The organism is Spirillospora sp. CA-108201 (assembly GCF_050936235.1).
Classification (GTDB): Bacteria; Actinomycetota; Actinomycetes; order Streptosporangiales; family Streptosporangiaceae; genus Spirillospora.
The window spans coordinates 284,969-341,095 of sequence record NZ_JBNJNE010000001.1; the positions used below are offsets into that span (position 1 = coordinate 284,969).

Below are 56,127 nucleotides of genomic sequence, written 5' to 3' on the forward strand. Positions count from 1 at the left end.
TCCGGCCCTGTCGGCGCCGGACCGCGGTTACTGGGCCAAGCTCGAGGGGTTCAACCCGGGCGGGATCAAGGACCGGCCGGCGCTGCACATGGTCCGCTCCGCCCGCAGACGCGGCGAGCTCCTGCCCGGCGCCGAGATCGTGGAGTCCACCAGTGGGACCCTCGGACTGGGCCTGGCCCTGGCCGCGAAGGCCTACGGCCACCCGCTCACCCTCGTCGGCGACCCTGGCATGGAACCGCTGATGCGGGGACTGCTGACGGCCTACGGGGCCGCGGTCGACATCGTCCCCGACCCGCATCCGACCGGCGGATGGCAGCAGGCTCGCCGCGATCGCGTGGCCGAACTCCTGGCACGACCGGAAGGACGCCGCGCCGACCCGTCACGCCCGGACGCCCCCGGCGCCTGGTGCCCTGACCAGTACAACAATCCCGACAACGTGGCCGCCTACGCGGCCCTGGCGGCCGAGCTGATAGGGGCACTGCCCTGGATCGACGCGCTGGTCTGCTCCGTCGGCACCGGCGGGCACAGCTCGGGGATCTCCCGCGTGCTGCGCCAGTCGTTTCCGGGGATGCGGCTGGCCGGGGTCGACACCGTCGGTTCGACCATCTTCGGCCAGCCCGCGCGGCCGCGCCTGATGCGAGGGCTCGGTTCCAGCATCTTCCCCCGCAACGTCGACTACGGCGCCTTCGACGAGGTGCACTGGGTCGACGCCGGCGAAGCGGTCTGGTCGTGCCGCGACCTGGCGGCCCGCCGGCACATCGCCGGAGGATGGAGCGTCGGAGCGGTGGCCCTGGTCGCCGACTGGCTCGCGCGGACGCTGCCCGCCGACCGGACGATCGTCGCGGTCTTCCCGGACGGGCCCTGGCGCTACTGGAACACCGTGTACGACGACGCCTACTGCCGTCGCCATGACCTGCTGGACCGGCGGCCCGCCGCCGACCCCGAACAGATCGGACGGCCGGCCCAGAAGGAAGTCCTGGCCTGGACCCGGTGCGAGGACGTCATCGACCCGCGTCCCGCTCCCCGGGCGGCCGAGGGCGGCGACCAGTGATCGCCACGCTCCGGCAGGTCCGCACCTTCTCCCGTCCGGTCCAGGTGCTGTGCCTCAACCAGGTCGGGATCAACATCGGGTTCTACATGCTCATGCCCTACCTGGCCGCCCACCTCACCGGTCGGCTCGGTGTCGCCGCCTGGGCGGCCGGACTGATCCTCGGCGTGCGGAACTTCAGCCAGCAGGGCCTGTTCCTGGTCGGCGGCACCCTCGCCGACCGCATCGGGTACAAACCCATGATCATGCTGGGCTGCGGGCTGCGAACGATAGGTTTCGCCGCGTTCGCCGTCTCGGAGTCCCTGGTCGTGCTGATCGCCGCCGCGGCTCTGACCGGCTTCGCCGGGGCACTGTTCAACCCCGCCGCACGCGCCTACATCGCCCATCAGGCAGGCGACCAGCGGGTGGAGGCCTTCGCGGTCTTCAACGTCTTCTACCAGCTCGGCATCCTCATCGGTCCGCTCGCGGGGCTCGCTCTGATCGCGTGGGACTTCACGGCCGTGTGCCTGACCGCCGCCGCGATCTTCGCCGGCCTGACCGTGCTGCAGGCGCGCAGCCTGCCGTCCCAGGCGGGCGCCGAATCCGGGTCCGTCCAGCCCGTGCTGACCGACTGGCGCGAGGCGGCCGGAAACCGGCCCTTCATGGCGTTCGCCACCGCGATGCTCGCCTCCTACGCCCTGTCCTTCCAGGTCTACCTCGGGCTGCCGCTGGAGATCGAACGGCGCACCGGCGGGCAGAACGGCATCGTCGCGATCTTCGCCGTCTCGGCGGTCCTGACGCTCGGCCTCCAGATCCGCCTCACCGTCTGGTGCAAGGAACGCTGGACTCCCGGCCGCACCATCGCGCACGGTCTGGCTCTGATGGGGCTGGCCTTCGTTCCGCTCGCCCTGCCGTATCCGGCAGAGCAGCCGCACTCCACCGGCGTCGCCGCGCTGGTGCCGGTGATGTGCACCGCCACGCTGCTCACCGCCGGAACGATGATGGTCTTCCCGTTCGAGATGGCCATGATCAGCACCCTGGGGGGAGGCCGGCTCGTCGGCACCTACTACGGCCTGTACAACCTGCTGTCCGGTGCCGGCATCCTCGTCGGCAACCTGGCCACCGGGGCCGTCCTCGACCTCGGCCGCCGACTGCACATGCCCGCGCTGCTGTGGCTTTCCCTCCTGGTGATCGGCCTGGTCTCCGCTGCCGCAGTGCACCGTCTGGACAGGGGCGGCGCTCTCGTCTCCGCTTCGTCGGGAGGGCAGGTCAAGAGACCGGCGAGAGCAACCGACTGACCCTGGGGCACACGCACCGGCGACTCGGCAACGGCCAGTCCGGTGAGAGCGCCCATGGTCTGGACCGAGACCCTGGCCGAGGACCGTGGACCTGTTGTCGCCGACCGAGGCCGCCAGGGCGGTTCGCCGACGACAGGCGTGACCAGTCCGACCGGCACACCGGTCGAGCGTGTCATTCCGCCCTCGGGGTGGCCCGTGGCTCGCCGTTCTGCCTGTGGAGGGACTCCGCGTCCTGAACCTGGCCGCCGAGCTTCTGCCGCGCGGCCAGCAGGAGCTGTGGACTGGAGACGACGACCCACCGTGTTCCGACCAGGTATGTTCCGCCGTACATCGAGGAGTATTCGAGCCAATCTTGCTGCGCCTTGTCGGTGGCGAAGGTGTTGAGCACGTACTTCCCCGACAGGGTCACACAGATCGCCTGCCGGTAGTCGACCGCCTTGCCGCGCACCTCTGGCGTGCAGCCCATCCTGGTTCCGAGTTCTTCGATGCTCGCGGGAGCAAGGGACTGCGTACCCCTCCCGGAACTCCTCGGACCGTCAGCCTTCAAGGGCGCTGCATTGTTCCCAGCGGACTTGCTCGTGCCGCACCCCGCCGCGGCCAACACGGCGCCGATTCCCACTGCCGCCAACACACGGATCTGAAGGCAGTGAAGTCCAAGGTGCCGGATTCTCATTGTCGCCTCTCGGGTGGCTCGGCGTCCGACGGCATGCCTTCTACGGCTTGTCGAATACCGGTACGCCAAGAGCTCCTCGGCGGTTCACCGCGCCGCGCCGACACTGCCGAAGGTCCGCAACGGCAGCGCAGTAACCAGGGCGAGAACCATGCCACGCCCTCGGCGACGTCGTCCGGTGGCGTGGCGGGAGCCTGATCACGGTACGACCGACTTGACTGATCGCATGATCTGGCTATCATTCCAGTATGACGATTGATTCTGAATGTGGAATGACTTCGCTGGACGGGTTGGCGCCCGCGGCCGCGCTGTTCCACTCGCTGGCCGATCCGGTGCGGCTGTCGATCGTGCAGCGGCTGGCGCTGGGTGAGGTCCGGGTGGTGGATCTGACCCGTGAGCTGGGGTTGGCGCAGTCCACGGTGTCCAAGCATCTCGCCTGTCTGCGCGGCTGCAAGCTGGTGGACTACCGCGCCGAGGGCCGCCAGTCGTTCTACTTCATCGCCGTGCCGGAGCTGCTGGACCTGCTGCGCTCGGCCGAGCATCTGCTGGCGGCCACCGACCGCGCCGTCGCGTTGTGCCCGACTCATGGCACTGCGGGCGATCGGCCGCTGGGAGCCTGTCCTTCCGAGGCGAAGGAGCGGGCATGACCACCGTGTCGCTGGGGCCGTCTCCGGAGCGGCGGGCGGTGCTGGCGCGGCGGGTGCGCCTGCTGGTGGCCGCCACGATCTCCTACAACGTCGTCGAGGCCGTCGTCGCCGTCACCGCCGGGACCCTGGCCTCCTCCGGCGCGCTGGTGGCGTTCGGTCTGGACTCGGTGATCGAGGTGGCCTCCGCCGCCGCGGTCGCCTGGCAGTTCTCCGCCCGCGACCCCGAGCGGATCGAGCAGCGCGAGAAGCGCGCACTGCGGATCATCGCGGTCTCGTTCTTCGCGCTGGCCGCCTACGTCGCCGCCGACTCGGTCCGTTCCCTGGCCGGCGGTGCCGAGGCCGAGCACTCGACGCCCGGGCTGGTCCTGGCCGCGCTGTCGCTGGCAGTGATGCCGTTCCTGTCGGCCGCGCAGCGCCGGGCCGGCCGGGAGCTGGGATCGGCCAGTGCGGTCGCCGACTCCAAGCAGACCCTGCTGTGCACCTATCTGTCGGGCGTGCTGCTGGCGGGGCTGGCGGTCAACACCCTGTTCGGCTGGTCCTGGGCCGACCCGATCGCCGCGCTCGTCATCGCCGCCGTCGCGTTCAAGGAGGGCCGGGACGCGTGGCGCGGCGACGCCTGCTGCGTTCTGCCGACCGGTAGTACCACGGCCGCCGATGACAGTCCCGAAGCCGCGCAGGACGCCTGCGCGACATGCGGGCCCGGCTGCGCCTGCTGCTCCTGACCCATCCTCGACGAGTTCGGAGGACATCGTGGCGGTCACCGCGCTGGTCGTCTATCTGGTCTGGGCCGTGCTGGCGTTCGGGCTGCGGACCCTCCTGCAGTGGCGCCGCACCGGCGACACCGGCTTCCGCGGCGGCGGCCTGGGCAAGGGGACGGTGCAATGGTGGGCCAGGGTGCTGTTCACCGGCGCGCTGCTGATCGGTGCCGCGGGCCCGATCGCGGCGCTGGCCGGGCTCGCCGCGGTCACCGCCCTTGATCACACCGCCGTGCAGGTGGCCGGGACCGCGCTGGCCCTCGGGGGAGTGGCGGGCACGCTGGCCGCGCAGACCTCGATGGGAAACTCCTGGCGGATCGGCGTCGAGGAGGCCGAGCGCACCGAACTGGTCACCGGCGGCGCGTTCAGCCTGGCCCGCAACCCCATCTTCACCACGATGATCGTCACCGCCGCCGGGCTGGCCGCGATGGTCCCCAACGCGATCTTCGCTGTTCGGCCTCGTCGTGACCGTGGTGGCGGTCCAGATGCAGGTCCGCGCGGTCGAGGAGCCTTACCTGCTGCGCACTCACGGCGATGCTTACGCCGCCTACGCCGCAGAGGTCGGACGGTTCCTGCCAGGTGTCGGACGCCTCGCCTCGCCCCAAGGCGTTCAGCGGCGACGTCTCCGCCGGGGACGGCCGGCGACCGCGCCGAATCCCGCGGACGGCTCCGTCCGGGGAACCGGGGACCCGATCTTCAGGGGTGAATCCGTCCCGACGGGACGGTAGGGCGACTCCGGCCCGAACCCGTCAGCTGACCCGGTAGGCGGTACAGGAGAGGACACCGCATGCAGCGACGAGCTGCCGGCCCCCGAACGACGGCCCGCCGCAGGATCCGCACCGGCCGGCCCGGCGGTGTCACGGCATGGACGGCCGCCCTCGCGCTGTCCGCCGGGCTTCTCGCGCCCGCGCCCGCGCACGCCGAGCCCAAGCCGACGCGCAAGCAGCTCACCGCGCAGCAGGAGAAGCTCGCCGACGAGGCCGAGAAGCTCAGCGAGCAGTACAACGGCCTGCGCGAACGCCTCAAGCAGGCCGAGCACGCCGCGAAGACGGCCAAGAGCAGCGCACTGCGCCAGCAGAAGGCGCTGGACGAGGCGCGCGAGCGCATGGCGAAGATCGCCGCCGACAGCTACAAGAACGGCCCCGCGGACCCGGCGATCTCCTTCGCCACGTCCTCCGACCCGCAGGCCGTCCTGGACCAGTCGGCCACCCTCAACTACTTCGCCAAGCAGAACGACATCCGCATCACGCAGATGCTCCAGGTGATGCAGGGCGCCGACCGGTCCCGCAAGGCCGCCGAGCGGCGCGCCGCCCAGGTGCGCGCGCTCACCGGCGAGGCGAAGAAGAAGCGCCGGGAACTCCAGGTCAAACTGAAGAAGGTCGAGAAGCAGCTCGGCACCTTCAAGACCGCCGGCGGGCGGCCCGGCTCCATCCCCAACCTCAGCCAGCTCAAGCCCGGCGACCTGGTGTTCTTCCACAGCGACCTGCACCACATGGGTATGTACATCGGCAACGGCAACATGGTCCACGCGCCGCAGACCGGCGACGTCGTCAAGATCGCCCCCATCGCCGGCCGCCCTTCGCCGGCGGAGTCCGCGTCGCCTAGCGAAATCGGCTCTGCGAGCGGTCCCCGTCGTCCACCCCTGGGGCGGCGGGGACGCCACTCTGCGGACCATGCCTGGACTCAGGACGCCTGCCGGTGTAACCGGCGGCCTCTGCGGCTTTGGTGATGCCTGTCCCGCAGCCGAGCAGGGTGATGCCGTGTTGTAGTCGCGCCCAGCGGCGCCAGGCGGGAAAGGGGAGGCCGACCTCCTCCAGGAACAACGACTCCAGGAGTTCGGCTGGATAGCCGACATGCTCGGCGACCCGACGCAGGGTCAGCCGCCCGAGTACCAGATCCGGCAGCGCGCGCATTGTCTCGGTGAGCGCCGGGTGCGGCGTTCGGCGGGCCGGCCGCTCCAGGATCGAGTGTGCGGAGGCCAGCGAAAGATGCCGTGGTGAGGCGGCCGGATCGACCGGCCGAGCTGTGCTGGTCCATGTGCTGACGGCAAGTCGGTCCCCCCTGGAGGAGGCGATCCGTGCCCGTGCGGCGGTGCCGGTCCGTCCCGCCGGGTCAAGGTAGGCGATGACCCCGAAAGCCGGCTCGGGGACGCGCATCGCATGCGCTGCGCCGCTCGGGATGATAGCCGCCTCGGCGGGCAGTTCGCGTCCGGCGGCGTCCCGCAAGAAGACCTGGCCGCAGCCGACGAGCAGGACCTGGATCGCTTCATGGGAGTGCGGTTCGGCGGTCTCGATCGCACCGGCGAACAGCAACACCCCTGGTTCGGGGAACACGCCGGTCGGCCGCTGCGTCAGGCCGGTCCCTGTGAGGTCCATGAGCGGGCCACCCTCCCGAATCCTGTCATGCCGAGACGTGAACGTGAGCTCACATGACTTTCTACACTATGTAGAAGTTCGAGGACATTTGGGGCCGGTGGGACAGCGCGTTCCTCCCGGCATCCGGCCGTGGAGAAACAGGGATGAGACGGGCTGTCGGCCGCGCGGCCACATGCCCGTGTGAGGCGCCGTGACAGGGGGCAGGTGCGGGACGGACGCCCCTGGCCCCCTGTCACGGGTTTCGCGCGGACCTCAGGATCGGGCGTCTCCGACCGAGACCATGTCGGGGCTCGCCTGGTTGTGGCGCTCCACCCAGTTCATCAGCGCCGAGTGGCAGGCGTGGTCCAGGTGCCGCAGGTCGGTGAGGTCCAGTTGGACCGGCCGATCTCGGGGGAGCTTCTCCAAGGTGTCCAACATCTGCGGGAGGCGCAAGAACGTGGCGTGGCCGGCCAGGGCGACACGTACCGGACGCCCATGCGTGCCGGCCGCCTCTTCCGTCTCGTCCACCTCGATCTGGATGTGCGAGGTCTCCCAGGCCGTCTTGATCACAGCCAGCACCAGGCCGAGCAGCACTCCCTCGAACAGGTTGAGGACGACCACTGCCGTGGCCGTGAGGACGAGGATCAGTGCCTCGCCGCGATGCCGGCGCCACAAGGGGCGCAACTGCTTGACAGGCATGAGTTTCCAGCCGGCGTGCACGAGCACGCCCGCGAGGGCGGCGAGCGGGATGATTTCCAGCGCCGCAGGGAAGGCCGCGGCGAACAAGAGAATCCAGAGCCCGTGCAGGACGCGCGACGCCTTGGTCTGTGCTCCTGCCTGCACGTTGGTGGCGCTGCGTACGATCACCGCCGTCATCGGCAGGGCCCCCAGGAGCCCGCACACGGTGTTGCCGGCGCCCTGGGCCATGAGCTCCTTGTCGTAGTCGGTACGCGGGCCGTCGTGCATGCGATCGACCGCCGCGGCGCTGAACAGGCTTTCCGCGGAAGAGATGAGCGCGAATGCCAGCACGGTTCCGAGGACGCCGATCTCGGACAGTCGGGCCACATCGCCGATGCCGGGTGGCTGGACGGCTCCGAGAAGGCCCTGTACGTCCAGCCGGGCCACGGGCAGATCCAGCAGGAAGGACGCACCCGTCGCCAGAGCCACGGCCGCGAGCGGCGCCGGAACTTTTCGGACTCGTTCCGGCAGGTGAGCCCATCCCGCCAGCAGCGCGACGGTGCCCGCGCCGACGCCGAGCGCGGCCAGCGCTGCGGCTGATCCGGTGCTGTCCAGGAGCAGGCCCGGCAGCCCGGCGAGTTTGGCCATGCCCGAGCCGGGCGCGGTGGCATCGGCCATGGCGTACAGCTGCCCGGCGATGATGGTCAGGCCGATTCCGGCGAGCATGCCCTCCACCACGGCCACGGAGATCGCGCGGAACCACCGCCCCATCCGCAGCGCGCCGAGCAGCAGCTGCAGGAGGCCCGCCGCGAGAACTATCGCGCCGAGCGTGCTCAGACCGTATGTCTGGACGGCCTCGTACACCAGGACGGTCAGGCCCGCGGCGGGACCGCTGACCTGGAGGCTGCTGCCGGGAAGCAGGCCGGTCACCAGGCCGCCGACTATGCCGGTGATCAGGCCCAGCTCGGCCGGGACGCCGGAGGCGACCGCGACTCCCACGCACAGCGGCATGGCGACGAGGAAGACGACAAGGGAGGCGGTGATCTCGTTCCGAAGCACTCGGGAGGACCGCAGGGTCGTTGGGAGCATCGGTCCTCACCTACAGGGAAAGGAAGGCGTCGGCGTCCGGCCGGTGCGCCAGCACCGACCCGGTGTGCACTTCGTAGTACCAGGCGTGCAGGCCGATCCGGCCGTCGGCGGCCCGCTCGTCCACGCCGGGATAGGCGCGCAACCGCTCCAGTTGATCGAGCACATGTCGCTGGACCGCTGCCGCCAGGTCGCCGCTGCCGGCGGAAGGGGGTGCCGCCCGGTCGGATGCGGCGTTACCGGGCAGACGCGGCGAGGTGCCGGCGGCCTCGGCCAGCCATGTGCGGACGGCGGGGGCGGCGCTGAGGTCGTCGCCGCGGACCAGGGCGCCGACGGCACCGCAGTGGGAGTGCCCGCACACCACGACGTCGGCGACGCCGAGGATCTCGATCGCGAACTCGATGGTCGCCGCTTCGCTGGTAGGACGGTCCAGCCGGTACGGCGGAACGATGTTGCCCGCCGTGCGCAGTTCGAACAGCTCGCCTGGACGGGCTCCGGTGAACAGGGAAGGGATCACGCGCGAGTCGGAGCAGGTGATGAACAGCGCCAGGGGCGACTGGCCATCGGCGAGCCGGTGCAGTTCGCCGCCGTTCTCCGCGGCCCAGGAGCCGAACGTTCGGGCATGGTCGATGAAAGTGTGCATGCGAAATACCTCCAGGGTGTCCCCGCGAATGCGAGGGCATCGTAGGAGTTGGACAAAGGACGATCTGACGGTGTGGTCGTCCGGTCGCGTTGACCCGTTCCGATCACCGAGGCGAGATAAGACCGTCGTTCATTGCATGTGGCATGGTCGTAACGACCAAGCACGACGGCTTACGCCCTCAAAATGGTGTTTCGGCAGGAAGGTGACACGCGCCAGAGGGCGCTGTCAGCAACGGAATACCTGGAGGATGGCGGGAATGTTCCCGGTGGCACGTCTGCTGATCGCGTGCACGAGCCCGCCGACCCGGCGCGGAAACGCGATCGTGCTGACGCCGGCGGTGAACGCCGAGCGTGTCGGAGTGTCCGGGGCCTTGACCTCTTTGGGGTTGGCCACGCGACTGCTCGCCCGGACGGTCAGATGCTTGGACGACTCCTGCGCGGACTTCCGCTCCTCCGAACTGGAGCGAAGTGCGCCCGAGTCGCTCAGCTGAATGCTGCCCGCCGAAGTCGGCGCCGTGAACTCACCGGGTCCTACGCTTTGGAGAGCCGTGTCCAGGACCAGGTGCAGGCAGCCGCAAAGGACGATGATGAGCAAGGCGGCGGCACGTCTCATCCTGCTGTGCCGTACCACCCGCGACGTCCTCCGATCGGGCCGGGCTCATCCAGCCGTATCGTCCGCTACTAACTGACCTGTACGTGAAGCGCTGATGGCTCGCCAAGCTGCATGACAGTGCATTCGAGCGCCCGGCAGAAAGCGGGTGGCAGCCAGATCACGACCCTATCACGCATCGTTAGTCTCTGATCACGAATCCGGAATCGGTTCCAGGGATGGCGGGAGCTTTCCGGTCCGGCCGTGCCGGCTTGCGCGGTGCCGGCGTGTCGGCCCGTCCCGTGCGGTCGGCCACCGGTCCCCATCTTCTACATACGATAGAAGATGATGGTTGGAGTCCCGGGCGGCGACACGGTCGCGACAGCCTCCCCGGCGGCCTGCCGCAACGGCTGGGCGCCGGGGAGGCCATCCGCTTCACCGCCTTCATATTGAGTCGCAGCCCGGTTCTGCCGGTGGCCGGGGCCGCCGGTCCGCTCTTGTCGCGCTGGACCGCTTGACGGGTCGTAAGCGATGGTCGCTAATCTTCACATATGAGCAACCATGCAGATGATGCAGCCGTCGCAACGTCGCTGGACGGCTGTGATGTCCGGATGGTCGATCCCGAACGAGTCGCGATGGTGCGCGCCGCCATGCCCGGCGGTGAGGTCGTGGAGGACCTCGTCGAGGTCTTCTCGCTGCTCGCCGACCCGGGCCGCGTCCGCATCATCACGGCGCTCCTGGAGGGCGGCGAGATGTGCGTCTGCGACCTCGCGGCCGCCTGCGCGAGCAGGGAATCGGCAGTCTCGCATGCGTTGCGCCTGCTGCGCGCCAATCGAGTCGTCACGGTCCGCCGGACCGGCCGGATGGCCTACTACCGGCTGGCCGACTCCCACGTGCGGCTGCTGCTCGATCTCGCGCTGACGCATTTCGGGCACGAGGACGCTCAGACCGCCCGAAAGGGACCCCCCGATCCTGAAGCCCGGTAGACCGGGCCTTCACGACCCCCTGGAGAGCTTGGCATGGAGAACCCGGTGGGGCGCACACGCGCCGCGGCGGCCGCTCAGGCCAGTGAAGACCACGACCCCGGACGCCACGACCACGGCGATCACGACCCTGACGGGCACGGCCCCGGCCAAGAAGACGGCGGCCACGGACATGGACACGGCCACGGACATGGACACGGTGTGTCCGCCGATGCCGACCGCCGCTACCTGACCGGAGCGCTCGTTCTGATCAGCGCCTTCATGGTCGGTGAGGTCGTGGTCGGCCTGCTCGCCCGGTCCCTGGCGTTGATCTCCGACGCGGGCCACATGCTGACCGACGCCGCGTCCATCGTCCTGGCGCTGGTGGCCATGCGCCTGTCGGCGCGTCCGCCGCAGGGCGGCTTCACCTACGGGTTGAAGCGCGCCGAGATCATGTCCGCCCTGGTCAACGGCATCACGCTGCTGCTGCTGGCCGCCTACTTCGTGTACGAGGGCATCAGCCGGCTGTTCGACCCGCCCGAGGTCGCGGGCGGCCTGGTACTGGTCACCGGTCTGGTCGGGATCGCGATCAATCTTCTGGCGACCTGGCTGATCAGTAAGGCCAACCGGTCGAGCCTGAACGTCGAGGGCGCCTACCAGCACATCCTCAACGACCTGTTCGCGTTCATCGCGACCACCATCGCCGGTGCGGTGGTGCTCTTCACCGGCTTCGCCCGGGCCGACGCGATCGCCGCCCTCATCGTGGCCGCGCTCATGGTCAAGGCCGGGTACGACCTGGTCCGCGGAGCCGGCCGCGTCTTCATGGAGGCCGCTCCCGACGGGCTGAACCCGGCCGACGTCGGAGCCTCCATGGCCGCCTCGCCGGATGTCGTCGAAGTCCACGATCTGCACATCTGGGAGGTCACGTCCGCCTACCCCGCGCTGTCGGCGCACGTGCTGGTCGGAGAGGGCGGTGACTGCCACGCGGTCCGCCGCGCCATCGAGGCGATGCTCAAGGCCGAGTACGGGATCGACCACACCACGCTCCAGGTCGACCACGCGCCACCAGAGGTGACGATCGGCTCGGCCGACGCCGTGGACGACCACTGCGCCGACCCCCACGGACCCGTGCACCGTCCATCCGACGACTGATCGGGGGAGTGTCTCAGCCGCGCGGCCCCTTCGGGGGTCGAGGCCGCGTCGAGGCCCCGTGCGGGACGACCGTTCGGGGAGATGAGGGCGGTGTCACGGATGGCCGGACGTCCTTGATCGTGGATGTCCAGACTGCGGCGCGGGCGGCCATGATCGCGGAGGGAAGCGCATGAGCTTGGACGACGAATCTGGGAAACCGACGTTGCTGGTCAGGGCGACGGCCAAGCTGAAGGGCGAGGTGCGGGCCGACACGTTGGAATCGTTCCGCCGTGCGGGTGGGGTCGCCTACGCCGAGATGCAGAACGCCGAGACGCTGCGGCAGAAACTCGCCGCAGACGGCACGAACCTCTGGCACGTCGAACCCGGGATTTCCAGCCAGTTGCTGTGCTCGTGGAACGCGTTCGTCCTGCAGTCGATCGGCGAGCATCTCCTGGATGCCGACTGTGCCGCAGACCCCCGGACGGCCGGTTACGTCCCACCGGTCACCCACACGCAGGTGTCGGCGTGCTTCGACCAGGTCGAGTCGTGGACGTCGCGGGCGCGGCAGGCCGCCGGCAACGTCGCCCTCGACGTCTCGGAGACCGTCCGGCTTCCCGCCGACCTACCTGAACGGGCCGAGGCCGATCCCTGCCCGCTGCCGCAACTGCGCGGCATGCTCGCCGCGGCACGGGCCGTCCGGGAACACGCCGAGGTGGCTCTCGGAGTGTTCGAGACCTCGGTCGAGGACACCGAGGAGCACGGTCAGGATCTGCGAGGGCTGCGCCAACTCGCGGCCGAGGGGGCCACCGCGGCGGATTACGCGGAGGGGCTGCTGGAGTCCTACTACCACCTGGGTCAGCTCACCGCCATGCCGACGCTCATCGCCAGGTATGAGCTCGGAGAGCTCGGCGGGGTCGCCCGGCAGGTCGCCACCCCCAGGTCCCCCCTCCTTCGACCCCTGGTGCCTGACCTCGCCGCGGGAGCGCTCCAAGTGGCGCAAGGACCCCCGCGCCCGGCAGTCGATCAAGGAGCTGTGGGAGTTCGATCCCGCGCCGGAAGCCACGCTGCGCATTCAGGCCGAGATCGACGCGGCCAAGGCGCAGGGAACGATCGACTACGCCAAGAACGCCGACGGCAAGCTTCTCGGCAGCTATTACTGCTGCCCCTGGGGAGCGGTCTACGTCGTACGCCGACCGGTGACGGTCAACGGCCGCCGGCTCCGCCAGGGCCAGCAGTTCACCTACGAGGTCGACGCCGACGAGGTGCCCAACGGCGGTGACTTCGTGCGACGGCTGATCGTCGGGAACTTCAGCCCCACGGACGAGATCGAGTACTGCGATCCTGACGGAGAGCACGAGGGGTGAGTTCACCGGGCTCGGCCGCCGCCTCGCCGCGGTGAAGCTCGGCCCTGAGCCCGTGGGCCGACCGATGTGCCGGGCCTCGCCCGAGGTCGCATCCGAGCGATGTGATCCCGGAGGCAGGGGCGCCGGCCGTCCACGGCGACCTCCACGGTGTCCCGAGGCGGCCGCCACTTCACCGGTCGGGGCGGTGAACTGACCGCGGGGGCGGTGTGTCCCCCTATGTGCAGGCCAGGGCGAAATCGCTCACCAGGCGGTGCTCGCGGTGCGGGGAGCGTCGGAAGCCGAGGCCCGGGAGATGCTCAACAAGGTCATCAAGAGGTTGAGGGCAAAGTGGAAGGCGTTCCGGCGCGCGGCATCCGTCGGCGGACCGCCTGCCTCGGCACGGCCGAAAGCTACCGAGGACGCTGAACTCCTTGTGGTCGGGCGGGGGCACGGCGGCTTCGCCGGGCCGCGCCTGGGGTCGCTGAGTCAGCAGTACGTGCACTACGCCACCAGCCTGGTGCTCATAGCGCGCGATCATGCTGGTCATCCAGGTCGTTGACGCACGGCGGGACGGCACCGGCCGCCTGGCTTCCACTCTGGCGCTGATCGCCGGGATCTTCCTGGGGGAGGCCGGATGCGGGCTGAAACCGGGCCCGCCGGCACTGCTTGCGGATCGCCAGGCCCGCCGGCACCGTTGGTCGACGGGCCTATGGCTCCTATCGGGCGGAGGTGTTCACCTCAGCGTTCGGGGTCTTGACGTGGCGGGCTGGCCTGGTGGCCGCCGCCAGTGGCCCGTCTATGACACCCTCATCGCCTTGGCCAACGGCGTGCTCGTCTTGACCCGCACCATCCCACTCGGCCGCCGGGTCCCATCGTCGGCGTCACCGCCGTCCACGCGCACCGAACCATGCCCTACTGTGAACCCAGGTCATCATCTACATTCTGTAGAAAGTGGTGAACGGGCCGCCCCGTGTCTCCGTACAGCCTGATACGGGCCACGCGCCCTTACCCGGCCGTACGACCAAGGAGGTTCGCGTGAGGCAACGGCGCCGGCTCATTGGACGCCAGCGGATGCTGCCGGGGAGTGCGGCAGGAAGTGCGAGCGTCCGATCGTCGCGGAGGCTCTGGCCGGTCAAGGTCCTCGCCTTGGGTACGGCGATGTGCGGGCTTGTCATGGCGCCTGCGAATCCGGCACATGCGCATGCCGAACTCAAGAGCATCACCCCCGAGCACTCCACCCAGACGTCAGCTCCGGCTGAAGCGGTCCTTACCTTCAACCAGCCCGTGAACATGCGGTTCACCGTGGTGAAGGTGACCGGTTCGGACGGGGCGGGCGCGGGCTCCGGCTCACCCGCGGTCGACGGTGCGGTGGTCCGCCAGTCGCTGATGACGCTCACGAGGCCCGGCAGGTATCAGGTGGCCTACAGGACGGTGTCGGTGGACGGACACGTGATCAGCGGAAGCCGGACCTTCGTCTTCAGGCCGTCCGCCACGGGAACCGCGACTGCTCCCCCCGCGACCGGCCAATCCGGCTCGCCCGCGACCGCTCCGGCGGCCGACCGGTCGGAGCGGAACTCCTCATCGGGCCTCTCCTGGGCGGTTGTGATCATGATCGGCCTTCTCGGAGGACTGCTGGTAGCGGCCGTGCTGGTGCTCCGGCGAGCCCGCCGGGACCACTGAATCCGATCTGAACCCGGCCTGACGGCGTCGCCGCGTCCAGCGGCGGTCGGTAGGTCAGGCCAGGAAGCGAATAGTGGTCATGCGAGTCGGTTTGATGCCGCCGCGATCCGCGCGAGCAGGCCCTCGCGTTCGGTGGCGGCCGGAAGAGCCCGAAAGGCGATGCGCTCCCAAGCCTCACGGCGATGGCGCAACGCTCAGCAGCGCGATCAACGACGGCTGACACCGGCCGGACCGGTGCTCGCTACTGGAGCGAGCTGCCCCGCTTCCAGGACTCCCAATCCAGTTGCCAGAACGACCATCCGTTGTTCCATTCCAGCTTGCGCCGGGAACCGGTGATCTCCACGACATCTCCAGGCTGTACGGTCCGGTAGAGCCAGACGGCGTCCTTGGGCGACTGGCGGACGCATCCGTGGCTGCAGTTGGCCTTGCCCAGGCAGTAGTACTCGCCTGCGCCCTGGTGGAGATATTCGCCGCTGTTGGAGATCGTCATGGCCCTCGGCCTTGCCGTACTCGCCCTGACCGTCAGCTCGGCCACCTCCGCCACCGCGTGGGCGGTCTTCATCCCGGGGGTGTTCCTCACCGGCTCGGGAGCGGGCCTGGCCGTCGCCCCGCTCGCCCAACTCGCCCTCCAGGACGTCCCCGTCCGCCAAGCCGGCAGCCGCTCCGGGATGTACAACACCGTCGTCCAGCTCGCCGCCTCACTCGGCGTCGCTCTCTTCGGTGCTCTCTACTTCCACCCCCCAACCCGACCGCCTTCACCAGTTCCCCCGCGCGGCAGGACCGGCCTTCGTCACCACCCTGTGGATCAGCATCGCCCTGCTCGCCGCCACGTGCGTCCTCAGCTGCCTGCTACCGCGCAAGGCCAGCACAGCGCGAACATGACCTGCTCGAGGCGCCGCCCTGGCCATGGCGAGTGCGTGTCCGACCAGGGAGGCCGAACCGTTGAGAAGGACGTGCAGGCTGTCGGGCGGCCTGCCGATGCAACAGATCAAGACGTCATGGCGTCCTGGGGTGTGACAGAGAAAGGATGCCTGTGGACGATGATTGTTGGACGTACGAGCGGTTCGTCACTGACCGCGCTCCGACACTTCTGCGCTACGGATACGTGCTGACGGGAGACGCGCACGATGCGGCCGACCTCATGCAGGAAGGGCTGCTCCGGTTGCGCACCGCGTGGCCGCGCGTGGTCAGGAAGGATGATCCGGAGGGGTACACGCGGACGATCATGGCGCGGCTGCACATCAGCGTGTGGCGACGACGCAGGCGGGAGCGGCTCGTCAGCGAGGTGCCCGAGGGCGGCTACGAGGATCGAGGCCTGGAGCGGGCTGAGCGTGATACCCGGTTGTGGCGAGCCCTTTCGGCGTTGCCGCGAAGGCAGCGGACCGTGCTGGTGCTCCGCTACTACGAGGACCTTCCGGATGAGGAGATAGCCAAGCTGCTCGGCATATCACGGGGGACGGTACGCAGCCAGGCCGCCCGCGCTCTCGACAAGCTCCGGGCGGACTGGCGTCCGTCCCTGACCCAGACGGTGGGGGCCCACCATGACCGATGACCTCCAGCACGCTCTGAAGACCACGCTCAAGGCCGCGTCGCTGGACGCGCCGCAAGCGGCACCGGATCTGCTCGACCGGCTGGCGAGCCGAGCCCGGGCGCGCCGGCGCGGGCGGGCGGCGATGGCTGTGGTCGCGGTCACGACGGCCCTCCTGGTGACCGGTGGGACGGTGTCCGCCCTCGGGCTGGGAGATGTGCCCAGGACCGATACCCTCTCCGGCAAGAACATCGACGACTTGCCGAGCGAGAAGGTTCCTCCGCCCGTACCGGTGCCGGCGGGAGCCGTCCGGCGTGCGCCGGACACGTTGCCGAACGGGGACAAGTACTCTCCAGAAGTCGCGCTGGACGGCACGTCTCTGCTGGTGTCCACGGCATCACGCTCAGACGTGCCCGACCAGCTGTGGGTGTACGACCTCCAGGACCGCCAGGCCACCAAGGTCACCGACATCGATGAGCCGGACACGTCGACGCGGTACGCCGGAAACCTCGCCGTCGGCGACGCCCAGGTCGTGTGGTCACAGCAGGGCGAGGTCTCCGGGCGATCCGTGACCGAGATCTGGGCCGTGCCGTTGACCGGCGGAACCGCCCTCAAGGTCGTCTCGATGGACTCCGGCTCGAAGGAGGCGAGCTCCGTCGGGCAGCTGGTCGTGGGGGACGGCAAGATCCGCTGGAGTCGCGCGGCGAACGGCGGAGCCGTGGAGGACGGCAACAACGAGCAGGCGAGCGACGCGGGGACCGCCGTGTACGAGGTACCGCTCGGCGGGGGACCCGTGCGGAGGATCCCCGGGACCGACGGCTACCGCATCCTGTCCTGGCCCTGGATCGGTACCCCGGGCGCAAGCAGCGGTCGCGCTGGCGATGCGGACTTCAAGCGGCTGTGGAACCTGGTGACGGGGCAGACCCGCACCGTGCGTCTCCCCAAGTCTCAGAACGCATGGACCTGCTGGATCAGCTGGTGCGTAGGTGGCCCGCCACTCGGGGTGACCCTCTCCCGGGTCCCCGCCACCCGCGTCCTGCCACTGGCCGGGGGCGCCGGGCGGGCGGTGCCCGCGGCCGACTTGCCGATCAGCGAACTGCCTCCAGGATCGCTGATGTACGACCGATTCCTTTCCCTGGTCAACGGAGCCGAGCACGACACCCTCTACGACCTGGCGACGGGCAGGATGATGGATCTCGGCCCCAGCTACGAGAATAACTGGCCGGTGAGCATACCGAGCGAACGGCGAGACGGTTCCACCCTGGCCCTAGACCGGTACCTCGTCAGGCCAGTCAAGGGGGAAATTCAGATCATCGACCTCGCAGCCATCGACTGAACTGTCAGGCCGCGCTTAGATACAGCCGCAGCGATCGTGATGGCGCCCTGCCACGCTTAGCGCCGGATATTCTCGATTCGCTTGCCGTCGCGCACCGAAATATGGCGGTAGGGCGAGGCGCAGCAGGTTCGGAGATGATGAGGGCCAACGAAATTCCAACTGCGCGCGACAAGGTAACCTGCCAGAATCTTTCGGTATGTACGGCTCTTTCTACTGGACGCACCCGTATTTCTCCGACGAGTATCTGGTGGCTGCCTGCGAGGCTCTCCAGGCCGACGTCGCCGGACCCTGGTCAGGGCCTACCAGCCCGCTCCTCACGCTTCTTCGGAGCGGCGACCAAACCGCGGCCGGGATCGCGCTGGACGTGTACCAGCGGTCCGGCGCGCTCAGCCGGTTCGGGGGCGACCCATTGCACGGAGAACATCAGGTGGAGGTCCTGGAAGTTGCTCGTGAACTCCTCAGTCAGCCGCCCTCGCCCTCTGAGATGAGCCCGTGCACCGGTGCGGGCGCGAACCACGCCAGCGCCCTCAACGCCATGATGAACACCGCCGAGGGACAGGACTGCGACCTCATCGCGGATGCGCTGGACCGGACCGTGAACCCCGCGGTCGTCGAAGCTGCGGCCGGTGCTGCAGGTGCCGCGTTCTCCAACACCGACGGCTCTGCTCATCCGCGCCTGCTCGCCCTGGTCAGCGCATACATCTACGACGCCGACCCTCGGCTCGCCCTGCGCGTGCGGATGATCTCGGCTCTCGGAAAATCCCAATCGCCCGAGGCAATCGCGCACCTTCTGCGAGCCCTCGACCGGCCTGAGTTGGAGATCCAGATACAGGCCGCCCTTTGCCTGGCGACCGGCCAGACGGAAGATCACCGTGAACTCCTGGAACGTGTTACGGCATCCTGGCCGGACGATGCCCCCTACCCCGCCGAGGAGGTATGTCGGGTCCTGGCAGGCGAAGACGAATGAGCTGGATCGCAGGACCGGGCGGCAAAGGCACCTCCGTGGTTGAAGCAGCGACGACGTTGCAGCGCTGGTAGTGGTCCGGGTCGAGGCCACAGCGGTGGTGCCCGCGCCGGGCGCGGGCGGCTTCCTGGTCGCTGCCTTCGGGGATGGCGTGCGGGGTGCGCCGCCGCCGCAGATAGTCGTGGATGATGCGGGTAGAGTAGCCCTTGTTGGCGATCTCGACCGCATCCACCGAATGCTCCGCGCCGCAGGGCTGGCCTTCGCCGTCACAATGTGGATCAATCGCCCTGCTCGGCGCCGTTTGAGGCCTCAGCTACCTGCTACTCCGCAAAACCAGCGCGGCGGCATAATGACCTGGACGCGGTGCCTGCAAGGCCACGGCCGGAGCGCGTAAACGATGAGGCGACCAAATCACCGAGATGACGCGCAGGCTGTACTCGAACAGCCCCTCCAGATACGACGCTGTGCGGGTGTGGTGTCGTCATACTCCAGCCAGGTGTTAGGCACCCAGGGCTGGGCCTTGTCGGTGTGCGCCTCCTGTTGGTCCATTCGGTGGCCAGGGTGCGGCTAAGCCTTCCGCGGGCTCGGTGCAGCTTGAACTCCTCGACAGCAGAAGATGGCAAACAAAAGCCGAACTCGCAGTCGCAGAGTTGGCGCCTTGGAGTCCCAACTCGCGCATCAGCCGCTCCACCGTGCAGCGGACACCCATTGGCCGTTGCGACGCAACTGTGCCAGACCTCGCGGGCCCCGTAGACGTCTTAGCCGGCGGCGTGGATGCGAGTGGTCTCGGCTCACTCGTCGCGGACCGCGCGGACCGCGGGCCGAGGGCGGACGGGCGCGGGCGGCGTAGAAGGTGGGACGGCGCGACCGCCGCGCCGTGCCCGCGGAGCACGCGGCAGGTCGGCCTTCAGTTCGGCGTTCTCGCGGCGCAGCCGCTCGATCTCGGCGGCCTCCTCGGAGGTGGTCTCCACCCGCTGTCCAGTGTCGACTTCAGCCTGGCGGACCCAGTTGCGCATGGCCTCGGGTGAGCGGATGCCCAGCTCGACCGCCACCACTCGAAGACGGCGGTCTCAGTGTCATAGTCCGTTCGAACCTCGGCGACCATCCGCACCGCGCCCAGATGGTCGGGCTCGCGGCTGGGTCGCGCTCGGGCTCGTTGCCGCGCTCGCAGCCGATCGGACCTTGAACCTACTTCGCGTGAGCATCTTCGGACTCGCATTCGGGCCCGGGGCGGACTCACGCTCGGGCTCAGGTTCGGGCCTGTGATCGGGCTCGTGCGCAGCAGCCGGGTGCTGTTGTCGCGCGCGGAGGTGATGGCTCGGGGCGGCGGCGGGACAGCTGGTTCTGAAGTAGGTGGGCGGCGTCCTGCTCGACCGCAGGCGGCAGGCACCCCAACTCGGCCACCAGCTCGGCCGCGCCGTCCAGAACCGCACCGCCGGATCCGGCAGGATTTTCCGTGGGTGTCGTCGAAACAACTTGCGAAGCAAAGAAGGAAAGGGACACCTCCAGTGTCGGAGGTGTCCCAGACAACTGCTCAGTGACCGCTTTCGTGGCGGCTGCCGAGAGTGGGGAAGAACGCCCCTCGAGGGGAGATCACCCCCCGCAATGACCCCAGCGGTCCGTCCAGTAGGCGAGGTTGTCGTAGCGGCCACCCCAGGTGATGCACGCTCCGCGGGCCGAGCGCTTCACGGGGCCGGCGTAGGTCGAGTAGTAACCGCCTTCCCACTTGAATTTACTGTCGCCGAGCTTCTGGACTCCCGCGGCGACGTACTTGCTGTTCGGGTGCGTTTTCCACGTGACCACGCAGTTGGTTTTGCCGTTGTACATCAGGTAGATGGTTGCTACCTTCTTGCCGCTCTTCTTGAAGTTGTGGCGGTCGACCTCGTGGTAGTTACCGCCGCCGCAGGCCCCGATCGGTGTGGACGCCGCCATCGCCGGGCTGGCGATGAACGTGGATCCTGCGACAACGGTGCCCGCACTGAGAGCGAGGACTGCTCGCTGTGTCGATTTACGCACTGCCTTCCTTACTTTGGTATAGGGCGGCCTCGGTCCTTCGGCCGCCCGGCCGAAGACGGTGCAACGTCTAGTCCTCCTCGAGGAGACCTAGATGCCAGGAGTGTTCAGGCTTACATGATCACGTCCTGAAAGTTACTGTCCGGCTCGTACTCCAGAGCGCAAGCTCGAGAGGCCCTTGGATATCGTGAGCCACCGGGATTGAGGTGCTCCATGGAGCATTGAGATTTGCGCCCGATAGCGCTGATTGTCCGCCCGTGGGTTAAAGGCCCCGACTTCACGCGCATGTTGTTGCCGCAAGCTGATCACGGTGTTCGCATCACGGAAGTCCGAGCCCTGACCTGGAACCAGTCGCCACACGCTGGTTGCGTCCACGGAGGTGGTATGCGAGTTTTCGCAGGTGATGGGCGTGGCGTCATGACGTGAGACGGCCACCGCGTGATCCTTCGGGATGGATGGTCAAGAAGAGGGAGACAGCGCGGTGGCCGTGGACGACAGTGTGGACCCTAATGACTCCCGTGGGGCTTCGTTCCCTGCAGCTCTTCTCGATCGATGCCTATGTGGACCCAGAGGCGCTTGACCTCTTTCCTGGCAGGCAGTGCGGGATCGGGATGAGCGATGGGTGGGTGGTGATCGAAGGGTGCCGGGAGACGTCTCGGGTGTCCCTGGACGTGAAGTCCTCCCCATAGGCAGCCGCGGGCCGGCACCTCTCGATCACCACCCATCGGGTCGACGACCTCGGCAGGATCGTGTTTTGAGCCGACCACAGGGAACACCACCCGCTTGACCAGGGCCTTGAGCCCTCACCGAAGAGCGTGGCCCCTGCGGCGGGCTGGGGCCACGAACTGCTGATCGGATGTCCCTGAGATCCTTTGCGTCTGGAGTGAGTGGCTCTGGATACCCAGGGCGGCGGGGTGTGGCTGATCGGATGTTGCCCCTCGCGGTGGCCCGGCTTGACTGGCCGCCCCGTCGTCCTGGACGCCCTGTCCGCTGATTGAGAGCTGATGCGAACAGTCGCTGCTTAGGGACATGCCGGCGGGTCGTCCACGGGTTGACCGATGAGCAAGGTGGCGGATCGAGTGGCAGCGACCAATGTGGTGTGGATCGGGATCGATGTCGGTAAGGCCAGCCGCCACGCCGCGGCGGTCGACGCTGACGGCCAGGTTCTCTGGTCGATGAAGGTGCCCAACGACCAGCATCGGGCCGAGGAACTTCTCAGCCGGGCACTGACGATGGCGTCGCAGGCCGACGTCGAGTTGCGTTGGGCGATCGACCTGACCAGCGCGACTGCGGCGCTGTTGACCACCGTACTTCTGGCCGGTGGCCAGCATGTTCTCTACGTGCCTGGACGCGCCGTCAACAGCATGGCCGCGGCGTTCCGCGGTGAGGGGAAGACCGACGCGAAGGACGCCCGGGTCATCGCCGACACCGCTCGGATGTGTCACCGCGAACTCACCCACCTCAAGGCGCCCGACGAGCTGGTCGTCGAGTTGACCCGGCTGACCGCGCACCGCACCGACCTGATGGCCGACTGGGTCCGCGGGGTCAACCGCCTGCGGGAACTTCTCACCAGCATCTTCCCCGCGCTGGAGCGCAGCTTCGATTTCTCCACCCGCAGCGCGCTCATCCTGATCTCCGGGTTCTGCACACCGAGCGAGCTACGCGCGGCCGGCACCGAAGGACTCACCGCATACCTGGCCGAGAACGGGGCCTGGCGCAAGAGCATCGACTCGATGGTCCGCAAAGCCCTCGACGCCGCTGACCAGCAGAACCTCGCCCTGCCAGGCGAGGCCACTACCGCGATGCTCGCCAAGCGCCTGGCCCGCCGGCTCCTCGACCTGGACCGCGAGATCAAGGACATCACCAAGATGATCACCGCCCGGTTTCGGGCCCATCATCAGGGCGCCATCCTGGAGAGCCTTCTTGGCATGGGGCCGATTCTCGGCGCCGAGTTTCTCGTCGCGACTGGCGGCGACGCTCAAGGAGCCTTTGGCACCACCGGCAGACGGGCCTCCTACGCTGGCCTGGTCCCCGTTCCACAGGACTCGGGCCGGGTTAGCGGGAACCTCCGGCGGCCGAAACGTTACAACCGGACTCTGCGTCGGGTGTTCTACATGGCCGCCATGACCAGCCTCAAAGCCGACGGCCCATCCCGTGCGTTCTACGACAAGAAACGCAACGAGAACAAGATCCACACCCAAGCTGTGCTCGCCCTCGCTCGCCGTCTGGTCGATGTTGTGTGGGCGCTGCTCCGCGATCAGCGGCTCTTCACCCCAGTTCCACCCGAGCAGCTGGCCACCGCAGCTTGACACCGATCATTGAGAGTCGAGCCGTCGAGCTCTCTCATTGGGGCGTGGCGTGCCCCTGCATGGCTCTGAGCTGCACCAACCCCTCGGAAGGAGTACGGCGGTTGAAGGTGACATGCGGGATCGACTGGGCAGAGAAACACCACGATGTCGCTCTGGTGGACTGCGACGGCAAGCTTCTCGCGCGCCGCCGCATCAGCGACGACGTCGCCGGCTGGCAGGCACTGGTCGATCTGCTCGCCGACCACGGCGACCACGCCGACGCGTTCACATTGGCGAACATTCTGCGGGTCGACGCCGCCCATCACCGGCCTCTGCCGGAAGATTCCGAACTCGTGCAATCCATCGCGGTGCTGGCCCGCGCCCAGCAGGACGCGGTCTGGAACCGCCAGCAACTGGCCAACCAGCTCCGTTCACTGAGCCTTTTTCAGCGGCGGTTGCGTGTGCGCTGATCACAGCATGATCGCGGACGGCGTGGACGGTGCCGGACGTCAAGAAACCCCTGGTAGGACGGTTGATCTCTCACAACCCCCGTCCCCACCAGAGGCAGCTTCACATAAGCCACACCCGGCCCCCTTGAACCACCACCCCATTGTTATGGCCTCACATGCTTTTGTACCGTGCTTCGCCGCCGTTGTCGCGCCGGACCCTGACCTATGCCACCGGTGTCGTCCGGCGCCACCGCCGGGCTATCGCGAGCAAGGGCCGGTGCCTGCCCCCGGGCATGCAGGCCCTCATGACCCTGGTCTACCTGCGCAAAGGGGAGACCTACGCCGAACTGGGCACCGGATTCGGAGTGTCGACCACCACCGCGTGGCGCTACGTCAACGAGGCCGTCGACCTGCTCGCCGCCCGATCGCCCAAACTCGGCTCCGCCCTGGCCAAAGCGGTCAAAGCCGGGCTGCCCTACCTGGTGCTGGACGGCACCTTGATCTCGATCGACCGGGTCGCCGCCGACCGGCCCTACTACTCGGGGAAACATCGCCGCCACGGCATGAACCTGCAGGTCATCGCCGCCCCGGACGGGACACTGCTGTGGGTGTCGGGCCCCCTGCGCGGCTCGGTCCACGACCTGACCGCGGCCCGGATCTGGGGCGTCATCCGGGCACTGGCCGCCACCGGGCTGCTCGTGCTGGCCGACAAGGCCTACCAGGGCGCCGGCGCACACATCCTCACGCCCCACAAAGGACGCGACAAGCCCGAACCGCAAAAGGACGCCAACCGCGCACACGCCAAACTCCGCGGACCCGGCGAACGCGCCTTCGAGACGGCTCGGTCCTAACGGAATGACCACATTGGGGCGAATGCCGTTATGGTGCGGTCGATCCGTACCGGGTCGGTTGACCGGTCAGTACCGACCACAGACGGGTGCCGAACTCGAAGTGCCACCACTCCTCGGCCAATACCACAAAGCCTTGCCGTCGAAGGGTGTGGTACAACAGCCGCCTTAATGTGCGCACCGGTCCGGCCACATCCTCGAAGGCTGCGGTCATGGCCGGGCTGGTGAACTCGTCGAACGCGGTACCCAGTGCCAGTGGTATCCCCTGCCAGACCAAAGTGAGGTCGACCGCTCCGCCCGTAAGGTGGGGCGGGGGTTCGGCAGGGTCGCTCGAAGGCGGTGCGACCGGGTCTCCCACATCGGGGTCGAAGTTCGGGCCGATCGCCTCGAACAACTCGCGCTGCAGAGTGAGGGGCCGCCAGCCGTCAAAGACGGCGAGGCCGAACCCCGGCGGAAGGGTGCCGACCGCCCATTGCAACCGCGAGATTACCCCGGTCCTGAGCCATTGCTGATCGACCGCGTGCTGCCAGCCTGCTTTGGCGTAACTGTGCAACACGGGTATCCCGATATTCCCGATCCGCGCCAATGACTCTCCATCATCCGTCGCCGGTGCCGCTCGCCGGAGAATGGCAGATTCAGCTGTGAGTGCAGGGATGGGCAGGCTGGCCGGCCGGAACCCGGAGGGCAGGCTCTGCACAGCCTGGGCAAGCAGCGAATCATCTTTCGGTATGGAGGACACGGGCCCGAGACTATTCGATGTTGATCAAGTTTGGTTACAAACCGATGGGAACGCCACGCCGCCCGCACCACCGAAGGACTCTGGACACGCATCTGCGCCCTCAACGCCGCGATCTGGCACAACTGGCTGATCGACGCACCCGTTGAACGCTCCCTGATCGCCTACGACTCTCTCAATGACGTTGTCAAGCCGCAGCGGGCAAGGGAGGCGTGAGTTGGTAGACGCGTCCGTCGCGCAGCAGGGCCCACAGCACGTTGACCCGTCGTCGGGCCAGTGCGAGCACGGCTTGGGTGTGGCGTTTGCCCTCGGTGCGTTTGCGGTCGTAGAAGCGCCTGGAGTCGGGGCAGGACTGGATGCTGATCAGAGCAGAGGTGTAGAAGACGCGTTGCAGCGCGCGGTTGTAGCGCTGGGCCGGTGCAGGTTCCCGTGGACGCGGCCGGAGTCGCGGGGCACGGGGGTGACGCCGGCGAAGCTGGCCTGAAGGTCGGCCGAGGCGAACCGGTCCATGTCGCCGCCGGTGGCGGCGAGGAACTCGGCGCCCAGCAGGACTCCGATGCCGGGCATGCTGATGATCACCTCGGCGGACGGATGGCGGCGAAACCGGTCCTCAATGAGCTGGTCGAGGTCCTTGAGCTGCTCGTTGAGGGTGATCACCCCCTCCGCGAGCTGCGCCACCAGGCTGGCGGCCATCTGCTCACCGGGAAGTGTGGTGTGCTGGGTGGCGGCCGCGGCGACGGCCTTGACCGCCAGCGCGGCGGCGCTGCGGACCTTGCGTGCCCGCAGCCAGTCGGTCAGGCCGTCGATGCCGATCTCGCGCAGCGCGACCGGGGTTTGGAAGCCGGTCAGCAGCACCAGTGGCCCCTGGTTGGTCAGCTCCAGGGCCCGTTCCAGCGCGGGGCAGATGGCCGCCAGCTGGTCGTGCAGCCTGTTGACCGCGCGGGTGCGGTCGGTGACCAGGTCACGGCGGCGGGCGACCAGCAGCCGCAACTCGACGATCAGCTCGTCATCGCCGTCCAGGACGGTCAGGCCACGCCGCATCCGGGCCTGATCGGCGATGATCGGAGCGTCCTTGGCGTCGGTCTTGCCCGCACCCTTGTAGCCCTCGGCGGCCCGGTCGACGGTCGTCCCGGGCACGTAGACGACCCTCTGGTCGTGATCGAGCAGCAAGGTCAACAGGAGCGCCGACTCGCTGCTGTGCAGGTCGATCGCCCAGGTCACCTGCCCGGCCACGTCCATGACCTGGCCGATTACCTCCAGCAGCGCCGTCTCGTCGTTGGCCACCCGCCGCGACAGCAGCCGCTCGCCATCGGTGTCGACCACGGCGACGTGGTGATGCTGGCGGCCGATGTCCATCCCGGCCCACGCGCGTTCCAACCATGCCTCCCACCTGTGGGTTTCCCGGTCCAGCCCGCAGACGACCTCGCCGTCAGGTCCCTGCACAGCGATGCGCTCGCAACTCTCGATCAGAGGCCGAGTCCGTCACGCAGGAGCGGGCGGCAAGTCATAGGAAGCCACAGATGAACGGCAGACCACTGAAAGCCACACCCGCCCCTGCCGGGGCATCCGCACCCTACGACGGGCTGGATGCATCAACGGTAGGGGCCACTGACCAGCACCGATATTTCCCATCAACGATCTAGGCCGCGGGTGGCGGTCTTGAACAGGTGCTCGGCGCGCGGGCAGGACAGCCGGCCTCGGCCGGTGACCGGGCAGATGTCGGCGGCCGCGGGCACGCGGGGGCCCGGAGTCGGGGCGCGGCGGTCGGCCAGGAACACCGGTCCGGCGGTGCGCTCCATGAGCAGGCGTGGCAGCAGTCGGGCGGTGGCGGTGGCCCAGTGCCGTCGGCGAACAGCTTGTCCAGGCGTGCGCGGGGAATGGAGCGGTCGCCGCGGCGGGCGGGCTTACGGCGGGTCAGCCGCTGGGCCGGGTCGGTCTCCAGGATCTCTTGGCGCTGCGCCCAGGCGACGAAGGAGGTGAGCGCGGGCAGGTGCCGGTTCCAGGTCGCGGGCGCCGCGCCGTCCCAGCGGTTCATCACCGCGCCAAGGTCGTCAAGCATCAGGCCGGCGACGGGGCCGGCGCCGTCGGCGATGTAGATCAGATGCGCGAGGGTCTCGGCGTAGCTGGCGCAGGTGGTGGCGGTCCGGATCTGGTCCAGGTAACGGTCGGCCGCGGCCGCGACGGTGCGGGCGCCGGAGGGGGCAGGTCGGCCGGGAAACGCGACGACGGACTGTGTCCGTGGTCACACGGCGGCGCGAGAGCCTTGTGTTCAAGTCGGCTTGAACTTCTACGGTCGGGCTCGTCGTGACAGCGAGCCCGACCGAGGGAGAAGCGTTGGTGGGGATGAGGAGTAGGCGGCCTGGCGCCGTGTTGCTGCTGGTCTCGGCTTTTGCCGGGACGTTCATGGCGCTGCTGGACCTGACGATCGTCAACGTGGCGGCGCCGAGCGTTCAGGCCGATCTGAACACTGGTCTGGCCGGGCTGCAGTGGATGGTGGACGGTTTCGCGTTGGCGTTGGCGGCGTTGATGCTGTCGGGTGGATCTCTCGGTGACCGGTATGGGCGCAAGCGCGTGTTCCTCGGCGGGCTCGGGCTGTTCGTCGCGGCCTCGCTGCTGTGCGCGGTGGCGCCATCCCTTGCGGTTCTGGTCATCGGCAGGTGCCTGCAGGGCGCTGCGGCGGCGCTGATCGTGCCCGGCGCCCTGTCGTTGATCGGGCAGGCGGTGCCCGATCCGCGGGCCCGGGCCCGAGTGATGGGCTACTGGGGCATGGCTGGGGCGCTGGCCGTCATCGCTGGGCCGCTGCTGGGTGGGCTGCTGGTGGACACCCTCGGCTGGCCGAGCATCTTCCTGGTCAACGTGCCGGTGGGGCTGGCCGCCATCGCGATCGGGCTGCGCGCGATCCCTGAGAGCGCCGACCCCGACCACGCGGCGCTGGACCCCGCCGGGCAACTGCTGGTGATCGGCGTGCTGGGCGCGTTGTCGTACGGGGTGATCGAGGCCAGGGCGCATGGCTGGGGATCACCGATCACTGTCGGTGCGCTGGCCGCGGCCGCGCTGGCGGCCGTGCTGCTGCTGGCGGTCGAGCGCAGGGCCGTCCGGCCGCTGCTGCCGATGGGCCTGTTCGGCGATGCCCGGTTCACCGTCACCAATCTGGCCTCGGTGGCGCTGGGGTTCGCCGCCAACGGCGCCTTTTTCCTGCTGTCGGCGGTGTACATGCAGCAGCTGCGCGGGTACTCGGCGATGCAGACCGGGTTGATGCTGCTGCCGATGACACTCGCCGTTCTGCCGGCATCGCTGGTCGCCGGACGCCTGAACGCCGCGTACGGTCCCCGGGGGCCGATGCTTGCCGGCTACGTGCTGACGGGCGCCTCGCTGGCCGCGATGGCCGTCTTCGACACCGCCACCTCCTACTCGGTCATTGCCGCGCTGTTCGCGGTCGCAGGGATCGGGCAGGGGCTGGCCATCACTCCGGCGGCGGCCGCGGTGATGGAGATCGTGCCGCGAGAACGGTCGGGCGTCGCCGCCGCCACGGTGAACACCGCCCGCCAGGTCGGCACGGCGCTGGGCATCGCCGTTCTCGGCTCGATTGTCGCCCAGAACGGCGATCTGGTGCTGGGGATGCGGTCCAGCCTGCTGGTGGCCGGGACGGTGACGCTCGCCGCCGCCGCGTTGCTGACCGTGCAGCGGCCGGTGCCCGAACGGCCGCCCGCCGAGCCGGTACCGGCCTCAGAACCGGTGGTCGACTGATCCGGGCTCGTCCTTGGCCGGGGGGACGGCGGGCATGCCCTCCTCGGTCCACCGGCGGGTGGCCTGCCGCAGGTAGGGGCAGCCTCCCGCCGGATCGTGGTTGGGGCACTCCAGCAGGTGCTCCAGGTGAGCGCGGGCGGTGGCCAGCCGTTCGACCTGGGCGTCGATGGCCCGTACACGGGCTCCGACGATGGTCCGCCAGTCCTGCCCGTCGGCACCGCCGGCAAGCACCGCGCCGATCTCTTCCAGGCTCATCAGCCCGGTCTGCTGCCATGTCCGGATCAAAGCAATGCGATGCAAATCCTCGGCGCTGTAGTAGCGCCGCCCCGACCGGCGCTCGGCCACCGGCAGCAGGCCGCACTCATCCCAATAGCGCAAGGCCGAGGTCGCCATCCCGAACCGCCTCGCCACCTCGCCGATCGCTAGAAGCCCGTCATCCATGAACCCATTTGACTTCAAGTCGGCTTGAGGTGACAACGTGGCCGTCGTCAACGCGAAGAACCGAATCGGCTGCAGGAGGGCGCCCACAAGCCTGGGCATCGGGGTCGCTGGGACGACCTGCTGCGGCGCCGAAGATTCGAGAACCCTCATGCTCCGCGATTGGGCAGGTCCTCATTGTCGGCGACGTCGGCTTCACTCTGCAGCCGGCGGCCGATGAGCGGGTCGCCTTTGCTCCTGGTCCACTCGATGCCAGCCTGCGCCGATCGGGCACGTCAGGTCCAAGCACCGATGGCCAGGCGTGATCCCAGGTCCAGACGGACCTCGCCGTAAGGCCGCACATGCGACCAGAACAGCAGGGTGAGGCCGCGCCGGCCGACCGGGGTGAGCCGGTCGGCCCAGTCGGGTTCGGCCAGGACATCCTGCAACATCAGGGTGTTGACGTAGACGAGCGCAGCCTGCGGGATCCGCAGGCACAGCGCGCTCATCTCGACTTCCTCGCGGCGGTTGGTGGAGATCTCCCAGCCCTTGCCGTAGTAGATGACCGCGTTGGCGGCGTTCCAGGAATCCACCACGTTCAGGCCCTCTTCGATCTCGCGTTGCAGGTCGCGGTCACGCAGGTAACGGGCGACGAACGCGGTGCGCTGGGCGCGGCCGATCTCCAGCATCGCCTGGTAAGCGGGGTGGGAGGCCGAGCGGGTGAAGCGCGACAGGATCCTTCGGTGGAGGCGGTGCGGGTGCGGATCGCGGTGGCGTACTTGATGACCTGGTCGTAGTTGTTGGCGATGACGTCCCAGTTGATCGGCCGGGTCAGCGCCGGGGCCAGGTTCGGGTAGGCGCCCGGGTCGCCGGCGGCGGGCCGGTACAGCCGGAGCTTGTTGATGCCGTGCCAGACGGTGCCTTCCACCATCGCGGCCACCTCCGACGCCGACGCGCGCAGCGTCTGGGAGTGCACCACCACCGAGCCGCGCTCCACGTGCCGATACACCAGGATGCCGCGGCCGCCGTAGCGCGAGTGCCATTCGGTGAACAGGTTCTGGTCCCAGGCCCGGAAGTGGGTGGAGTCGGAGGCCACCGCAGTGGACCCGGCGCCCCACAGGGTGCTGTCGCGGGCGGCGAAGGTTGCAGGCACCCGGTGCGCAGCACGGCCTCCTTGAGCATGTCGATCAAGGGCACCACCTGCCAGCGCCGCCGACCTCGGCTTTGACCCGCTGCAGGTTGCGCGGCTCGGGGGCCGCCTCGGGCGCGGTGAACTTGATCGCCCCGGCCCTGTGCTCGACGATCTCGACCCCGGTCCAGATCGTCCACGGGCTCGTCCAGGGGCGGCCATCTCCGCGCGGAGCTGGTCGATGAACACGCCGGGATCCAGCGGTTGCGCAGCTCGCCGTGGTGCTCGGTGCGGCGGGACTCGAATCGGTCGACAGATCCTCATCGGGGTTGCGCCACCGGTCAGCACCCACTATCCACACCTCCTTGCAGCGCAGTTGCTCGCGCAGCGCCTAGAAGGCGGCGATCTCGTACACCATCCGGACCACCCGGCGGCGGCCGCGGGTGTCGTCCCGGTACACCAGGTCCGCCTACTGCCCGTCGGTGCCGCGATGCGCCGGGGCGCGCTCACCGAGCGGGTAGTAGGTGGTGTTCCCGGCCTTGGCGTACCGCTTCACCAGTTCCAGCGCGTCGATCACCGGCCGGTGCGCAGAGTTGTTGGACCGGAACTCCAGCAACTCCAGCAGCTCGATCAGGCCCTTGCGGTAATAGCCGGTGTAGGAGGCCTTCAGCGTGGTCTGCACCGTCCGCCGGTACACCGGGCCCTTGGTCCGGTACTCATGCACCAGCCCGCGCAGCGTCCGCTCGCCCCCACTCACCGCGGAGAACACCACATCACGGACCGGATCGTCGGGCGCGCCAGCGACGCCTCGGCGATATGGAACAGGATGTTCTCCTTGGGGCGCAGCGCGAACTGATCCGGCAAAGTGCCGCACCGGAGCGCACCCGGCTGCTCCTGGACCGCTCACGCGGCGGCGCGTGCCGTTGGTGCGACACCGCCTGCGGCAACAAGATAAAGCCGCTGCCTATTGGCGGCGCAGACGCTCCGACATCTCCCACCCCGCGAACTGACCGACCGCAAAGGGCTCCGACTCGGGCGGCCCGAAGTTCGGCGACGGTTAGCGGTAATGGTCAGGTGAGCTGATCCTGCCAGGGGTGCGTACCGAAGCTGCGTGACAGTGCTTCGCTCAGCCAACGTCGCCGCTCCACGGTGAGGAAGGGCAGCACCGCGAGGAAGTCGGTCTGGTCCTTCTGCCGAGGCTGCTCGGCCTTGTAGTACAGCTGGATCTCGGGTGCGAGATAGGGGATCCCGTCTGGGCTGATCTCTCCGATTTCAGTCAGGGGACGGTGGACGCCGGTGTCGCGGCGCGACGTCCATTCGCCGTGTCTCGTCTCGTCGAGCATCACCTGGATACCCCACGGTGCGCCCGGCCCCGGGCGGCACCAGATGTCGTGGACCGCTGGTGGCAGGATCTCTGCAGGCCCCCAAGGCCACAAGACGCCGGGGGGATCGGCCGCCCAGCACTCCCAGTCGTGCAGAGCGCCGTGCAGGTTGGATTGATCTGGGCGCAGCATCATCACGTCGATGTCGTCGTGGTCGCGAACACGGTGTCCCACGGCGAGCTCGATCGCGTAACCGCCGGCCACCCACCATGGGCACGGCATGGCCGAGAAGAGCGAGGCGACCCGCGCGGGAGATGCAGGTTCCCAGCGCCCGTATGGAGCGACGATCGTGGTCATGGCGGCGCTCAGTTCCTATAGTCCTGTCGCTCGTGCTCGGCCAGGCACGATCCCGTCCACAACGGATCGCTGCCGTCGTTGGCGAGCTGCTCTTCGTACAGCGCGACCTTGCGGGAGATCAGAGCCAGGCACTGCTGCAGCTCCTCCATCTGCGCGGTCACCCGTTCTTGGTGGCCACGCAGAACGGCCAGCCGCGCGGGCACGGTCGCCGTTCCCTCCCGGACCAGCGCAGCGTACTCGCGGATCGCGGGCAGAGACATGCCTGAGGCGCGAAGTCTGGCGCAGAGATTGAGCCACTCCAGGTCGCTCTTGCCGTAGACCCGGTGGCCGGCGACGCGGCGTACCGGAACGACGAACAGCCCCTCCTTCTCGTAGAAGCGCAGGGTGTGCACGCTCAGACCGGTGCGTTCGGCCACCTGGCCGATGCTGAGGGAGGTGACGGTGCGCGGCACATCCTGGCCCTGCGGGTTTGCCATAGAGTCGACTCTAGGACCTAGTGTCCGGCGCATGACCGAACCCCTTGTCACACTCATCACCGGCGGCTCCAGCGGCATCGGAGCGGCGGCGGCCCGGCTCCTGCTGGACCGCGGCCATCGGGTCGCCATCACCGGACGAGATCGTGACCGGCTCGACGAATTCACCAAAAGCCGGGGCAGGCCGGAAGCGCTGCTGAGCCTGACCGCGGACGCCGCCGACCCCGATGCGATGCGGGCGGCGGTGGAGGCCACACTGAAGGCGTTCGGACGGCTTGACACGGTGGTGGCCAACGCGGGCTCCGCCACCCCGGACAGCGTCACCGACGGCGATCCCACCCGATGGCGGGAGATGGTCCTGACCAACGTCCTGGGACCGGCCGTGCTCATCCGGTCCTCGGTCGAGGCACTGCGGGCGACTTCCGGCCGGATCGTCCTGGTGGGCAGCGTCGCGGGCTTCATCCACACCCCTGGCAACCTCTACGGCGCGACCAAATGGGCCGTGACCGGCCTCGCCGAGAACACCCGCCGTGCGGTGACCGGGCAGGGCGTGGGGGTGACACTGATCGCGCCCGGAAGGGTGGACACCGACTTCTGGAACAGCCTCGGCGGCAAGCCAGAAGGAGGCATGCTGACCGCCGAGCAGGTCGCCGCATCCATCGTGTGGGCGGTCTGCCAGCCGTCCGGAGTGGACGTCAACACCGTGGTCATCCGCCCGATCGGCCAGCCCGTCTGACCAAGCGGTGCCAGCAACGTGCCCCCTGTTTCGGAATCAGCGGACTGGAGAGCGGGCGAGTATGGGGACGATGCGTCGCCGAGATGGCCGCGCAAGGCGAAGGCTCGGTGTGACGGTCAGTGCGGCGGTCGCGACATCGCCGAGCCCTTCCGCGTGCAGGCGTGGAACGAAGCAATCGAGCAGGTAGGGCAGTCCAGGGCCGCCGCCGAAGGATCGCCATGGGAACGGCGGGCGAGGTCACTGCCCAAGAGCAACCGATCGGCGTGCCCGGCGGCGGTGAGCCGGGCGATGAGACTGATATTCCCCTGCTTCTCCGGACTCGATTGTTGAGAGACCGCGGGCCTGGTGACATCGAAGGAGCCGCCGCCTCATGCCCAAGCCATATCCGCCCGGGTTCCGCAGCAAGGCTCTGGACCTTGTCGAATCCGGGCGGAACGTCCGCGAGGTCGCGGCGGCGCTCGGCATCGCCGGGTCGTGCCTGCACCGGTGGCGTTCACACGATCTCGTCGAGCGGGGACTCAAAGCCCCCAGCGCCGGAGCGGTGGAGTCGGCTGCCCTCGCCGCGGTCAACCAACGGATTCAGGAGCTGGAGAACGAGGTCAAGATCCTTCGCAAGGCGGCGGCCGCGGTCGAGGAGGTGGTGCCCCCAAAACGGCGGTTCGAGCTCGTGACCGGCTCGCCGATGAGGGAGTCCCGGTCAAGCAGTCCTGCCTGGCCCTGGGTGTCTCCCGCTCGGGATACCACGACGCCCGGCCCCCGGCCTCCCTCGGCGCGGGCGATCAGGCATGCCTGGCTCACCGATCTGATCGGCACCGTCTACCAGGCCTCACGGCAGACCTACGGGTCACCGCGCGTCCACGCCGAACTGGTACAGGTCCACCAGATCACGGTGGGGCGCAACACCGTGGCCATGCTGATGCGGCGCCAGGGCCTGTCCGGGCTGCCGCTGCGACTTCCCGAACCAGCTGTGGGTCACCGACATCACCGACATCCCACCCGGGAGGGCAAGATCTACTGCTGCGTGGTCATCGACGCCTTCTCCCGGTGGGGCGTCGGCTGGGCCATCGACTCCCGCGGCGAGCACGGCATCCAGTTCACCTCATGGGCCTTCACCGACCCCGCCCGAAAGGCCGGCCTGCTTCACTCTCTGGGAACCGTCGGCGACCCCTACGACAATGCCGTCGCCGAGGCGTTCTGGGGCAGGATGCAGACCGAACTGTTCAACCGGCGGCGCTGGAACACCCGCCTCGAACTCGCCAACGCGATCTTCGAGTACATCGAAGGCTTCCACAACCGCACCCGACGCCACTCCGCCCTCGGGTGGAAGGCACCACAAGAGTTCGAACAACACCACCAACTCCAGGCCACCGTCTCCTCGCAAACGTGACCGGAGAACCGAGGGAAGATCACCCCCGAACATCACGCCATGTCGCACCACATGCGCATCTTGTTATGACCTCTTGAGGTCACCGTCCTGATCGACGCCGAGACCCGCCGGCGAGTCGATGTCCTGCCCGACCGCAGGTCCGACACCATCGCAGCGTGGCTGCGCGAGCACCCGGGCGTCGAGATCGTCTGCTGTACGGCGCAACAGGCGCTGTACAGCAGGCCAAGGCTCAGTGCGCCTTGGACGTGTAACGCAGTGAGGAGTGGACCAGGTGCACCGCGCATTGCTGGACGGTGGCCCGCGGCCAGATCTCCTCGATCGCCTCGGGCAGGCCCTTGAGGCCAGATCGCAACCCCGCTGAAGGTCGACATCCTTGCCCACACGCTGCGTTTGCCGGTCGCACAGTTGGTGACTCCAATCGGTCGTCGAGCCGTTCCAGCACCTGTTCCACCGAGAGCCCGCGTAGGTGGGCAGCCGCCATCTCGTTGGCCAGCGGCCACTGGGCTGTGAGGACTGGCCCGATCCGTGCGCCAGTGGGGGCCATTGACCGGAGCGTGGTCGCATCTGGGGTCCGACGCGCTGTTCCTGGCACAGGCCGCGAGGCTCGTGTGGCTCCGGAGCCGACAATCCGCCTGCGTGCGGCACCGCCGTTGGACGGGCTTGATCACTATGCGATCCCGCCCGTTGCAAGGGGTGCTCTCGCGATGCCGCCGTGCCGACCGCGGGCGTGGAGACAGGCTCGGCAAGGTCGTGCCCGGCTCTCGCGGCCTCCTCTTCCCTGCGCCCCTGGGCAGGGTCTTCGTCTGGCGGCCGAGGCCCCGGCGGCTCCCTGGTTGCGCCGCAAGTTTTCTCTGCCCGGGGGGTTGACGACCTCCGAGAGCCCCGTCTACGTTGCCTAATAACTCGTTATCAGACACTGATAAGCAGTGTTCTGGAGCCCCCGCTGCCCGCTCCGGGCGTGCGGAGAGGAGCTTTCATGGAATCCATGGGGATTTCCGCGCGGCGCATCGAGATGCTTTTCGCGCGTCGCGGACAAGGGCAGCGTGTGCTCAGAAGTGTCGACATCGACGTCGAGCCCGGAAGTTTCGTGACGCTGATCGGGCCGTCGGGATGTGGGAAGAGCACGCTACTCAAGATCCTCGGGGGGATACTGGAGCCGACCGGGGGCGAGGTGGCCATCGGGGGCCGGCCGGCCGCGTCCTCGGTCAAGAAGAAGCGGATCGGCCTGGTGCCGCAGAGACCGGCGCTGCTGCCCTGGAAGACGGCGCTGAAGAACGCGGGCATGCTCCGGGAGATCGCCTCGGGCGAGCGGGGCGGGGACGTGTCCGCGGCGGCCAACCGGGCGCTTGACCTGGTGGGACTCGCGGAGGCACGCGACAAACTGCCGCACGAACTGTCCGGCGGTATGGCGCAGCGGGTGTCCATCGCCCGCGCTCTGGCGATGGATCCGGCCATTCTGCTGATGGACGAGCCGTTCGGCGCGCTCGACGCGATCACTCGCGATGAGATGACCGAGAAGCTGGCCGAGATCTGGGCGGCCACCGGGAAGACGATCGTCTTCGTGACCCATTCGATCTCGGAGGCGGTGTTCCTCTCGGACGTGGTCCACGTGATGGGCGTCAATCCGGGACGGATCGTGGAGAGGCTCGATATCGAGTTGCCGCGGCCACGCACCCGAGAGGTCTATGGCGATCCCCTTTTCAGTCAGTACACGGCCCGGCTGCGTGAGCGGCTGGAACCGAAGGCAAAGGTCTGAAAGGGGAGAAAATGGCAATATCAGCGGAGTACGAAGCGAAAACGGTCGTCGGGCTCGGGGGGCGGGGGTGGAATGCGGTTCGTTCGGCGTTCTTCCGAGCATGGCCCAGCGCCGTGGTCTTCATCGGCGTGCTCGTCCTCTGGGAGGTCCTCGTCGAGGCCTTCGACATCCCGGACTACGTCGTCTCAGGCCCGACCGAGTTCCTCGGCGAGATGGGCCGCTCTCGGAGCATTCTCCTGGACGCCACCTGGGTGACCCTCGAGGAGATCCTCTACGGGTTCGTCCTCAGCGTCGTGGCAGGCGTGCTGCTGGCCGTCGCGATCGTCAGGTTCGCGTGGCTGGAACGGGCACTCTACCCGTTGATCGTGCTCTTCCAGGTGGTGCCGAAAGTGGCGCTGGCACCGATCTTCATTCTGTGGTTCGGGTACGAGCTCGCCCCCAAGCTGCTGCTGATCGTCGTCATCGCCTTCTTTCCCGTCACGCTCAACACGATCGTCGGGCTCAAGGCCGTCGACCAGGACCTCATCCTGGTGATGAGGTCGGTCGGGGCCACCCGCAACCAGACCCTCACGCGGATCCAGCTCCCGACCTCGCTGCCGTACGTCTTCGCGGGGATGCGCATCGCGATCACCCTCGCCGTCATCGGTGCGGTCGTCGCGGAGTTCGCCGGCGCGGCGGACGGGCTGGGCTACTTGATCCAGTTCGCGTCCACGCAGCTCGACACCCCGCTGATGTTCGCCGCGCTCATCCTGGTGTCGCTGCTCGGGCTTGTCCTCTACTACGGGATGTCGCTGATCGAGTTCGCGCTGCGCGGTCGGTTCCCGCATATCAAGGTGGAGACCACATGAGGCGCCCCTCGATGCCGGGCACGATGGCGGCCGCAGCTGTCTTGGTCCTCGCGGGCGCTGCCGGATGCGGCGGCGGAACGGTCGCCGACGACGGACCCGGCGGTCGGCCGGAGACGGTCACCGTCCAGCTCGACTACCGGCTTCGAGGCAACCACGGGATCTTCTACGTCGCCGACAGGCTCGGGTACTTCAGGCAAGAGGGCATCAAGGTCGCGGACATCAAGCAGGGCACCGGCTCGACCGATGCGGTGCGCATAGTGGGGAACGGGCGCGCGCAGTTCGGCTTCGCCGACCTTCCCACACTGGTGACCGCGCGATCGCACGGTGTTCCGGTCAAGGCGCTGGCCGTCGTCAACCAGTCCTCCCCCCTGGCCATGTGCTCGCTGAAGGCCCGGGTGCGGCTCGGGAAGGCCGCTGACCTGAAGGGCCTGACCGTGGGCATCCACCCGGCCGGTTCGACCTTCATCTTCTACAAGGCGCTGCTGGCCGCCAACGGCGTCGACCGCAAGGCCATCAAGCAGGCGTCCGTCACGCCGCCGTACGAGAACTACCTCATGCGGAAGAAGGTCGACGCCGTGCCCTGCTACATCGACGCCGAGGTGCCACTGCTCCAGAAGGCCGCCGGTGGTCCGGACAAGCTCAGCGTCATGCTCGGCTCAGATGCCGGCTACAAGGTCTACGGCTCCGGACTGATCGCCAGCGACGAGATGATCAAGAAACACCCCGGGGTCGTCCAGCGGTTCACCAACGCCTATCTGCGCGCGTTCTCCTACGTCGAGCAGCACCCCGAGGAGACGGCCAGGATCCTTGCCGCCACCTCGCCGGAGAACGCGCTCAAGTCCCCGGTGTTCCTGCGGCAACTCCAGGCTGACATCTCCCATTCGTTCAACAGCGAGGCCACCCGGGCCCGAGGCCTCGGGGCGATGGAGGAGACCCGCTGGCAGGACGTGATCGGCACCCTCGCCAAGCAGAAGGTGCTCACCGGTCGACCACTGGCCACCAAGGACGTCTACGACCAGGCATTCGTGGACGCGTACAACGCCAAGAACCGATAGCGGAAGCGGGGTAATGAATACCATCACGGTTGGAAAGACGAGGCGGCACGCGGAGATCTCCGGTGCGGGATTCGCCGGCCTCACCGCGGCGACCGCCCTGGCCCGGCGCGGCTGGACGGTGCGCGTGCACGAGAAGGGCCGGGAACTGCGCGAGCAGGGCGCCGGAATCGTGCTGTTCCACAACAGCCTGAAGGTCCTCAAGGCGATCGGCGCATACGACCAGGCGATGTCAGGGTCGATGACCCCGCCTTTCTACGAGACCCGAGTGCAGGGCAGGAGCGTCTCACACGAGGACTTCGGCGGGATCGTGCCCTGGCGCACGATGACGCGCCCCCACCTCCACAAGGCGCTCCTGGACGCCGCCCGCCGGGCAGGAGCCGAGATCGTCACCGGCTCCGAGGTGACCTCGGCCGACCCTCGCGGCACTGTCACGCTCGCTTCAGGAGACACGCTGCAGGCCGATCTGGTGGTCGGCGCGGACGGCGTGCGGTCCGCGGTGCGGGAATCGATCGGCCTGGAGCAGGAGCGCTGGAGCTCCCGCGACGGGATCACACGGTTCCTCGTCCCACGCCACCGGGAGGAACTCGGCGCCGGCGAGTGGGACAACGTGATCGACTTCTGGCAGCTCGAACCTCGCTACCTGCGCGTCCTGTACGTGCCCTGCAACGAGCGCGAACTCTACATCGCGCTGGGTGCACCGCGCGACGACGAGCAGGGCAGCCGCACGCCCATCGACCTCGACCTGTGGACGTCGGCGTACCCGGAGCTCACTCCGGTGCTTCGTGCCGCCGCGACGGCACGGGACCCGCGCTACTACGGCTACCAGACCACCTTCGTCGAGGAGTGGAATCGCGGACGAGCCGCCCTGATAGGCGACTCGGCTCACGCCATGTGCCCGGCCCTGGCGCAGGGCGCCGGTTGCGCGATGTCCAACGCCTACACCCTGGCGGTCGCCGCCACCGAGGCGGGCGGCGGCGACGACGAGATGGCGGCCGCGCTGGACCGGTGGTGCCGGCTGGAACGACCCGTCACCGACCGCTGCCAGCGGCGGTCCGCCGACATGGCTGCCACCCGCGACATGTCGAAGGGCAATCAGTTCACCACCGAGATTCTGGAGACCGCGTTGTACGACCCGACCAACCCCAACCGGCACGCGTTGACGGCGGGGGCGTGAAACGACCATGAACCGAGCCGAGGAGACGATGCTGCGCGACTACGAGGTCCGCCGTTGGGTGGGCCTGGTCGAGGAGACTCTGCACGAGTACGGGCCCACGGCGGGCGAGCCCTTGGTCAAAGCCGTCGCTGGAGTGGTGATCAAGAACCCGTTCGCCGGGACGTACACCGCGGACCTCGCGCCGCTCACCGCGCCGAGCGCGGCACTGGGAACGGCGTTGGGTCGCCGGGCCGTGGGACTGCTGGGCGGGCGCCCTGTGGAGAGCTATGGCAAGGGCGGCATCGCCGGTCTGAACGGCGAGCAGGAGCATGTCGTCGCCTGCGTCACCACCGTCTTCGGGAACGCCTTTCGGGAGGCGGTGGGCGGCGGTGCCGCCTGGATCTCCTCGGCGACCAAGACGGCCGCCGCCGGGACCTCCATCGACATACCGCTCGCGTACAAGGACGAGGTCTACGTCCGCTCCCACTACGACGCGATGACGGTGTCGGCGGGCGACGCCCCGCGCCCGGACGAACTGTTCATCTGCGTGGCGGTGGCCACCGGCGGACGTGTCCACCAGCGGGTCGGCGGGTTGCGCGTCGCGGAGGTCGGCGCTCGGGAGAACCAGTGAAAGGACAGGCGAACATGCCGTACAGCGACGCTCTCTACTCCCAGGACGATTCGATCGAGTCCGTCCTCCACGAGCTCGCCCGCGCCCATCGGATCATCGAGATGGAGGGCCACGGCGACATGTCCATGGGCCACTTCTCCTACCGGGATCCGTTCGGGCGGGGGCTGTGGCTCAAGCGCGGCAACCTCGGCCTGGAAGAGGTGACCGGTGCCGACCACATCCTCATCGACTTCGACGGCAACGTGCTGGAGGGCCAGGGGCTGCGGCATCTGGAGTGGCCGCTGCACGCCGAGATCATGCGCGCTCGACCCGAGGTCAACGTGGTCGGGCACTCCCACCCCCACTACGCGACGGTCGTGGGCGCCACGACGGCCGAGCTGGAGCTGATCAACAATCACGGCGTGTGGTTCGCCGAGCACGGTGTCGCACGCTTCTCCGAGACCAGCCACATCATCACCACCGTGGAGTTGGGCAGGTCCCTGGCCCGGGCGCTCGGACCGTGTGAGGCGGTTCTTCAGGCCAACCACGGTGCCTCCTTCGTCGGCCGGAACATCAAGGAGGCGACGCTGGCCGGGATCTTCCTGGAACGGGCGGCGAAGTTCCAGCTCGACCTCGCCGCGTCCGGGCTGCCCTACGAGGTCCCGGACGCGGCGGAGACGCTCGACAAGTACAAGATCATTTACCCCGAGCGGGCCAAGAACAACTTCTGGATGTACTTCAACCGCAAGCTGGACCGTCTCGAAGCGGCCAATTGAGCGACAGGAGTCGACCCCTATGAACATTCCCAAGGTCACCACCGTCATCGGAGCGGGCAGCATGGGGCCGGGCATCGCCGCCCTGCTCTCCCGGTCCGGATCTCAGGTGCGCCTCCACGATGTGAGCGAGGAGGCTCTTGTACGTGCGGAGGATGTCTGCGCCGGTGCCACAAAGCACCTCGACGAACTCGACGTCCCGGTCACGCCAGGCGGCTCCATCTCCTTCGAGCGCGAGCAGTCCACCGCGCTGGCGGGCACGGAGTTCGTCATCGAGGCCGTCCCGGAGAAGATCGATCTGAAGAAAACGGTGCTGCGGGAGATCGAGGCAGCGGTCGGCGACGAGGTAATCATCGCGACCAACACCTCGGGCATCCCGATCTCGGACATGGCCGTCTCCATGGCGAAGCCCGAGCGGTTCATCGGCATGCACTGGTCCAACCCGCCCCACCTGATCCCGATGATCGAGGTCATCAGAGGGGACCTGACGACGGAGGACGTCGAGACCCGGCTTGTCGCGATCGTACGGGCGTTCGGGTACGAGGCCGTTGTCGAGAAGGAGGTTCCGGGGTTCATCGAGAACCGGGTGCTGTACGCGATCATGCGCGAGTGCCTCTCGCTGATCGAGGAGGGCGTGGCCACCCGCGAGGACCTCGACACCTGCGTGAAGTGGGGCATCGGCTACAAGCTGTCGGTCATCGGCCCGATGAGGCTGCTGGACATGGCCGGTCTCGACATCTACCAATCGGTGGCCTCCTACCTGAACCGCGACCTGTCGACCGCACAGGACGTGCCCGCGCTGATCGCCGAGATGACGTCCCAGGGCAGGCTCGGCATGAAGGCCGGGGACGGCCTCTACTCCTATGGCGATGGGGAGGTCGCCGCCAAGCGGGCCGACATCGTCGCGGGCCTGATCCGCGCCCGCAAGGCGCTCTCCGAGATCAAGCCGGTCTGAGATTCATGATCGAGGGGCTGGAACGGGTGCGCGCCGGCGAGGTGGAGCTGTGCGTGCGCGACCGAGGACGTGGCCCGGCCGTCGTTCTCCTTCACGGCACCACGGCCAACCTCGGTGTATGGGACGCGGTCGTCGACCGGCTCGACGATGCCTGCGGCCGCCGGATGCGGACCCTTGCGGTGGACCAACGCGGCCACGGCCGCAGTGGCAAGCCGGCGGCCGGTTACCACGCGGCCGACTACTGTGCCGACACGCAAGCGCTGATCGAGGCACGCTGTGGCGGCCCGGTGATCGTCGTCGGCCATTCGCTGGGCGCGCGCAACGCGGTGGTGCTGGGCGCCGACCGGCCTGACCTGGTCGCCGGAGTGGTGGCCGTGGACTACACGCCGTACGTGGAGCCCGATGTTCTGGACGAACTCGAGGAACGGGTACGCGGCGGTGACCGGGTCTTCACCTCGGTGGCGGAGGTCGAGCGGTACTTGCACGGGCGATACCCCCTACTGCCCCGCGCCGCCGTACGCCGCCGTGCGCGGTATGGGTACGCCCCCGCCGTGGCGGGGATCAGGCCGCTGGCTGACCCCGCCGCGATGGTGCACACGGTCAACGGGCTGCGCCATGACTTCATCGCGGAGATGCGGGGGATCGCCGTTCCGGTGACCCTGCTGCGCGGACAACTGAGCAGAATCATCTCCGGTGAGGCGTTCGCCGCAACCCGGGAGTTGAGGCCCGACCTACGCGCCCTCGAGGTTCCAAGGGCGGACCACTACCTGCCGGAGGTCGCCCCGGACACCGTCGCGGCCGAGGTCGCGCGCATGGTCGATCACCTGAGCACAACCATAAAGGAATGAGGGACAGTGCCGCTGAACATCAAGGACCTGACGCTCGCCGCGCGGAGCTTCGGCGCCGGAGACCGGCTTCCGGACTCACACGCGGCTGACCACGGCAACACCGCTCCCGAGATCGATATCACGGGAATTCCCGAAGGAGCCGTCGAACTGGCGCTGATCATGCATGACCCGGACGCTCCTCTGCCGCTCGGATTCACCCACTGGGTGGTGTACGACATAGATCCGGCGAATCCGACGGTGACGGCGGGCGGGAAGCATCGGGAGGGCCCGAACTCCGTCGGCGAGAAGGTCTACACCGGCCCGCAACCGCCGCCCGGGCACGGCGTTCACCACTACTATTTCTGGGTGTACGCTCTCGATACCTCCGTCAGGGGCGAGCCTTCGAGGGAGGAATTCCTCAGTGCGTACGGCGACCACATCATCGAGCAGAACAGAGTGGTCGCCACATACTCCGCGTGAATGATTTCAAATCCCAGAGTGAGAAGGGTGAGGTGAACGTGCCGGAAGGGCGGGAGCGAACACATGGCGTGGACAGCGCCAGGCGGGCGCTGCGAATCCTTCTGTTGTTCTCGGAGAAGCGACCGGTGCTGGGCGTTGAGGAGATCGCGCAGTCGGTCGGCATCTCGGTACCGTCCGCGTACCGTTTCGTGTCGCTGCTGCGGGAGATGGACCTGGTGGAGGAGGGCGGCGGGGGCTACATGCTGTCGCCGCGCGTGATCCTGCTCGCCCGCGGCGCCGAGCAGGCGTTCCAGGCGTCCAAGGTGCTGCGTCCCCTTGTCGAGCGCCTGTCCACCGCCACGGGCGAGGCGGCCCTGGTGATCCGCCGGGTCGGTGACTACGCGACCTGCGTGGAGATGGCGCAGACCGAGCGCACCATCCAGCTGTCTTTTGAGCCGGGGCAGATCATGGCTCTGCACAGGGGGGCCGGGCCCAAGGTCCTGCTGGCCGCAATGGGGGAGGCCTGGGCGGTGCGCTACTTCGACCGGCTGGAACCCAGCCCCCCGCAGGCCGAACGCGAAGCGGTCCTGGCGGAGATCCCCGCGATCTCCGAGCGCGGCTGGTCGAAGAGCACGGCCGAGGTCGACGAGGGCGTGTTCGCGGTGGCCGCGCCGATCACCGTGGGCGACAAGGTCATGGCCACCGTGTCCGTCGCCGGTCCGCAGTTCCGCATCGACGACACCCGGGCGGACGCCATCCTCGATCAGGTGATCAAGGCTGCCGCCGAACTCTCCCACTCACTGGCGAACGGCGGCCACGATTGAACCCGTGGTCTGGTCGGAGGCAGGGAGCCGCGGATCTCCTCGGCTCCCTGCCGTCCGTCTTCGGTTGCCGAAGCCATGCCCGGCGCCTCGTCCGATGACCATCGGCACTCCCAGCGCCTCGGCGGAGGCCGTGATGACCGTAGCAAGCACGATGCACCCCGCGGTCGATCGGCATTCTCTTCTGGCCACGGCCAGGGGGACCGCCGCCCTGCTCCGGGACGTCCTCGCCATCGTTGGCGCCGACGCCGCCCTCAACCTCATCCTGCGGAAGCACACAGCCTGCTGCGCCACCCGCGAGTGAAGTGCCCCGGGTTCGGTGAAGTCCTTCAAACCAGTCTTGATCTTGGCTGGCGGGGAGGAGCGGCGTCTACGGGGCCCGCCGGGCGCACCGGCAATTGCGCCGCCATGGCGTGCAGGTGGCGCGGTGCGCGGTCGAACGGCTGATGCGCGAGCACGGCCTGGAGGGCGTGCGCCGCGGCACCAAGCAGCGCACCACGGTGCCCGATGAGACGGCGCCGCGGCCGCCGGACCTGGCCAACCGGAGATTCGTCGCCGACCGGCCCGACCAGCTGTGGCTGGCCGACATCACCTACGTGCGCACCTGGGAGGGTGTCTGGCCCGTCTGGCCGATCTGGGTGTGACCGCTTCGGTGGGATCGGTCGCCGATTCCTACGACGACGCCATGGCCGAAGCACTCAACGGCACCTTCAAAGCCGAGCTGATCTCACCGGCAAACCTGGCGCACCCGTGACCAGGTCGAATACGCCCGTTCGACCAACACACCAGCGAAACTGGCGCCAGGTAAACCGGGCTTCATCCAAGCCGGGGCACTTCATTCGCTTTTGACGGGCGGGCGGCCGCTCGGCGTGCACACCGTTGCGCAGCGGACGCGGTCGCCTTTCGGCCGCCGCAGGATTCACTGCGTTGGCAGCGCTGGTGGATGCGGCCGGCGTCAGGGCTTGCTGGGGCCGGTCGATCCGCCCAAGCAGAGCGAGGCCAGGGAATTCCTCCGCACGGAGCTCAGCCACCCGCAGTCCGAGGAGCTGTGCCTGTCAGCGGTAGCCACCTGGCTCGTGAGCCGGCCGACCCCGGCGAACCGCGTCGGGCGGTGAGGCGGCCCGGGAAGCCGCCGAACCCTGCCGGAACAACACGGGCAACAGTGACCTGGCAAGGCTCATCGGCTCCGTCCGCATCTGCCTTCACAAATGCCTCGCATGTCCTCTGAGCAGGCATGACGCGGAATAGACTCTGTTTGATCGTGTAGGGAAGGCTTGTATGGGGGAACACGGTCGGGCTCCACCTGCTCGGAGCGAAACGATTCACGAGAGTGAACGCACGCGTATTACGAGGCTCACCCATGTCGGGCGCTCTGTCGTGCGCAAGGAGCCACTGGGGCCGGACGCTCAGCGGCGGCTCCGACGTGAGTTGACGTTCCTTGAGCGGCTGCGCGGCGTCGACGGCATGGCGCGACTGATGGAGGCGCCGCGGTATCCGGGATCGATCATGCTGGAGGACGCCGGTCGGATGAGTCTGGCCGGGATGGCCAAGCCGCTCCCGATCGATGACCTGATCGGGTTGGCGCTGGATCTGGCCCGGGCGGTGGCGGGGATGCACCGGCGGGGAGTCACACACCGGGATATCACGCCGGCGAACATCATGATCTCTCCCAGCGGTGAGCCGTCCCTGATCGACTTCACCCTGGCCTCGATGTTCGCCGAGATTCGTCCGGAGTTCACGCATCACACCGAGATCGTCGGGACGTTGGAGTATCTCGCGCCGGAGCAGACCGGGCGCACCGGTCGGCCGGTCGATCAGCGTGCCGATCTGTACGCGTTGGGTGCGACGCTGTACGAACTGGCGACGGGCGGGCCGCCCTTCGGGACCGGAGATCCGCTACGGCTCACGCATGATCATTTGGCTCGTGTTCCGCAACCGCCAGCGGAGGTGAACAGGGCCGTGCCCGCGCCGCTGTCGGCGATCATCATGCATCTGCTGCAGAAGGAACCGGACAACCGATACCAGACGGCCGAGGGCCTGGCGTACGACCTGGAGCGACTCCGGGGCGCCGGCCCGAGTCAGACCGCGGCGCTGCGGGTCGGCGAGCACGATCTTCCGCTGCGCCTGCTGCCGCCTTCGCGGTTGGTGGGGCGCGATGCGGAGCTGGCGGCGCTGGAGGCGGCGTTCGAGGAGACGCTTTCGGCCCGGTGCCGTGGGGTGCTCGTCGGCGGGCTGCCGGGAGTCGGTAAGACTGCGCTCGTCGATGAGTTGCGGCCGGTCGTAACGGGCCGGGAGGGCTGGTTCGTGGCGGGCAAGTTCGACCAGTACCGGCGAGACCTGGAGTTCGACGCGGTCCACCAGGCGTTCCGTGCGTTGGGCCGCTTGCTGCTGGCCGAGCCCGCGGAGGAACTGGCCGAGGTCCGCGGGCGGATCCTGCGGGCGCTCGGTCCGAACGCCGGGCTGCTGGCCGCGGTGGTGCCCGAGTTCGCGACTCTGCTCGGGATTCCTCCCGATCCGGGAGATCCGCTGACCGCGCAGACACGGTCGCAGCGAGTGGCAGTGGACCTTGTGCGCGCGGTCGCCTCACGGGCACAGCCGCTGGTCGTGTTCCTCGACGACCTGCAGTGGGCGGGGCGTACGCCGCTCGGCTTCGTCGACCTCATGCTGAGCGAGGAACCGGTCGAGGGCCTCCTGCTCCTGGGTGCGTACCGCCAGGACGAGGTGGAGAGCGTCAGTCCGCTGGCGGCGCCGCTGGCGCGATGGCGTGACCAGCCCGGCGTGCGGCACCTGCGGCTGAGCAACCTGTCGATGCCTTCCACGATCACCCTGGTCGCGGAGATGTTGCATGCGAACCCGGCCACGACGACGGGGCTGGCAAGGGTGATCAGTCCGTACACGTCCGGCAATCCACACGAGACGGTGGAACTGCTCAACGTGCTGCGACGCAACGGCGTTCTGGCGGCGACAGCCACCGGGTGGCGGTGGGACGAGGCAGCCGTACGCGCCCGGCTGGACCGGTCGGGGGTGGTCGAGCTCCAGGCGGCGCGGGCCGAGGCCATGCCGGCGCGGTCCCAGCGGGTGGTGGAGGCGATGGCGTGTCTGGGCGGTCGAGCCGAGTTGAGCGTGGTGCAGATCGCCACCGCCACGTCGGCGGAAGCAGTGGAAGGGGCGCTCGCGCCCGCCATCGACGACGGTGTTCTGGTGGCGGAGCCCGGGGCTCGGCAGGCGATGCGGTTCCGCCATGACCGGATCCGCGAGGCGGTCCTGGACGGGATGTCCCAACGGCGGCGGTGCGCACTGCAACTGGCCATGGCGCGGCGTCTGGCGGAGGTGCCGGAGCTGTTCGCGGTCGCGGCCGAGCAGTACCTGCCGGTGGTCGGTGCGGTCGAAAGCCCCGCGGAGCGGCACCGGACGGTGGAGTTGCTACGGCGCGCCGCCGAGCAGGCGGTCCTGACCGGGGAGTACGCACTGGTGAACACACTGCTGACGGCCGCGCTGCACCTTGTCGATCCGGGCGAGACGGCCATGCTGATCGAGGTGCGCACTGGACGCCACGCCGCGCTGTACGGCCTTGGGGCCCTGGACGAGGCGGATGAGGAGTACCGCACGATCGAGAAGCTCTCCAGCACTGCCCTGGAGCGTGGCGCCGCGACATGCGTGCAGGTCAGGAGCCTGACCTACCGGACTCATCTCACCGAGGCGATCGCTTTGGGCGTGCGGTTGCTGCGCGAGCTCGGCATCGCCGTTCCGACCGCGGACCGGCTCCCCGGGCAGGTCGACCACCAGTTCGGCTATCTGTACCGGTGGTTGGACCGCACCGACGACAGCGACGAACTGGCCTGGCCGGACATCACCGAGCCCACGCTCCTCACCGCGACCCGTGTGATCAATACGCTGGTACCAGCGAGCTATTTCGCGGCGGACCAGGCCATGCACGCGTGGTTGAGTCTGGAGGCGCTACGTATCTGGCTCGAGCACGGCTCCACCCGCAGCCTGATCGGTCCCGCGATCCACGCCGCCTTCACAGCCGTGGACGTGCGCGGCGACTACGCCGTCGCGTACCGCGCGGCGCGGCGGATACTGGCACTGAGCGAGGCGCGGGGTTACGAGCCCGACACCTCCCAGGCGCGCTTCCTCTTCGCCTTCATGAGCTGCTGGTTCGAGCCGATCGAGAACGGCGTCCAAGCAGCCCGCCGGGCCAGGGAAGGACTGATCGCGGGAGGCGATCTGGCAAACGCCGGATACACCTACGAGCCGAGCGTGCAACACCTGCTGGACTGCGCGCCCTCGCTGGACGGCTGCGTCGCCGAGGTGGAGGCCGGGCTGGCCTTCTTCCGGAGTACCGGCAACGAGCAGACCGCCCAGTGGCTCGGCACCTACAGGTGGCTGGCCGGTCTGCTTCGCGGCGAGGACTCCCACGCGGCCGATGAGGTGGTGCCCGAGAACTACATGGGCAACCTGCCGGCGCTGTTCAACGCCCACATCAACCACGCGATCGCCGCCGCCATCATCGGCGAGCCGGCCGACCTGGTGCGGCACACCGCGTCGACGATGCCGCTGCCGGGCCTGTATCCGAGCGCGCTGGACCGCTTGCTGCGCGGGCTGGCCCTTGCCGGGCAGGCCCGCGACAGCCAGGGGAGTGAGCGCGGTGGTCTGCTGTCCGAGTTGGAAGACGTGACGCGGTGGCTGGCCGCTCGCGCCGCGGACGCGCCGACGAACTTCCTGCACCTGCTGCGGCTGGTCGAGGCCGAGCATGCCTGGGCCGTCGGCGACTTCCGCGCCGCAGCCCTCGCCTTCGACGCCGCCCAGCGCGAGGTCGCCCCGCTTCAGCGCCCCTGGCACCGGGCCCTGATCATCGAACGTGCCGCCCGCTTCTACCTCGCCCACGGCCTCGATCACACCGGCTACACCCTGCTCGCCGAAGCTCGCCGGCAGTACCTGGCATGGGGCGCGACCGCGAAGGTCGGCCAACTCGACTGGGCGTACCCGAACCTGCGGCCACTGGACGACGCTTCCCGGCCGACGCTTGTGACGACCGGGACGCTTGACCTGCTCGGCATTTTGTCCACCTCGCAGGCACTGAGCTCCGAAACCGGCATTGAACGACTGCATGCCCGCGTGGTCCAGGTGCTCGGCGCGATGACCGGATCCACCGCTGTGCACATGCCGCTGTGGAGTGATGATCGGCAGTGCTGGTTCCTGCCGGGCCCTGGCGGCAACGGCCCGGTCCCGCTCAGCGGCGACACCGGCGAGATACCGATGTCCGTGCTGCGCTACGCCCAGCGGACCGGCGAGCCGCTGGTCATGGCTGACGCCACCGGGGACGACCGATTCGCGCGCGACCCGTATTTCTCCGGCCTGACCCGCTGCTCGCTGCTCGCACTCCCCATCCTCGGCCGTGACACGGTGCGGGCGGTGCTGCTGCTGGAGAACCGCCTCATGCGTGGCGCCTTCACCACCGAACGGCTGGACGCCGTGAAGCTCATCGCCGGCCAGCTCGCCGTCTCTCTCGATAACGCTCACATTTATGCCGAGTTCCGCCGGATCGCCGACGAGCAGGCCGCCCTGCGGCGGGTCGCGACACTGGTCGCCCGCGGAGTCCGGCCGGAGTCGGTGTTCGCGGTGGTGGCCGAAGAGGTCGCGGCGCTCATCGGCACCGATGACACGGCGATCGTGCGGTTCGAGCCGGACGGGGAAGCCACGCTGATGGGATGCTCTGCCGCCACCTCGCAATCCCACGGGGCTTTGCGCGGCAAGCTCAGCCCCTCCTCGACGATGGCGGCGGTCCAGGCCACTGGCCGCGCGGCGCGCCGCGACGTGGACGGCCCGGAAACGGCGATCCCGCTAGAGTCCACCCCCGCGGAGCCCGACTTCGCAGTCGCCGGCCCGATCGTGGTGGAAGGCCGCGTCTGGGGCGCGATCGGTGTCGGATCGCTCCGCGTCCGGCTGCCCCAAGACACCGAGCAGCGGCTCGCCGACTTCACCGAACTCGTCGCGACCGCCATCGCCAACGCCGAGAGCCGCAACGAGCTCACCCTGTCCCGCGCGCGGATCGTCACCGCCTCCGACCAGGCGCGCCGACTGATCGAGCGCGACCTGCACGACAGCGTCCAGCAGCGGTTGATCGCGCTGGCCCTGCGGCTGCGGGCCGCGCAGGCGGCGGTACCCCCAGAACTCGGCGACTTCGCCGCAGACCTCGATGAACTCGTCGCCGAGGCGACCGGCGCGCAGGAGGAACTGCGTGAGATCGCGCACGGCATCCACCCGGCGAGCCTGGCCAAAATCGGCATCGGCGCCGCGGTGCGTGCGCTCGCTCGCCGTTCGCCGCTCCCGGTCAACCTCGACGTACGCGTGGCGGGGGGGCTGCCTCAGCGTGTCGAGATCAGCGCGTACTACGTCGTCGCCGAGGCGCTGGCGAACGCCGCCAAGCATGCGCATGCCTCGGCCATCGCGGTCACCGTCGAAACCGGCACCGCGGACGCCGTCTTGCAGATCTCGGTCCGTGACGACGGTGTGGGGGGTGCCGATTTCGCTCGGGGCACCGGTCTCACGGGTTTGAAGGACCGGGTGGAGGCGCTGGGAGGCCGGGTCCTTCTTGACAGCCCGCGCGCTGCCGGGACCCACCTGTACGCGGAACTTCCGCTCACCACCACGAACGGTGACTCCTGAAGTCGCCCTGGCGGTGGCCGATCCAAAGCTTGGAACTACCTGCTGTCCCCCATGCGGGATGGCCGTTGGCCGTGATGACACCTCGCCCGTCCGCAGGTGATGCTTGTGATATCAGCACATTGCGGAGCCGACAGGCCGGTGTGCGGCGTCGTCCCTGGTGCGATGTGGTCCAGGCTGTGGATGCCTGGCAGGGCCGTTGTCGCACCGTCCGCCAGCGAGGGAACGTAAACATGACCATGCTAGACCCGCTCACCCACCGGGAGACGATCAGTGTCGATCTGAACGTCGTCCGCAGCCTGACCCGTCAGGCCCCGGCCGAACTTCGCGCGTGGATTGCCGCGACCCTGCGGCGGTGGGGGCTGTGGCAGCTGGTCGACGACGCCGGTATCGTCCTCACCGAACTGGTCAACAACGCCTGTCAGGCCGGAGCCGATGACCTGCTGGTGCTGGTCGATTGGCAGCGAGACCGTGATCGGTTCGTGGTCGCCGTCTGGGATGACGCGCCGGGTGTGCCGGCCAAACGCGAACTTGACTACTTCGCCGAAAGCGGCCGGGGCCTGCACTTGATCGAGTCCCTCTCCACCGATTGGGGCCACCGGCCTGATACCCGCGGTCCCGGTAAGACCGTGTGGGTCTGCCTGTATGTGGGCGAGAACGGCGGGCGTTCCGAGTAGCAATGCACGGGGCGATCTTGAGCACGGCGCTACCGGCGGACTCCTGCCGCCCGGGTTACCCCAGGCTTCGGCGGCGCAGGCCGGTGGCGGCGAGCCGGAGGGGCCACCGCCGACCGGGCCGCCGCGTTGAGGGCCATCTGACCAGCATCTTCGCGGTTTAGGATGGATTCATAGTGTGGTCGTACCACGGATGTGATCGGAGTGTGGCAGGACAACGACCCCTCAGCCTCCGTCCGCGTGATCCTTGCGGACGACGATGTCCTGCTCCGGGAGGGCGTCGCGAGCCTGCTGGGCCGCTCCGGCTTCGAAGTGGTGGGGCAGGCCGGAGATGCCTCGCAGTTGCTCACGCTGATCCGTGAGCACGTCCCCGACCTGGTGATCATCGATATCCGCATGCCCCCGACCCAGACCGACGAGGGGCTGAAGGCGGCACGGGCCATCAGGGAACAGCATCCCGAGATCGGGATCGCCGTGCTCTCGGCGTACGTCGAAGTGGAGCCCGCGATGGAACTGTTGGCCGACGGGCGGGGGATCGGGTACCTGCTGAAGAGCCGCGTCACCGACGTGACGGAGTTCATCGAGACATTGCAGCGGCTCCTCAAGGGCGGCTCGGTCGTCGACCCCTCGCTGGTCCAGGAACTCCTCGCCGCCCAGCGGCGTAACGATCCCCTTGCCGACCTCAGCACGCGCGAGCGCGAAGTGCTTGCGCTCATGGCGGAAGGGCTCTCCAACGGCGGCATAGCGCGCAAGCTCTGGGTCACCGAAGGAACAGTCGAGAAACACGTGCACAGCATCCTCAGCAAGCTGCCGCTCGGCGACACCGACGATGACCATCGGCGGGTCCTGGCGGTTCTGGCCTACCTGGACGCCCGCTAGAAGACTGTTGAAGATCTTGGGGTTCTGGTCCCGTCGCGGATGCGGTGGGGTCAGTGTGGTGTGTTGTGGTGATGGGTGAGTGGGCTGGGGAGTCGGTCGGTCCGGATGTGTGGGAGACGTGCCGGGAGCTGATCCCGGCCAGGAGCGTGTTTGCGTTCCTGGCCGAGCATCGGCAGGCGTTGTTCCCGGTGGAGTTGTTCGCCGACATGTATCCCTCGGCCAACGGGCGGCCGTCGATGCCGCCGCAGATTCTGGCCGCGGCGATCACCTTGCAGGCACTGCACGGGTTGTCTGATTTCGAGACGGTGCAGGAGTTGCGGTGTGACCTGCGGTGGAAGGCCGCGTGCGGGTTGGGTCTGCACGACACCGCGTTCGATGCGTCGCTGCTGGCCTACTTCCGTCGTCGGCTGGCGCGTTCGGCGCGGCCGGACCGGGTGTTCGAGGCGGTCCGGCGGGTCGTCCAGGCGACCGGGGTGCTCAAGGGCCGGCAGCGGCGGGCGCTGGACTCGACCGTGCTGGACGATGCGGTCGCGACCCAGGACACCGTCACCCAGTTGATCGCCGCGGTCCGGGCGGTGATCCGCGAAGTGCCGGGAGCGGCCGGGGTGGCCGCGGCGGCGTGCACCGCGCACGACTACACCGATCCGGGCAAGCCGCGCATCGCTTGGAACGATGAGCAGGCCCGCGCCGGCCTGGTGGACGCTCTGGTCGGTGACGCGCTGCGGTTGCTGGGGCATCTGCCCGAGCAGGAACTGGGCGAGCGGGCCGCGAACGCGGTCGGCATTCTGGCCCTGGTCGCCGGGCAGGACGTCGAACCGGCCCAGGGGTCCGACGGCCGCGACGGACGCTGGCGCATCACCGACGGCACCGCCCCGGACCGGATGATCTCGACCGTCGACCCCCAGGCCCGGCACGTGCACAAGACCCGCAGCCACCGCCAGGACGGCTTCAAGGCCCACCTGGCCGTCGAGCCCGAGACCGGCTTGTTCACCGCCGTGGCCCTGCGGCCCGGCGCCGGGGCCGCCCACCACGAAGCCGTCGTCGGCCTGGACCTGCTCGCCGTCGAGGACACCCCGGTGGAGGTGTTCGGCGACACCGCCTACTCCACCGCCTACTCCACCGCCTACTCCACCGGCTACTCCACCGGCGACGTCCGCCACGCCCTCACCGCCGCCGGGCACCGGCTGTTCATCAAGCCCGCCCCGCTGCGGCCCGCCGTCCCCGGCGGCTTCACCCTGGACGACTTCGCCATCGACACCACCAACGGCACCGTGACCTGCCCCGCCGGGCACACCGCCCCCTTATCGGCCCCGGGCGGGCGGCACCACCAGCGCAAAGCCGTGTTCGGGAACCGGTGCACCGGGTGCCGGCTGCGCGAGCGGTGCACCAACGCCAAGACCGGCCGGATCCTGACCATCCGCCCCCACCACGACCTCCAAGCCGCCGCCCGCCGCCAAGCGGCCGGCGATCCGGACCGGCAAGCCGACTACCGCCGCTGGAGACCACCGGTCGAACGCGCCATCGCCTGGCTCGTCCACCACGCAAACCGCCGCCTCCGCCACCGCGGCACCATCAAAGCCGACGCCTGGCTCCACACCCGAGCCGCCGCCCTCAACCTCCGCCGACTCATCAACCTCGGACTCACCCGAACCAACGACACCTGGCACCTCTCACCAGCCGGCACATAACCACGAGGGGCTTGTCCGGCCCACAGCCGGACAAGCCCCTCGCGCAAGATCTTCAGCAGTCTTCTAGCCGTCCGCGGCGCCTCCACCGGCCTGTTCCGCGTGGCCGGAGGGGCCGTCGCTCGGACGGGACGAGAGCATCTCGCTGATCGCCCCGGGTGAGAGTTCCAGTTTCCCCATGAAACCGACCACCGGGCTGGCCGCGATGAGATCGTTGTAGTCGGCTCGCGGATGGGCCGAGACCAGGATGACCCGCGGCCCTCCGGGACCCCGGCGTTCGTGGAGTCGCCGCGCGACGTCGAAGCCGCTCTCCGAACCGAGGTCGATATCGAGCAGCACTACGTCGGGGCGGAGCTCATCGACCTTCCAAAGCGCCTCGTCACCCGTTGCGGCGGCTCCTACGACGGTCACAGTCTCACTGTCGAGCAGGTTCCTGGCCGCCTTGACGAAGCAACCCCTGTCATCGACGATCAGACATCGGACAGCCATACGACCATGATGGCAAGCCGCGTGGCTGCTTCCCATACCTGCTAGCCGGAAGTCGGTCGACCGGAGTGGCGGACCGGCGTCCGGATCGCGGCCGGTCGAGCGGCGACGGTGGCGTTGCCCAGTTCGCGCCGGTGCTCGGCGCCACGCCCAGGACCGCGCGCAAGATCCTTTCCCATGCCGGGCCTTGACCGGCCGCTCGCGGCGCGGGGGGCGGCGCCGCGCGAGCGGATGGCAGACAACACCCTGACCTGGCGAACACCCTCTAGATCGTTGATGGGGGTTTGCTGAACCGCTGCGGGCATGACGAAGGGCGCCCATGATCAGTGTGTGAAGACAAACCTGGACGCCCTTCTGACCGCACTCTACGTCCATCTGGACGATCACGTCCTGCGGTCGGCCGACCGCACCCGCAGACGCGGCCCCGACCGCACCCTCAACGACGCTGAACTGGTGTGCGTCGCTGTGGCCCAGGTCCTGCTCGGCTGCGATTCCGAGCGGCGGTGGCTGCGGACCGCGCCCGGCAGGATCGGGCACCTGTTCCCGCGGCTGCCCGGTCAGTCCGAGTACAACCGGCACCTGCGCGATGCCGCGCCCGCTCTGTTCGCCGCTTCGATGTGGCTGGTCCGCCAGACGCCCTCCTGGCAGGAGCGGCTGCGGCTGATGGACGGCACTCCGCTGCGCTGCGGCGCCTCACGCACCACCGTGCACCGCTCGGCCCTGGGCGAGATCGCCGGCTACGGCATGGACAAGTCCCACCACGCCTTCTACTGGGGCGCCAAACTGATGCTGATCACCACCGCCGAAGGCGCGGTGTGCTCCTTCAGCCTGGCCCACCCCAAAGAGCTGGACGAACGCAAACAGGCCGTGCACCTGCTGCACGTCCAGCAGGCCGCGCCGGGACCGTGCCCGATCGTGTGCGACAAGGGATTCGCCGGAGCCGGGGTGGAAAAGGCCGCCGCCGACCTGGGCCATATCCTGATCCGCCCCGTCCGCGACGACGAGCCCGAACCCGCCGTGAAGGTGTTCCCCAGCTGGCTGCGCCAGCGTATCGAGGCGGTGATCTGGACACTGAAGAACCAACTCGGGCTGGAACGCCACGCCGCCCGCACCACCGAAGGCCTGTGGACGCGCCTGTGCCAGCGCATCTGCGCCCTCAACGCCGCGATCTGGCACAACTGGCTCATCGACGCCCCAACCAAGCGATCACTTACCGCCTACGACCACTAACCAGAGCACTCAACAACCCCCATCAACGATCTAGCGAGCGTCCTTGGTCCGCCTGGCACCGGGCCCGCACGGTCACCGTCCCCACGGCCCACTCCACCGCCTCGACCACGATCCCCGCCCAACGCGGGAACAACCCCTCAACCCACCCTTGAGCACACTCCGAACACGATCAACTACCGGACCGTTCCACATCCCAAGATCAGCGACACGGTCCGTTCACCTGTGCACTGCCTATCTGTGATCTGGCTGGACGCGGGCCAACCACCCGGCTAGATTGCAGACCGTCTGGACGGTCGGTAGATGGGGCTGGAAGGTGCGATGCGAGATCGGATTCTGGACGCTGTTGAGCGAATGCTGGTCTCCGGAGGAGCCGACGCGATCCGGCTGGACGCGGTCGCGGCGGAGGCCGGGGTCAGCAAGGGCGGCCTGTTGCACCACTTCCGGTCCAAACAGGCACTGCTGGAGGGAGTGCTCGACCGGCTGGTGGAACGGTTCGAGGCCGAACTGCCGACGGTGGGATCACCTCCCGGTGCCTTCACGCGGGCCTGGCTGGAGGCAACAATCCCCGACACCGATGTCCCCGCGCGGGCGCACGCCGACCAGGTGGCGGTCGCCCTTCTCGCCGGGCTGTCGGGTGGCCCGCAGGTGCTCGAGGCGT

General features: G+C 68.6%; 51 protein-coding genes, 5 pseudogenes and 1 riboswitch (2 of these 57 only partly in view). Of the genes and pseudogenes, 37 read left to right on the forward strand and 19 right to left on the reverse strand.

What is annotated here, in order from left to right:
- On the forward strand, positions 1-1,051 hold the 3' portion of the coding sequence (locus ACQEU6_RS01340) for a PLP-dependent cysteine synthase family protein (protein WP_499328746.1). It extends 179 nt beyond the left edge of the window; 1,051 of the gene's 1,230 nt are visible here — the last part of the coding sequence; its start codon lies off the left edge, out of view; it ends in the stop codon at positions 1,049-1,051.
- On the forward strand, positions 1,048-2,325 hold the full coding sequence (locus ACQEU6_RS01345) for an MDR family MFS transporter (RefSeq protein ID WP_499328747.1): 1,278 nt from the start codon (positions 1,048-1,050) through the stop codon (positions 2,323-2,325). The genes ACQEU6_RS01340 and ACQEU6_RS01345 overlap by 4 nt, the downstream gene beginning before the upstream one ends.
- Before the next feature lie 172 nt (positions 2,326-2,497).
- Here the strand turns inward: ACQEU6_RS01345 and ACQEU6_RS01350 are convergent, their stop codons facing one another.
- A complete protein-coding gene (locus tag ACQEU6_RS01350; protein ID WP_499328748.1) occupies positions 2,498-2,791 on the reverse strand; it encodes a hypothetical protein in 294 nt (97 codons plus the stop codon).
- A gap of 452 nt (positions 2,792-3,243) precedes the next feature.
- On the opposite strand from ACQEU6_RS01350, the gene ACQEU6_RS01355 reads away from it, so the two are divergent.
- Together ACQEU6_RS01355 and ACQEU6_RS01360 are read left to right on the forward strand one after the other, a co-directional pair.
- Complete coding sequence (locus tag ACQEU6_RS01355) at positions 3,244-3,642, forward strand: ArsR/SmtB family transcription factor (RefSeq protein ID WP_499328749.1); 399 nt, start codon at positions 3,244-3,246, stop codon at positions 3,640-3,642.
- Positions 3,639-4,364 (forward strand): cation efflux transmembrane domain-containing protein, encoded by a 726-nt coding sequence (locus ACQEU6_RS01360; RefSeq protein ID WP_499328750.1) that lies wholly within the window; start codon positions 3,639-3,641, stop codon positions 4,362-4,364. The genes ACQEU6_RS01355 and ACQEU6_RS01360 overlap by 4 nt, the downstream gene beginning before the upstream one ends.
- 255 nt (positions 4,365-4,619) lie before the next feature.
- On the opposite strand, the gene ACQEU6_RS01365 is transcribed toward ACQEU6_RS01360, so the two are convergent.
- Positions 4,620-4,805: a hypothetical protein gene (locus ACQEU6_RS01365; protein WP_499328751.1), complete on the reverse strand. Its 186-nt coding sequence runs from the start codon at positions 4,803-4,805 to the stop codon at positions 4,620-4,622.
- 230 nt (positions 4,806-5,035) lie between these two features.
- Positions 5,036-5,181, forward strand: a riboswitch (cyclic di-AMP (ydaO/yuaA leader).
- Positions 5,182-5,184: 3 nt separating this feature from the next.
- Between ACQEU6_RS01365 and ACQEU6_RS01370 the strand changes: the two genes are divergently transcribed.
- Positions 5,185-6,126 carry a C40 family peptidase gene (locus ACQEU6_RS01370; RefSeq protein ID WP_499328752.1) on the forward strand — a complete coding sequence of 314 codons (942 nt, stop codon included), beginning with the start codon at positions 5,185-5,187 and terminating at the stop codon, positions 6,124-6,126.
- A gap of 898 nt (positions 6,127-7,024) precedes the next feature.
- Here the strand turns inward: ACQEU6_RS01370 and ACQEU6_RS01375 are convergent.
- From ACQEU6_RS01375 to ACQEU6_RS01385, 3 genes are all read right to left on the reverse strand, one after another.
- Positions 7,025-8,518: a SulP family inorganic anion transporter gene (locus ACQEU6_RS01375; RefSeq protein WP_499328753.1), complete on the reverse strand. Its 1,494-nt coding sequence runs from the start codon at positions 8,516-8,518 to the stop codon at positions 7,025-7,027.
- Positions 8,519-8,528: 10 nt separating this feature from the next.
- A complete protein-coding gene (locus ACQEU6_RS01380) occupies positions 8,529-9,158 on the reverse strand; it encodes a carbonic anhydrase (protein WP_499328754.1) in 630 nt (209 codons plus the stop codon).
- Positions 9,159-9,383: 225 nt separating this feature from the next.
- Positions 9,384-9,752 carry a hypothetical protein gene (locus ACQEU6_RS01385; protein WP_499328755.1) on the reverse strand — a complete coding sequence of 123 codons (369 nt, stop codon included), beginning with the start codon at positions 9,750-9,752 and terminating at the stop codon, positions 9,384-9,386.
- 605 nt (positions 9,753-10,357) lie between these two features.
- On the opposite strand from ACQEU6_RS01385, the gene ACQEU6_RS01390 reads away from it, so the two are divergent.
- Positions 10,358-10,732: an ArsR/SmtB family transcription factor gene (locus tag ACQEU6_RS01390; RefSeq protein ID WP_258945356.1), complete on the forward strand. Its 375-nt coding sequence runs from the start codon at positions 10,358-10,360 to the stop codon at positions 10,730-10,732.
- A 9-nt stretch (positions 10,733-10,741) separates the two neighbouring features.
- On the opposite strand, the gene ACQEU6_RS01395 is transcribed toward ACQEU6_RS01390, so the two are convergent.
- Complete coding sequence (locus ACQEU6_RS01395; RefSeq protein ID WP_499328756.1) at positions 10,742-10,927, reverse strand: hypothetical protein; 186 nt, start codon at positions 10,925-10,927, stop codon at positions 10,742-10,744.
- A gap of 3 nt (positions 10,928-10,930) precedes the next feature.
- Here ACQEU6_RS01395 and ACQEU6_RS01400 point away from each other — a divergent pair, with 3 nt between their 5' ends.
- The 3 genes from ACQEU6_RS01400 (at position 10,931) to ACQEU6_RS01410 (ending at position 14,862) form a co-directional block, all read left to right on the forward strand.
- The gene (locus ACQEU6_RS01400) at positions 10,931-11,860 is read left to right on the forward strand and encodes a cation diffusion facilitator family transporter (protein WP_499328757.1); all 930 of its coding nucleotides are present in this window, start codon (positions 10,931-10,933) and stop codon (positions 11,858-11,860) included.
- Between the two features lie 869 nt (positions 11,861-12,729).
- Complete coding sequence (locus tag ACQEU6_RS01405; protein WP_499328758.1) at positions 12,730-13,203, forward strand: hypothetical protein; 474 nt, start codon at positions 12,730-12,732, stop codon at positions 13,201-13,203.
- A 1,125-nt stretch (positions 13,204-14,328) separates the two neighbouring features.
- Positions 14,329-14,862, forward strand: coding sequence for a copper resistance CopC family protein (locus ACQEU6_RS01410; RefSeq protein WP_499328759.1), 534 nt, complete (start codon positions 14,329-14,331; stop codon positions 14,860-14,862).
- A 241-nt stretch (positions 14,863-15,103) separates the two neighbouring features.
- On the opposite strand, the gene ACQEU6_RS01415 is transcribed toward ACQEU6_RS01410, so the two are convergent.
- Complete coding sequence (locus ACQEU6_RS01415) at positions 15,104-15,541, reverse strand: L,D-transpeptidase (RefSeq protein WP_499328760.1); 438 nt, start codon at positions 15,539-15,541, stop codon at positions 15,104-15,106.
- A 348-nt stretch (positions 15,542-15,889) separates the two neighbouring features.
- Here ACQEU6_RS01415 and ACQEU6_RS01420 point away from each other — a divergent pair, with 348 nt between their 5' ends.
- The 3 genes from ACQEU6_RS01420 (at position 15,890) to ACQEU6_RS01430 (ending at position 18,693) form a co-directional block, all read left to right on the forward strand.
- Positions 15,890-16,414 (forward strand): SigE family RNA polymerase sigma factor, encoded by a 525-nt coding sequence (locus ACQEU6_RS01420; RefSeq protein WP_499328761.1) that lies wholly within the window; start codon positions 15,890-15,892, stop codon positions 16,412-16,414.
- Positions 16,404-17,726, forward strand: a complete 1,323-nt coding sequence (locus ACQEU6_RS01425; RefSeq protein ID WP_499328762.1) for a hypothetical protein — start codon at positions 16,404-16,406, stop codon at positions 17,724-17,726. The genes ACQEU6_RS01420 and ACQEU6_RS01425 overlap by 11 nt, the downstream gene beginning before the upstream one ends.
- Before the next feature lie 196 nt (positions 17,727-17,922).
- Positions 17,923-18,693: a HEAT repeat domain-containing protein gene (locus ACQEU6_RS01430; protein WP_499328763.1), complete on the forward strand. Its 771-nt coding sequence runs from the start codon at positions 17,923-17,925 to the stop codon at positions 18,691-18,693.
- A 788-nt stretch (positions 18,694-19,481) separates the two neighbouring features.
- Here ACQEU6_RS01430 and ACQEU6_RS01435 read toward each other — a convergent pair.
- Together ACQEU6_RS01435 and ACQEU6_RS01440 are read right to left on the reverse strand one after the other, a co-directional pair.
- Positions 19,482-19,742, reverse strand: coding sequence for a transposase (locus ACQEU6_RS01435; RefSeq protein WP_499328764.1), 261 nt, complete (start codon positions 19,740-19,742; stop codon positions 19,482-19,484).
- A 541-nt stretch (positions 19,743-20,283) separates the two neighbouring features.
- The gene (locus ACQEU6_RS01440; protein ID WP_499328765.1) at positions 20,284-20,706 is read right to left on the reverse strand and encodes a spore-associated protein A; all 423 of its coding nucleotides are present in this window, start codon (positions 20,704-20,706) and stop codon (positions 20,284-20,286) included.
- 1,076 nt (positions 20,707-21,782) lie between these two features.
- Here ACQEU6_RS01440 and ACQEU6_RS01445 point away from each other — a divergent pair.
- The 3 genes and pseudogenes from ACQEU6_RS01445 (at position 21,783) to ACQEU6_RS01455 (ending at position 24,291) form a co-directional block, all read left to right on the forward strand.
- Entirely contained in the window at positions 21,783-23,012 is a 1,230-nt protein-coding gene (locus ACQEU6_RS01445) for an IS110 family RNA-guided transposase (RefSeq protein WP_499340070.1), read from the forward strand.
- A 59-nt stretch (positions 23,013-23,071) separates the two neighbouring features.
- Positions 23,072-23,428: pseudogene (locus tag ACQEU6_RS01450) on the forward strand (IS110 family transposase); the annotation flags it as partial.
- Positions 23,429-23,616: 188 nt separating this feature from the next.
- Positions 23,617-24,291 (forward strand): transposase family protein, encoded by a 675-nt coding sequence (locus ACQEU6_RS01455; protein WP_499328766.1) that lies wholly within the window; start codon positions 23,617-23,619, stop codon positions 24,289-24,291.
- 28 nt (positions 24,292-24,319) lie between these two features.
- Here the strand turns inward: ACQEU6_RS01455 and ACQEU6_RS01460 are convergent, their stop codons facing one another.
- The 3 genes and pseudogenes from ACQEU6_RS01460 to ACQEU6_RS01470 form a co-directional block, all read right to left on the reverse strand.
- Positions 24,320-25,027 carry a M15 family metallopeptidase gene (locus ACQEU6_RS01460; protein ID WP_499328767.1) on the reverse strand — a complete coding sequence of 236 codons (708 nt, stop codon included), beginning with the start codon at positions 25,025-25,027 and terminating at the stop codon, positions 24,320-24,322.
- Positions 25,028-25,211: 184 nt separating this feature from the next.
- Positions 25,212-26,380: pseudogene (locus ACQEU6_RS01465) on the reverse strand (IS110 family RNA-guided transposase).
- A 275-nt stretch (positions 26,381-26,655) separates the two neighbouring features.
- The gene (locus tag ACQEU6_RS01470) at positions 26,656-26,823 is read right to left on the reverse strand and encodes a hypothetical protein (RefSeq protein WP_499328768.1); all 168 of its coding nucleotides are present in this window, start codon (positions 26,821-26,823) and stop codon (positions 26,656-26,658) included.
- A 568-nt stretch (positions 26,824-27,391) separates the two neighbouring features.
- Between ACQEU6_RS01470 and ACQEU6_RS01475 the strand changes: the two genes are divergently transcribed.
- On the forward strand, positions 27,392-28,771 hold the full coding sequence (locus ACQEU6_RS01475; RefSeq protein ID WP_499328769.1) for a DHA2 family efflux MFS transporter permease subunit: 1,380 nt from the start codon (positions 27,392-27,394) through the stop codon (positions 28,769-28,771).
- On the opposite strand, the gene ACQEU6_RS01480 is transcribed toward ACQEU6_RS01475, so the two are convergent.
- The 3 genes and pseudogenes from ACQEU6_RS01480 to ACQEU6_RS01490 all read right to left on the reverse strand — a co-directional run bounded on the left by ACQEU6_RS01480 (position 28,751) and on the right by ACQEU6_RS01490 (position 31,074).
- Entirely contained in the window at positions 28,751-29,212 is a 462-nt protein-coding gene (locus ACQEU6_RS01480; protein ID WP_499328770.1) for a MerR family transcriptional regulator, read from the reverse strand. The two genes, ACQEU6_RS01475 and ACQEU6_RS01480, sit on opposite strands and share 21 nt — an antisense overlap.
- A 272-nt stretch (positions 29,213-29,484) precedes the next feature.
- Positions 29,485-30,498, reverse strand: a pseudogene (locus ACQEU6_RS01485) (Tn3 family transposase); the annotation flags it as partial.
- A gap of 288 nt (positions 30,499-30,786) precedes the next feature.
- Positions 30,787-31,074, reverse strand: a complete 288-nt coding sequence (locus ACQEU6_RS01490; RefSeq protein ID WP_499328771.1) for a hypothetical protein — start codon at positions 31,072-31,074, stop codon at positions 30,787-30,789.
- Positions 31,075-31,133: 59 nt separating this feature from the next.
- On the opposite strand from ACQEU6_RS01490, the gene ACQEU6_RS01495 reads away from it, so the two are divergent.
- The gene (locus tag ACQEU6_RS01495; protein ID WP_499328772.1) at positions 31,134-31,400 is read left to right on the forward strand and encodes a CGNR zinc finger domain-containing protein; all 267 of its coding nucleotides are present in this window, start codon (positions 31,134-31,136) and stop codon (positions 31,398-31,400) included.
- Here ACQEU6_RS01495 and ACQEU6_RS01500 read toward each other — a convergent pair.
- Both ACQEU6_RS01500 and ACQEU6_RS01505 read right to left on the reverse strand, forming a co-directional pair.
- Entirely contained in the window at positions 31,388-31,996 is a 609-nt protein-coding gene (locus tag ACQEU6_RS01500; protein WP_499328773.1) for a nucleotidyltransferase domain-containing protein, read from the reverse strand. The genes ACQEU6_RS01495 and ACQEU6_RS01500 overlap by 13 nt on opposite strands.
- 8 nt (positions 31,997-32,004) lie before the next feature.
- Positions 32,005-32,472: a MerR family transcriptional regulator gene (locus tag ACQEU6_RS01505; RefSeq protein ID WP_499328774.1), complete on the reverse strand. Its 468-nt coding sequence runs from the start codon at positions 32,470-32,472 to the stop codon at positions 32,005-32,007.
- Between the two features lie 31 nt (positions 32,473-32,503).
- Between ACQEU6_RS01505 and ACQEU6_RS01510 the strand changes: the two genes are divergently transcribed.
- Both ACQEU6_RS01510 and ACQEU6_RS01515 read left to right on the forward strand, forming a co-directional pair.
- Positions 32,504-33,205: an SDR family oxidoreductase gene (locus ACQEU6_RS01510; protein ID WP_499328775.1), complete on the forward strand. Its 702-nt coding sequence runs from the start codon at positions 32,504-32,506 to the stop codon at positions 33,203-33,205.
- A gap of 370 nt (positions 33,206-33,575) precedes the next feature.
- Complete coding sequence (locus ACQEU6_RS01515; protein ID WP_499328776.1) at positions 33,576-34,592, forward strand: IS3 family transposase; 1,017 nt, start codon at positions 33,576-33,578, stop codon at positions 34,590-34,592.
- A 232-nt stretch (positions 34,593-34,824) separates the two neighbouring features.
- On the opposite strand, the pseudogene ACQEU6_RS01520 reads toward ACQEU6_RS01515, so the two are convergent.
- A pseudogene (locus ACQEU6_RS01520) lies at positions 34,825-34,935 on the reverse strand (transposase); the annotation flags it as partial.
- 633 nt (positions 34,936-35,568) lie between these two features.
- Here ACQEU6_RS01520 and ACQEU6_RS01525 point away from each other — a divergent pair.
- The 16 genes and pseudogenes from ACQEU6_RS01525 to ACQEU6_RS01600 all read left to right on the forward strand — a co-directional run bounded on the left by ACQEU6_RS01525 (position 35,569) and on the right by ACQEU6_RS01600 (position 53,756).
- The gene (locus tag ACQEU6_RS01525; protein ID WP_499328777.1) at positions 35,569-36,348 is read left to right on the forward strand and encodes an ABC transporter ATP-binding protein; all 780 of its coding nucleotides are present in this window, start codon (positions 35,569-35,571) and stop codon (positions 36,346-36,348) included.
- 113 nt (positions 36,349-36,461) lie between these two features.
- The gene (locus tag ACQEU6_RS01530; RefSeq protein ID WP_499328778.1) at positions 36,462-37,196 is read left to right on the forward strand and encodes an ABC transporter permease; all 735 of its coding nucleotides are present in this window, start codon (positions 36,462-36,464) and stop codon (positions 37,194-37,196) included.
- Positions 37,193-38,251 (forward strand): ABC transporter substrate-binding protein, encoded by a 1,059-nt coding sequence (locus tag ACQEU6_RS01535; RefSeq protein ID WP_499328779.1) that lies wholly within the window; start codon positions 37,193-37,195, stop codon positions 38,249-38,251. Before ACQEU6_RS01530 ends, ACQEU6_RS01535 begins: the two co-directional genes overlap by 4 nt.
- A gap of 13 nt (positions 38,252-38,264) precedes the next feature.
- Positions 38,265-39,425 carry an FAD-dependent oxidoreductase gene (locus ACQEU6_RS01540; RefSeq protein ID WP_499328780.1) on the forward strand — a complete coding sequence of 387 codons (1,161 nt, stop codon included), beginning with the start codon at positions 38,265-38,267 and terminating at the stop codon, positions 39,423-39,425.
- A gap of 7 nt (positions 39,426-39,432) precedes the next feature.
- Positions 39,433-40,035 (forward strand): amino acid synthesis family protein, encoded by a 603-nt coding sequence (locus ACQEU6_RS01545; protein WP_499328781.1) that lies wholly within the window; start codon positions 39,433-39,435, stop codon positions 40,033-40,035.
- Positions 40,036-40,049: 14 nt separating this feature from the next.
- Positions 40,050-40,790, forward strand: a complete 741-nt coding sequence (locus tag ACQEU6_RS01550; RefSeq protein ID WP_499328782.1) for a class II aldolase/adducin family protein — start codon at positions 40,050-40,052, stop codon at positions 40,788-40,790.
- A 19-nt stretch (positions 40,791-40,809) separates the two neighbouring features.
- Positions 40,810-41,742, forward strand: coding sequence for a 3-hydroxyacyl-CoA dehydrogenase NAD-binding domain-containing protein (locus ACQEU6_RS01555; protein WP_499328783.1), 933 nt, complete (start codon positions 40,810-40,812; stop codon positions 41,740-41,742).
- A 5-nt stretch (positions 41,743-41,747) separates the two neighbouring features.
- Positions 41,748-42,590 carry an alpha/beta fold hydrolase gene (locus ACQEU6_RS01560; RefSeq protein WP_499328784.1) on the forward strand — a complete coding sequence of 281 codons (843 nt, stop codon included), beginning with the start codon at positions 41,748-41,750 and terminating at the stop codon, positions 42,588-42,590.
- A 6-nt stretch (positions 42,591-42,596) separates the two neighbouring features.
- Positions 42,597-43,049: a YbhB/YbcL family Raf kinase inhibitor-like protein gene (locus tag ACQEU6_RS01565; protein WP_499328785.1), complete on the forward strand. Its 453-nt coding sequence runs from the start codon at positions 42,597-42,599 to the stop codon at positions 43,047-43,049.
- A 32-nt stretch (positions 43,050-43,081) separates the two neighbouring features.
- Entirely contained in the window at positions 43,082-43,852 is a 771-nt protein-coding gene (locus ACQEU6_RS01570) for an IclR family transcriptional regulator (RefSeq protein WP_499328786.1), read from the forward strand.
- Positions 43,853-43,985: 133 nt separating this feature from the next.
- Positions 43,986-44,153, forward strand: coding sequence for a hypothetical protein (locus ACQEU6_RS01575; protein WP_499328787.1), 168 nt, complete (start codon positions 43,986-43,988; stop codon positions 44,151-44,153).
- Between the two features lie 67 nt (positions 44,154-44,220).
- Positions 44,221-44,576: pseudogene (locus ACQEU6_RS01580) on the forward strand (IS3 family transposase); the annotation flags it as partial.
- Positions 44,577-45,127: 551 nt separating this feature from the next.
- Entirely contained in the window at positions 45,128-50,518 is a 5,391-nt protein-coding gene (locus tag ACQEU6_RS01585) for an AAA family ATPase (RefSeq protein WP_499328788.1), read from the forward strand.
- A 230-nt stretch (positions 50,519-50,748) separates the two neighbouring features.
- Positions 50,749-51,192 carry an ATP-binding protein gene (locus ACQEU6_RS01590; protein WP_499328789.1) on the forward strand — a complete coding sequence of 148 codons (444 nt, stop codon included), beginning with the start codon at positions 50,749-50,751 and terminating at the stop codon, positions 51,190-51,192.
- A 237-nt stretch (positions 51,193-51,429) separates the two neighbouring features.
- Positions 51,430-52,068 carry a response regulator gene (locus ACQEU6_RS01595; protein WP_499328790.1) on the forward strand — a complete coding sequence of 213 codons (639 nt, stop codon included), beginning with the start codon at positions 51,430-51,432 and terminating at the stop codon, positions 52,066-52,068.
- A gap of 71 nt (positions 52,069-52,139) precedes the next feature.
- The gene (locus ACQEU6_RS01600) at positions 52,140-53,756 is read left to right on the forward strand and encodes an IS1182 family transposase (protein ID WP_499328791.1); all 1,617 of its coding nucleotides are present in this window, start codon (positions 52,140-52,142) and stop codon (positions 53,754-53,756) included.
- A 63-nt stretch (positions 53,757-53,819) separates the two neighbouring features.
- Here the strand turns inward: ACQEU6_RS01600 and ACQEU6_RS01605 are convergent, their stop codons facing one another.
- Positions 53,820-54,242 (reverse strand): LytR/AlgR family response regulator transcription factor, encoded by a 423-nt coding sequence (locus ACQEU6_RS01605; protein ID WP_499328792.1) that lies wholly within the window; start codon positions 54,240-54,242, stop codon positions 53,820-53,822.
- A gap of 327 nt (positions 54,243-54,569) precedes the next feature.
- On the opposite strand from ACQEU6_RS01605, the gene ACQEU6_RS01610 reads away from it, so the two are divergent.
- Positions 54,570-55,469: a transposase gene (locus ACQEU6_RS01610; RefSeq protein WP_499328793.1), complete on the forward strand. Its 900-nt coding sequence runs from the start codon at positions 54,570-54,572 to the stop codon at positions 55,467-55,469.
- A gap of 318 nt (positions 55,470-55,787) precedes the next feature.
- On the forward strand, positions 55,788-56,127 hold the 5' portion of the coding sequence (locus tag ACQEU6_RS01615) for a TetR/AcrR family transcriptional regulator (RefSeq protein WP_499328794.1). It continues 191 nt past the right edge of the window; the window shows 340 of its 531 coding nt (coding positions 1-340); the start codon lies at positions 55,788-55,790; its stop codon lies beyond the right edge, outside the window.

Excerpts from the sequence above, each read along its gene's own strand:
- ACQEU6_RS01350 (WP_499328748.1), bottom strand. The coding sequence starts at position 2,791 with ATGGGCTGCACGCCAGAGGTGCGCGGCAAGGCGGTCGACTACCGGCAG.
- ACQEU6_RS01355 (WP_499328749.1), top strand. The coding sequence starts at position 3,244 with ATGACGATTGATTCTGAATGTGGAATGACTTCGCTGGACGGGTTGGCG.
- ACQEU6_RS01360 (WP_499328750.1), top strand. The coding sequence starts at position 3,639 with ATGACCACCGTGTCGCTGGGGCCGTCTCCGGAGCGGCGGGCGGTGCTG.
- ACQEU6_RS01370 (WP_499328752.1), top strand. The coding sequence starts at position 5,185 with ATGCAGCGACGAGCTGCCGGCCCCCGAACGACGGCCCGCCGCAGGATC.
- ACQEU6_RS01375 (WP_499328753.1), bottom strand. The coding sequence starts at position 8,518 with ATGCTCCCAACGACCCTGCGGTCCTCCCGAGTGCTTCGGAACGAGATC.
- ACQEU6_RS01380 (WP_499328754.1), bottom strand. The coding sequence starts at position 9,158 with ATGCACACTTTCATCGACCATGCCCGAACGTTCGGCTCCTGGGCCGCG.
- ACQEU6_RS01390 (WP_258945356.1), top strand. The coding sequence starts at position 10,358 with ATGGTCGATCCCGAACGAGTCGCGATGGTGCGCGCCGCCATGCCCGGC.
- ACQEU6_RS01405 (WP_499328758.1), top strand. The coding sequence starts at position 12,730 with ATGAGCTCGGAGAGCTCGGCGGGGTCGCCCGGCAGGTCGCCACCCCCA.
- ACQEU6_RS01420 (WP_499328761.1), top strand. The coding sequence starts at position 15,890 with ATGCCTGTGGACGATGATTGTTGGACGTACGAGCGGTTCGTCACTGAC.
- ACQEU6_RS01425 (WP_499328762.1), top strand. The coding sequence starts at position 16,404 with ATGACCGATGACCTCCAGCACGCTCTGAAGACCACGCTCAAGGCCGCG.
- ACQEU6_RS01430 (WP_499328763.1), top strand. The coding sequence starts at position 17,923 with ATGTACGGCTCTTTCTACTGGACGCACCCGTATTTCTCCGACGAGTAT.
- ACQEU6_RS01455 (WP_499328766.1), top strand. The coding sequence starts at position 23,617 with ATGCTTTTGTACCGTGCTTCGCCGCCGTTGTCGCGCCGGACCCTGACC.
- ACQEU6_RS01470 (WP_499328768.1), bottom strand. The coding sequence starts at position 26,823 with ATGGAGCGCACCGCCGGACCGGTGTTCCTGGCCGACCGCCGCGCCCCG.
- ACQEU6_RS01480 (WP_499328770.1), bottom strand. The coding sequence starts at position 29,212 with ATGGATGACGGGCTTCTAGCGATCGGCGAGGTGGCGAGGCGGTTCGGG.
- ACQEU6_RS01495 (WP_499328772.1), top strand. The coding sequence starts at position 31,134 with ATGGAACAGGATGTTCTCCTTGGGGCGCAGCGCGAACTGATCCGGCAA.
- ACQEU6_RS01500 (WP_499328773.1), bottom strand. The coding sequence starts at position 31,996 with ATGACCACGATCGTCGCTCCATACGGGCGCTGGGAACCTGCATCTCCC.
- ACQEU6_RS01505 (WP_499328774.1), bottom strand. The coding sequence starts at position 32,472 with ATGGCAAACCCGCAGGGCCAGGATGTGCCGCGCACCGTCACCTCCCTC.
- ACQEU6_RS01510 (WP_499328775.1), top strand. The coding sequence starts at position 32,504 with ATGACCGAACCCCTTGTCACACTCATCACCGGCGGCTCCAGCGGCATC.
- ACQEU6_RS01515 (WP_499328776.1), top strand. The coding sequence starts at position 33,576 with ATGCCCAAGCCATATCCGCCCGGGTTCCGCAGCAAGGCTCTGGACCTT.
- ACQEU6_RS01525 (WP_499328777.1), top strand. The coding sequence starts at position 35,569 with ATGGAATCCATGGGGATTTCCGCGCGGCGCATCGAGATGCTTTTCGCG.
- ACQEU6_RS01535 (WP_499328779.1), top strand. The coding sequence starts at position 37,193 with ATGAGGCGCCCCTCGATGCCGGGCACGATGGCGGCCGCAGCTGTCTTG.
- ACQEU6_RS01540 (WP_499328780.1), top strand. The coding sequence starts at position 38,265 with ATGAATACCATCACGGTTGGAAAGACGAGGCGGCACGCGGAGATCTCC.
- ACQEU6_RS01545 (WP_499328781.1), top strand. The coding sequence starts at position 39,433 with ATGAACCGAGCCGAGGAGACGATGCTGCGCGACTACGAGGTCCGCCGT.
- ACQEU6_RS01550 (WP_499328782.1), top strand. The coding sequence starts at position 40,050 with ATGCCGTACAGCGACGCTCTCTACTCCCAGGACGATTCGATCGAGTCC.
- ACQEU6_RS01555 (WP_499328783.1), top strand. The coding sequence starts at position 40,810 with ATGAACATTCCCAAGGTCACCACCGTCATCGGAGCGGGCAGCATGGGG.
- ACQEU6_RS01560 (WP_499328784.1), top strand. The coding sequence starts at position 41,748 with ATGATCGAGGGGCTGGAACGGGTGCGCGCCGGCGAGGTGGAGCTGTGC.
- ACQEU6_RS01575 (WP_499328787.1), top strand. The coding sequence starts at position 43,986 with ATGACCGTAGCAAGCACGATGCACCCCGCGGTCGATCGGCATTCTCTT.
- ACQEU6_RS01585 (WP_499328788.1), top strand. The coding sequence starts at position 45,128 with ATGGGGGAACACGGTCGGGCTCCACCTGCTCGGAGCGAAACGATTCAC.
- ACQEU6_RS01590 (WP_499328789.1), top strand. The coding sequence starts at position 50,749 with ATGACCATGCTAGACCCGCTCACCCACCGGGAGACGATCAGTGTCGAT.
- ACQEU6_RS01600 (WP_499328791.1), top strand. The coding sequence starts at position 52,140 with ATGGGTGAGTGGGCTGGGGAGTCGGTCGGTCCGGATGTGTGGGAGACG.
- ACQEU6_RS01605 (WP_499328792.1), bottom strand. The coding sequence starts at position 54,242 with ATGGCTGTCCGATGTCTGATCGTCGATGACAGGGGTTGCTTCGTCAAG.